53 protein-coding genes, 1 tRNA gene and 1 pseudogene (2 of these 55 only partly in view) are annotated in these 56718 nt (G+C 70.6%); 32 read left to right on the plus strand and 23 right to left on the minus strand.

Features of this window, described 5'->3' with window-relative positions; all coding sequences use genetic code 11:
- The 3 genes from ABZ822_RS10925 to ABZ822_RS10935 form a co-directional block, all read right to left on the minus strand.
- Positions 1-315, minus strand: partial view of a DUF4429 domain-containing protein gene (locus tag ABZ822_RS10925; protein WP_360850249.1) — the 5' end (the start) only. The gene continues 606 nt to the left of window position 1, outside the view; 315 of the gene's 921 nt are visible here — the first part of the coding sequence; it begins with the start codon at positions 313-315; its stop codon lies beyond the left edge, outside the window.
- A 56-nt stretch (positions 316-371) separates the two neighbouring features.
- The gene (locus ABZ822_RS10930; RefSeq protein WP_360850252.1) at positions 372-1610 is read right to left on the minus strand and encodes an alpha/beta hydrolase; all 1239 of its coding nucleotides are present in this window, start codon (positions 1608-1610) and stop codon (positions 372-374) included.
- Positions 1611-1789: 179 nt separating this feature from the next.
- Positions 1790-2473: a TetR family transcriptional regulator gene (locus ABZ822_RS10935; protein ID WP_360850504.1), complete on the minus strand. Its 684-nt coding sequence runs from the start codon at positions 2471-2473 to the stop codon at positions 1790-1792.
- Between the two features lie 155 nt (positions 2474-2628).
- Here ABZ822_RS10935 and ABZ822_RS10940 point away from each other — a divergent pair, with 155 nt between their 5' ends.
- Entirely contained in the window at positions 2629-4230 is a 1602-nt protein-coding gene (locus ABZ822_RS10940) for an MFS transporter (RefSeq protein WP_360850255.1), read from the plus strand.
- A 439-nt stretch (positions 4231-4669) separates the two neighbouring features.
- Positions 4670-5017, plus strand: coding sequence for a peptidase inhibitor family I36 protein (locus tag ABZ822_RS10945; RefSeq protein WP_360850258.1), 348 nt, complete (start codon positions 4670-4672; stop codon positions 5015-5017).
- A gap of 80 nt (positions 5018-5097) precedes the next feature.
- Here the strand turns inward: ABZ822_RS10945 and aceE are convergent, their stop codons facing one another.
- Positions 5098-7845 carry a pyruvate dehydrogenase (acetyl-transferring), homodimeric type gene (gene aceE / locus ABZ822_RS10950; protein WP_360850261.1) on the minus strand — a complete coding sequence of 916 codons (2748 nt, stop codon included), beginning with the start codon at positions 7843-7845 and terminating at the stop codon, positions 5098-5100.
- Positions 7846-8295: 450 nt separating this feature from the next.
- Here aceE and ABZ822_RS10955 point away from each other — a divergent pair, with 450 nt between their 5' ends.
- From ABZ822_RS10955 to ABZ822_RS10980, 6 genes are all read left to right on the plus strand, one after another.
- On the plus strand, positions 8296-8736 hold the full coding sequence (locus ABZ822_RS10955) for a DUF3052 domain-containing protein (RefSeq protein WP_360850264.1): 441 nt from the start codon (positions 8296-8298) through the stop codon (positions 8734-8736).
- A gap of 214 nt (positions 8737-8950) precedes the next feature.
- Positions 8951-9409, plus strand: a complete 459-nt coding sequence (locus ABZ822_RS10960) for a peroxiredoxin (RefSeq protein ID WP_360850266.1) — start codon at positions 8951-8953, stop codon at positions 9407-9409.
- 189 nt (positions 9410-9598) lie between these two features.
- Positions 9599-10174, plus strand: a complete 576-nt coding sequence (locus ABZ822_RS10965; protein ID WP_360850269.1) for a TerD family protein — start codon at positions 9599-9601, stop codon at positions 10172-10174.
- A gap of 97 nt (positions 10175-10271) precedes the next feature.
- Positions 10272-10847: a TerD family protein gene (locus ABZ822_RS10970; protein WP_360850272.1), complete on the plus strand. Its 576-nt coding sequence runs from the start codon at positions 10272-10274 to the stop codon at positions 10845-10847.
- A 49-nt stretch (positions 10848-10896) separates the two neighbouring features.
- Entirely contained in the window at positions 10897-12033 is a 1137-nt protein-coding gene (locus ABZ822_RS10975) for a DUF475 domain-containing protein (RefSeq protein WP_360850275.1), read from the plus strand.
- A 194-nt stretch (positions 12034-12227) separates the two neighbouring features.
- Positions 12228-12965 (plus strand): Tellurium resistance, encoded by a 738-nt coding sequence (locus ABZ822_RS10980; protein ID WP_360850276.1) that lies wholly within the window; start codon positions 12228-12230, stop codon positions 12963-12965.
- A 41-nt stretch (positions 12966-13006) separates the two neighbouring features.
- Here the strand turns inward: ABZ822_RS10980 and ABZ822_RS10985 are convergent, their stop codons facing one another.
- On the minus strand, positions 13007-13813 hold the full coding sequence (locus tag ABZ822_RS10985; protein WP_360850279.1) for a TerD family protein: 807 nt from the start codon (positions 13811-13813) through the stop codon (positions 13007-13009).
- A gap of 238 nt (positions 13814-14051) precedes the next feature.
- On the opposite strand from ABZ822_RS10985, the gene ABZ822_RS10990 reads away from it, so the two are divergent.
- The 4 genes from ABZ822_RS10990 to ABZ822_RS11005 all read left to right on the plus strand — a co-directional run bounded on the left by ABZ822_RS10990 (position 14052) and on the right by ABZ822_RS11005 (position 19426).
- Positions 14052-15209, plus strand: coding sequence for an HpcH/HpaI aldolase/citrate lyase family protein (locus ABZ822_RS10990; protein ID WP_360850282.1), 1158 nt, complete (start codon positions 14052-14054; stop codon positions 15207-15209).
- 136 nt (positions 15210-15345) lie between these two features.
- Positions 15346-17865, plus strand: coding sequence for a phosphoribosyltransferase (locus ABZ822_RS10995; protein WP_360850507.1), 2520 nt, complete (start codon positions 15346-15348; stop codon positions 17863-17865).
- Positions 17862-18716, plus strand: coding sequence for an HAD family hydrolase (locus ABZ822_RS11000; protein ID WP_360850285.1), 855 nt, complete (start codon positions 17862-17864; stop codon positions 18714-18716). The genes ABZ822_RS10995 and ABZ822_RS11000 overlap by 4 nt, the downstream gene beginning before the upstream one ends.
- A gap of 14 nt (positions 18717-18730) precedes the next feature.
- Positions 18731-19426 (plus strand): O-methyltransferase, encoded by a 696-nt coding sequence (locus tag ABZ822_RS11005; protein WP_360850288.1) that lies wholly within the window; start codon positions 18731-18733, stop codon positions 19424-19426.
- 101 nt (positions 19427-19527) lie between these two features.
- Here the strand turns inward: ABZ822_RS11005 and ABZ822_RS11010 are convergent, their stop codons facing one another.
- From ABZ822_RS11010 to ABZ822_RS11020, 3 genes are all read right to left on the minus strand, one after another.
- Positions 19528-19752: a zinc ribbon domain-containing protein gene (locus ABZ822_RS11010; protein ID WP_360850291.1), complete on the minus strand. Its 225-nt coding sequence runs from the start codon at positions 19750-19752 to the stop codon at positions 19528-19530.
- A 107-nt stretch (positions 19753-19859) separates the two neighbouring features.
- A complete protein-coding gene (locus ABZ822_RS11015; RefSeq protein WP_360850294.1) occupies positions 19860-20564 on the minus strand; it encodes a DUF4383 domain-containing protein in 705 nt (234 codons plus the stop codon).
- A gap of 111 nt (positions 20565-20675) precedes the next feature.
- Entirely contained in the window at positions 20676-21983 is a 1308-nt protein-coding gene (locus tag ABZ822_RS11020; RefSeq protein ID WP_360850510.1) for a hypothetical protein, read from the minus strand.
- Between the two features lie 297 nt (positions 21984-22280).
- Between ABZ822_RS11020 and ABZ822_RS11025 the strand changes: the two genes are divergently transcribed.
- Positions 22281-22355 (plus strand) — tRNA-Val (locus ABZ822_RS11025).
- Positions 22356-22456: 101 nt separating this feature from the next.
- Here ABZ822_RS11025 and ABZ822_RS11030 read toward each other — a convergent pair.
- Positions 22457-22664: pseudogene (locus ABZ822_RS11030) on the minus strand (integrase); the annotation flags it as partial.
- Between the two features lie 484 nt (positions 22665-23148).
- On the opposite strand from ABZ822_RS11030, the gene ABZ822_RS11035 reads away from it, so the two are divergent.
- The 6 genes from ABZ822_RS11035 (at position 23149) to ABZ822_RS11060 (ending at position 28480) form a co-directional block, all read left to right on the plus strand.
- Positions 23149-23763 carry a hypothetical protein gene (locus ABZ822_RS11035; protein ID WP_360850297.1) on the plus strand — a complete coding sequence of 205 codons (615 nt, stop codon included), beginning with the start codon at positions 23149-23151 and terminating at the stop codon, positions 23761-23763.
- Positions 23760-24854, plus strand: coding sequence for a hypothetical protein (locus ABZ822_RS11040; protein ID WP_360850300.1), 1095 nt, complete (start codon positions 23760-23762; stop codon positions 24852-24854). Before ABZ822_RS11035 ends, ABZ822_RS11040 begins: the two co-directional genes overlap by 4 nt.
- 138 nt (positions 24855-24992) lie before the next feature.
- Positions 24993-25295, plus strand: a complete 303-nt coding sequence (locus tag ABZ822_RS11045; protein ID WP_360850303.1) for a hypothetical protein — start codon at positions 24993-24995, stop codon at positions 25293-25295.
- Between the two features lies 1 nt (position 25296).
- Entirely contained in the window at positions 25297-26565 is a 1269-nt protein-coding gene (locus tag ABZ822_RS11050; protein WP_360850305.1) for an enoyl-CoA hydratase/isomerase family protein, read from the plus strand.
- 131 nt (positions 26566-26696) lie between these two features.
- Positions 26697-27614 (plus strand): hypothetical protein, encoded by a 918-nt coding sequence (locus ABZ822_RS11055; protein ID WP_360850308.1) that lies wholly within the window; start codon positions 26697-26699, stop codon positions 27612-27614.
- Positions 27611-28480, plus strand: coding sequence for a hypothetical protein (locus ABZ822_RS11060; RefSeq protein ID WP_360850311.1), 870 nt, complete (start codon positions 27611-27613; stop codon positions 28478-28480). Before ABZ822_RS11055 ends, ABZ822_RS11060 begins: the two co-directional genes overlap by 4 nt.
- 862 nt (positions 28481-29342) lie before the next feature.
- On the opposite strand, the gene ABZ822_RS11065 is transcribed toward ABZ822_RS11060, so the two are convergent.
- Positions 29343-29846 carry a hypothetical protein gene (locus ABZ822_RS11065; protein ID WP_360850314.1) on the minus strand — a complete coding sequence of 168 codons (504 nt, stop codon included), beginning with the start codon at positions 29844-29846 and terminating at the stop codon, positions 29343-29345.
- Between the two features lie 26 nt (positions 29847-29872).
- Positions 29873-30004, minus strand: a complete 132-nt coding sequence (locus ABZ822_RS11070) for a hypothetical protein (RefSeq protein ID WP_360850317.1) — start codon at positions 30002-30004, stop codon at positions 29873-29875.
- A gap of 154 nt (positions 30005-30158) precedes the next feature.
- On the opposite strand from ABZ822_RS11070, the gene ABZ822_RS11075 reads away from it, so the two are divergent.
- The 3 genes from ABZ822_RS11075 to ABZ822_RS11085 all read left to right on the plus strand — a co-directional run bounded on the left by ABZ822_RS11075 (position 30159) and on the right by ABZ822_RS11085 (position 32604).
- Positions 30159-30770, plus strand: coding sequence for a dihydrofolate reductase family protein (locus ABZ822_RS11075; RefSeq protein ID WP_360850320.1), 612 nt, complete (start codon positions 30159-30161; stop codon positions 30768-30770).
- A 495-nt stretch (positions 30771-31265) separates the two neighbouring features.
- Complete coding sequence (locus ABZ822_RS11080) at positions 31266-31715, plus strand: tyrosinase family oxidase copper chaperone (protein ID WP_360850323.1); 450 nt, start codon at positions 31266-31268, stop codon at positions 31713-31715.
- Positions 31716-31785: 70 nt separating this feature from the next.
- Complete coding sequence (locus ABZ822_RS11085; protein WP_360850326.1) at positions 31786-32604, plus strand: tyrosinase family protein; 819 nt, start codon at positions 31786-31788, stop codon at positions 32602-32604.
- An 87-nt stretch (positions 32605-32691) separates the two neighbouring features.
- On the opposite strand, the gene ABZ822_RS11090 is transcribed toward ABZ822_RS11085, so the two are convergent.
- The 5 genes from ABZ822_RS11090 to ligD all read right to left on the minus strand — a co-directional run bounded on the left by ABZ822_RS11090 (position 32692) and on the right by ligD (position 38453).
- A complete protein-coding gene (locus ABZ822_RS11090; RefSeq protein ID WP_360850513.1) occupies positions 32692-33669 on the minus strand; it encodes an MASE1 domain-containing protein in 978 nt (325 codons plus the stop codon).
- A 184-nt stretch (positions 33670-33853) separates the two neighbouring features.
- The gene (locus ABZ822_RS11095; protein ID WP_360850329.1) at positions 33854-35698 is read right to left on the minus strand and encodes a glycoside hydrolase family 15 protein; all 1845 of its coding nucleotides are present in this window, start codon (positions 35696-35698) and stop codon (positions 33854-33856) included.
- A 111-nt stretch (positions 35699-35809) separates the two neighbouring features.
- A complete protein-coding gene (locus ABZ822_RS11100; protein ID WP_360850332.1) occupies positions 35810-36583 on the minus strand; it encodes a L,D-transpeptidase family protein in 774 nt (257 codons plus the stop codon).
- Positions 36584-36657: 74 nt separating this feature from the next.
- Positions 36658-37560 (minus strand): ATP-dependent DNA ligase, encoded by a 903-nt coding sequence (locus ABZ822_RS11105; protein ID WP_360850335.1) that lies wholly within the window; start codon positions 37558-37560, stop codon positions 36658-36660.
- The gene (gene ligD, locus ABZ822_RS11110) at positions 37557-38453 is read right to left on the minus strand and encodes a non-homologous end-joining DNA ligase (protein ID WP_360850338.1); all 897 of its coding nucleotides are present in this window, start codon (positions 38451-38453) and stop codon (positions 37557-37559) included. Before ligD ends, ABZ822_RS11105 begins: the two co-directional genes overlap by 4 nt.
- A gap of 30 nt (positions 38454-38483) precedes the next feature.
- Here ligD and ABZ822_RS11115 point away from each other — a divergent pair, with 30 nt between their 5' ends.
- Positions 38484-39512, plus strand: coding sequence for a Ku protein (locus ABZ822_RS11115; protein ID WP_360850341.1), 1029 nt, complete (start codon positions 38484-38486; stop codon positions 39510-39512).
- Between the two features lie 75 nt (positions 39513-39587).
- Positions 39588-39797 carry a hypothetical protein gene (locus ABZ822_RS11120; RefSeq protein WP_360850516.1) on the plus strand — a complete coding sequence of 70 codons (210 nt, stop codon included), beginning with the start codon at positions 39588-39590 and terminating at the stop codon, positions 39795-39797.
- A 79-nt stretch (positions 39798-39876) separates the two neighbouring features.
- Here ABZ822_RS11120 and ABZ822_RS11125 read toward each other — a convergent pair whose 3' ends face one another.
- The 4 genes from ABZ822_RS11125 to ABZ822_RS11140 form a co-directional block, all read right to left on the minus strand.
- Positions 39877-40494, minus strand: a complete 618-nt coding sequence (locus ABZ822_RS11125; protein WP_360850519.1) for a VTT domain-containing protein — start codon at positions 40492-40494, stop codon at positions 39877-39879.
- A gap of 191 nt (positions 40495-40685) precedes the next feature.
- A complete protein-coding gene (locus ABZ822_RS11130) occupies positions 40686-42719 on the minus strand; it encodes an FAD/NAD(P)-binding protein (protein WP_360850344.1) in 2034 nt (677 codons plus the stop codon).
- 135 nt (positions 42720-42854) lie between these two features.
- Positions 42855-44621 (minus strand): alkaline phosphatase D family protein, encoded by a 1767-nt coding sequence (locus ABZ822_RS11135; protein WP_360850347.1) that lies wholly within the window; start codon positions 44619-44621, stop codon positions 42855-42857.
- A 274-nt stretch (positions 44622-44895) separates the two neighbouring features.
- Complete coding sequence (locus ABZ822_RS11140) at positions 44896-45537, minus strand: HNH endonuclease family protein (RefSeq protein ID WP_360850350.1); 642 nt, start codon at positions 45535-45537, stop codon at positions 44896-44898.
- Positions 45538-45766: 229 nt separating this feature from the next.
- On the opposite strand from ABZ822_RS11140, the gene ABZ822_RS11145 reads away from it, so the two are divergent.
- A complete protein-coding gene (locus ABZ822_RS11145; protein WP_360850353.1) occupies positions 45767-46588 on the plus strand; it encodes an ABC transporter permease in 822 nt (273 codons plus the stop codon).
- A gap of 326 nt (positions 46589-46914) precedes the next feature.
- The gene (locus tag ABZ822_RS11150; RefSeq protein WP_360850356.1) at positions 46915-47496 is read left to right on the plus strand and encodes a TMEM165/GDT1 family protein; all 582 of its coding nucleotides are present in this window, start codon (positions 46915-46917) and stop codon (positions 47494-47496) included.
- A gap of 67 nt (positions 47497-47563) precedes the next feature.
- On the opposite strand, the gene ABZ822_RS11155 is transcribed toward ABZ822_RS11150, so the two are convergent.
- Complete coding sequence (locus tag ABZ822_RS11155; protein WP_360850359.1) at positions 47564-48241, minus strand: HAD-IA family hydrolase; 678 nt, start codon at positions 48239-48241, stop codon at positions 47564-47566.
- 414 nt (positions 48242-48655) lie between these two features.
- On the opposite strand from ABZ822_RS11155, the gene ABZ822_RS11160 reads away from it, so the two are divergent.
- From ABZ822_RS11160 to ABZ822_RS11170, 3 genes are all read left to right on the plus strand, one after another.
- Positions 48656-50740: a DHA2 family efflux MFS transporter permease subunit gene (locus ABZ822_RS11160; protein WP_360850362.1), complete on the plus strand. Its 2085-nt coding sequence runs from the start codon at positions 48656-48658 to the stop codon at positions 50738-50740.
- A gap of 132 nt (positions 50741-50872) precedes the next feature.
- The gene (locus tag ABZ822_RS11165; protein WP_360850365.1) at positions 50873-51577 is read left to right on the plus strand and encodes a hypothetical protein; all 705 of its coding nucleotides are present in this window, start codon (positions 50873-50875) and stop codon (positions 51575-51577) included.
- A complete protein-coding gene (locus ABZ822_RS11170) occupies positions 51577-52434 on the plus strand; it encodes a hypothetical protein (RefSeq protein WP_360850368.1) in 858 nt (285 codons plus the stop codon). The genes ABZ822_RS11165 and ABZ822_RS11170 overlap by 1 nt, the downstream gene beginning before the upstream one ends.
- A gap of 166 nt (positions 52435-52600) precedes the next feature.
- Here the strand turns inward: ABZ822_RS11170 and ABZ822_RS11175 are convergent, their stop codons facing one another.
- Entirely contained in the window at positions 52601-52942 is a 342-nt protein-coding gene (locus tag ABZ822_RS11175) for an antibiotic biosynthesis monooxygenase (RefSeq protein ID WP_360850371.1), read from the minus strand.
- Between the two features lie 262 nt (positions 52943-53204).
- Here ABZ822_RS11175 and ABZ822_RS11180 point away from each other — a divergent pair, with 262 nt between their 5' ends.
- Positions 53205-55220, plus strand: coding sequence for a bifunctional glycosyltransferase 87/phosphatase PAP2 family protein (locus tag ABZ822_RS11180; RefSeq protein ID WP_360850522.1), 2016 nt, complete (start codon positions 53205-53207; stop codon positions 55218-55220).
- A 72-nt stretch (positions 55221-55292) separates the two neighbouring features.
- Here ABZ822_RS11180 and ABZ822_RS11185 read toward each other — a convergent pair whose 3' ends face one another.
- Positions 55293-55706: an ATP-binding protein gene (locus ABZ822_RS11185; protein WP_360850525.1), complete on the minus strand. Its 414-nt coding sequence runs from the start codon at positions 55704-55706 to the stop codon at positions 55293-55295.
- 177 nt (positions 55707-55883) lie between these two features.
- On the opposite strand from ABZ822_RS11185, the gene ABZ822_RS11190 reads away from it, so the two are divergent.
- Entirely contained in the window at positions 55884-56708 is an 825-nt protein-coding gene (locus ABZ822_RS11190; protein WP_360850374.1) for a helix-turn-helix transcriptional regulator, read from the plus strand.
- On the plus strand, positions 56692-56718 hold the beginning of the coding sequence (locus tag ABZ822_RS11195; protein ID WP_360850378.1) for a DUF397 domain-containing protein. The gene runs 252 nt beyond the window's last position; the window shows 27 of its 279 coding nt (coding positions 1-27); it begins with the start codon at positions 56692-56694; its stop codon lies off the right edge, out of view. The genes ABZ822_RS11190 and ABZ822_RS11195 overlap by 17 nt, the downstream gene beginning before the upstream one ends.

The following is a 56718-nucleotide window of genomic DNA, read 5'->3' on the forward strand; positions in this document are numbered from 1 at the left end:
CTCGTCCGCGTAGTACTCGGCGAGCACCTCGCGCTCGGCGGGCAGGACCAGCCGGTACGGGTCGCTGCCCTCCTTGAGCTGCCCGTCCGCGGCGTCCATGAGGGGGTCGGCGCCGGGCCGGGGTACGGCACGCAGCGCGACCGTCCCCCGCTTGCCCGGGGTGAGTTCGACCGCGGCCAGCGCTTCGTAGGGAATGCGTCGCTCGCCGAGCACCTGGAACAGCTTCGGCGTGCGGATCCCCCGTTCGAAGCGGATGAGCACGGAGTCCGTGTCGAACTCCCAGACGGTGTGAAAACCGGCCAGCACATCACCCATGCGGCTCATCGTATGCGGCGGCGGTCCGCCCGTCCCCCTTCTGAACGCTACGCGCGTCAAACCTCTACGGAGCCGGGAATTCCGGCACGGCAGTCCGACGTGCGCGTGGGAGCGCATTCGACGGAACGCAGGGCGCCTACCCCGATCTCGGCAAAATTCTCCAGGCTCTTGGTGCCGGGTTCGAAGTAGCCGGCGTGGCCGATGGCGCCGTCCGCGGAGAGCACCCGGGCACCGAAGCCCTCGGAGACCGGGTCGGCACCGTGCCCCAGCTCGCCGATCTCCATGTACGGGACGTCCTGGATCCAGTCGTCCGCGTCGCGCGTGGCCCACACGCGGGCGCGCGTGCCGAGCCCGACCGCGCTCTCCGCGCGCATGCCGGGGCTGCCGGCCACGGCGATGTCGGTGACCTTGGGGGGCAGTGAGCGGGCCGCGACACCGCAGACCACCGAGCCGTACGAGTGACAGAACAGGGACACGCGTGAGGTGTCGGGGAGCGTGTCGACGAACGAGTCCAGCCTGACGGCCCCGTTCTCGGCGAGCCGCCCGGTCGCCGCGTCCATGCCGAGACCCGCGGGCGAGGTGTAGTCGGCCCAGGCCACCACCGCCGTACGGGCGCCCGGGCGTTGGGCGCGCTCGGCCTCGTACAGGGAGCGGGCCATGCCGACGGGGGCGGTGTACGGGCGGTCGGTGCGCTCGAAATTCACCAGATTGGTGTCCACGCCGGGAACGACGACCGAGATCTCACGGGCCTTCCGGAGGTCGCCGAAGACCTCGGCGGCACGCCCCGGGCCCGTCGGGTCGAACGACAGGATCTGCCGGCCCTTGGTGAGCAGCGACTCGAAGCGGTGCATGAGACGCCCGGCCTCCTGGCGGCCCACCGCGGTGAGTTTGCGGTCCTTCATCCGCTTCTCGGCCACGCGCCGGGCGTCGTCGATCGCCAAGTGGTTCGCGCGATAGCGCAGTTCCACCGGTGCCCCGGCCAGATTGCCCACGACCAGGGGGAATCGCTCGGTGAGACGGTCGCTGTCGGCCGGGGTGAGCGAGCGGAAGAAGCGGGCGAGCTCGGCGGGCCTGGCCTCCGCGTCGGGGAGGGCACGGCCGTTTATACGGGCCTTGTTCCACGCCGCGACGGCGGCTTCGCGTGGTCCCGGTGACGGATGGTGATTCCGGATCGCCGTCCAGCCGGAGGTGGCCAGGAGGACGAACACGACGGCAAGGGCGAGCAGTGCACGCCAGGCCGGGGAGTCGCCGGGCCAGGAAGTCGAGGTGGAGCCGAGCTCAGAGAAGGAAGACACTGCCGACCACCCTAAGAGAAGCGCAGGGTGGCCCGTGGAGGGGGTGATGCAACTCACGTTTCATGACGGTGCAATTACCGTCACATCGGACGATGGTCATTTGGGGATGCTTCAACGCCTTTGCGGTGTGTCGTGCCCTGACCCGCGGTGACGGCTGTTGGTGCCGCTCGCTGTTCGCGTCAGCCCTCCGGTCGTTCGCGCCCCGTGCGACCTGTGTCGCGCCAGTCCTCCGACAGGGCCGGACCCAAGTGGTCCAGATAGGACTCGGTGATCTCCCGGATCGCGTCGGAGCTGCAGTCCTGCCCCGCGCCCCAGAGCCTGCCGCTCACGCGCATCACGCCGCCGAACGCCGCGACCAGCACCCGCGGGCGCGGATCGCTGTCCACGTCCAGCCCTTCGCGGCGGGCGATTTCCTGTGCGAGCCGCTCCTCCTGTTCGGCCGAGCGGCGCAGATGGACGGCGAGCAGGGTGGGGGTCGACTCGATGACCTGGTACATGCGCATGTGCAGTTCGGGCGGCACGGCCTCCTCGATGGCCTGCCCGATGGCGTCCCAGGCGTGGAGAACAGCGTGGCGCAACGCGGTCATGGGCGGTTCTTCGGCGGGGCGTTCGCACACGGCGGCGTGGAAGAGCTCCTCCACCACGTCCTGCACGGCGAAGGCGACCTCTTCCTTGTTGGCGAAGTAGCGGAAGAAGGTGCGCTGGGAGACCTCGACGGCGTCGGTGATCTCGTCCACCGTCGTGCGGTCGTAGCCCTGCGTCGTGAAGAGCTCGAGGGCGGAGCGGACCAGGGCGTTGCGTGTGCGCTGCTTCTTCAGCTCTCTGAGTCCGGCGGGCGGGGTCGGCTCCGCAGGGTGCGGCATAGGTGACGGGGTGGGCTCCGTCACGTCCTGAGGTGTCATCTCCCTGCTCTTTCCGGGCCACGTTTTCCCTGATCAGGATACCTGTGAGCTATATGACAGTTACCGACTCGTGAATGGGTTTGTCAACTGTCAGTAGCTGTCATTAGCCTCCCATTATGACGTCACAGACCACCGTCGCCGACGCGGCGCCGGAACTTCCCGTACCGGGAGCCCGGAAGGGGCTTCGGGGACACCCTTGGCTGACCCTCTTCGCCGTCGCACTCGGCGTCACGATGGTCGCCCTCGACGGCACGATCGTCGCGATCGCCAACCCCGCGATCCAGAAGGACCTCGGCGCGTCGCTGGCCGATGTCCAGTGGATAACCAACGGCTATCTGCTCGCGCTCGCCGTCGCCCTCATCACGGCCGGCAAGCTCGGTGACCGCTTCGGCCACCGGCAGACCTTCCTCATCGGCATCACGGGCTTCGCCGCCGCCTCGTTCGCGATCGGGCTCTCCAGCAGCGTGGCCACCGTCGTCGGCTTCCGGGTGCTCCAGGGTCTGTTCGGCGCACTGCTGATGCCGGCCGCGCTCGGCCTGCTGCGGGCCACCTTCCCCGCCGAGAAGCTGAACATGGCGATCGGCATCTGGGGCGCCGTCATCGGTGCGTCCACCGCGGCCGGGCCGATCGTCGGTGGCCTGCTCGTCGAACACGTCAACTGGCAGTCGGTGTTCTTCATCAACGTGCCGGTCGGCATCGTGGCGCTCGTCCTCGGGCTGCTCATCCTCAAGGACCACCGCGCGGCCAACGCCGCCAAGTCCTTCGACATCCCCGGCATCGTGCTGCTGTCCGGCGCGATGTTCTCGCTGATCTGGGCGCTCATCAAGGCTCCGGCGTGGGGCTGGGCCGACCCGGCCACGCTGATCTTCCTCGGGGCCGCCGTCGTCGGCTTCGCTCTCTTCACGTTCTGGGAGTCCCGGGTCCGCGAACCGCTGATCCCGCTCAGCCTGTTCCGCTCCGTCCCGCTCTCCGCCGGCACCATTCTCATGGTGCTCATGGCCTTCGCGTTCCTCGGCGGGCTGTTCTTCGTCACCTTCTACCTGCAGAACGTGCACGGGATGAGCCCGGTGGACAGCGGTCTGCACCTGCTGCCCCTGACGGGCATGATGATCGTCGCCTCGCCGATCACCGGCGCGCTCATCACCAAGTACGGTCCGCGGATCGTACTCGTGGGCGGCATGGTCCTCACCGCGGTCGCGATGCTGGGCCTGTCCGCGCTCGACACCAACAGCGGCACCGCCGTCATGTCCGTGTGGTTCTCGCTGCTCGGCCTCGGCCTCGCCCCGGTGATGGTCGGCGCGACGGACGTCATCGTGGGCAACGCGCCGCTGGAGCACGCGGGTGTCGCGGGCGGTCTCCAGCAGGCGGCGATGCAGGTCGGCGGCAGCCTCGGTACGGCCGTGCTCGGTGCCGTGATGGCCGCGCGGGTGGACAACGACCTGCCGGGCAACTGGAAGGAGGCGGGTCTGCCGCCTCTGACGCCGGAGCAGTCGGCGCAGGCGTCCGACGCGGTCTCGGTCGGCATCCCGCCGGTGTCCGAGCAGACGCCGCCGGCCATCGTGGCCAAGATCACGGACGTGGCCCATGACACCTTCGTATCGGGCATGGGGCTGTCGTTCACGGTGGCCGGTGTGGTCGCGGTGCTCGCCGCTCTGATCGCGACGCTGACGAAGCGGGGCAAGAACGTGCAGCCCGGCGGAGGGGGCGGGCACATCTAGCCCCCTGGCGGCTGTTCGTGGAGGGACCGGGCGTGTTGCTCGGTCCCTTCGGCGTGTTCGGGGTGGTGTGGCGGACGGCCGGCGCGGGGGCACGGCGCGCGGTGTCCCGTTCCCGCCCTTTCCGGCTTCCGGCGCCTGGTGTCAACTCCTGTGGCGGGAAGCGGAACCCGAGGCGGGTCTGCGGTGTATGAGAAGTAGAACCGCGGAACACGGGGAGTGATGGAAGATGCGCAAGACCGCCACGGCCACGCCGACGAACGACACCGCCAGGGCCGGAGCGCCTGCTGAGCCCGGAGTGCCTGCTGAACGGCGAGGAGCAGCGGGGAGGCATGGACCCACGGAGTGGCGTGGGTGGGTGAACAGGACCCCAAGGGCCTCCGCACGTAAACGCGTTGCTGCTCTGATCGCCGTCATCACCGTCGCTCTGATTCCAGGCGTCATGGCCACCACGGCATCCGCGACAAATGCGGTCTCCGTGGCGTCACCGAACGCCGCCGCTCCGAAGCTGGGCGACTGCGAGTCCGGTCAGTTGTGCCTCTGGCAGAAGGGCGACTTCGGCGGGAAGCGCATGACGTACGAGCTGTCGGGGATCGACATCGAGAGCTGTGTCCCGCTGCCGCGCGGTGTCACCGCGGCCTCCCTGGCGAACCGCACCGGCAGACCCGTCACGGCCTACCAGAGCGAGGAGTGCGGCGAGACGGGTGAATTCTCCACGTACCCGGGAGGAGGGACATGGGCACCCCAATCTCCCTACCAGGTGCGGGCTTTCAAGGTCTGGGAGAGCTGAACGCCGCTCGGCCCCGACCGGTCGAGCCGGTCGGGGCCGAGGAGGTGGCGCGAGTGGCGGAGGTGTCGCGTTCCGCCGGGTTACGCGTCGCCGCCGGCAGGGCCGGGGTCGGCGGCCGCGACGTCGAGGAGCTGGTAGCGGTCGATGGCCTGCTTCAGCACCGAGCGGTCGATCTTGCCCTCCTTGGCGAGCTCGGTGAGCACGCCGAGGACGATCGACTGGGCGTCGATGTGGAAGAAGCGACGGGCCGCACCGCGGGTGTCGGCGAAGCCGAACCCGTCGGCGCCCAGGGACTGGTAGGTGCCCGGCACCCAGCGTGCGATCTGGTCCGGGACGGCCCGCATCCAGTCGGACACGGCCACCTTGGGGCCCTCGGTGTCCTGGAGCTTCCGCGTCACGTACGGGACGCGCTGGTCCTCCTCCGGGTGGAGCAGGTTGTGCTCCTCGGTCTCCACCGCCTCACGCCGCAGCTCGTTCCAGGAGGTCGCCGACCAGACGTCCGCCTTGACGTTCCAGTCCTCGGCGAGGATCTGCTGTGCCTCGATCGCCCACGGCACGGCCACGCCGGAGGCGAGGATCTGGGCCGGGATGGACCCCTTGTCGCCCGCGCGGTAGCGGTGGAGGCCCTTGAGGATGCCGTCGACGTCGACGTCACCGGGCTCGGCCGGGTGCTGGATCGGCTCGTTGTAGACGGTGAGGTAGTAGAAGACGTCCTCGCCGTGGGGGTGCTCCTCGGAGGAGCCGTACATCCGGCGCAGCCCCTCCTTGACGATGTGGGCGATCTCGAAGCCGAACGCCGGGTCGTAACAGACGGCGGCCGGGTTGGTCGAGGCGAGCAGCTGCGAGTGGCCGTCGGCGTGCTGGAGGCCCTCGCCGGTCAGCGTGGTTCGGCCGGCGGTGGCACCGAGGACGAAGCCTCGCGCGAGCTGGTCCGACATCTGCCAGAACTGGTCGCCCGTCCGCTGGAACCCGAACATCGAGTAGAAGACGTAGACGGGGATCAGCGGTTCGCTGTGCGTCGCGTAGGCGGAGCCGGCCGCGATCAGCGAGGCGGTGCAGCCCGCCTCGGAGATGCCGTCGTGCAGCATCTGTCCGGTCGGCGACTCCTTGTAGGCGAGGAGCAGCTCACGGTCCACGGACTCGTAGGTCTGGCCCAGCGGGTTGTAGATCTTCGCCGTCGGGAACAGCGAGTCCATACCGAAGGTGCGGTACTCGTCCGGGGCGATCGGCACGAAGCGCTTGCCGATCTCCTTGTCCCGCATGAGGTCCTTCAGCAGCCGGACGAACGCCATCGTCGTGGCGATCTTCTGGCTGCCGGAGCCCTTCCTGATCGAGGCGTAGGCCTTGTCGTCCGGCAGGTTGAGCGGCTTCGACCGCACGACGCGGGTCGGCACATAGCCGCCGAGGCCCTTGCGCCGGTCGTGCATGTACTGGATCTCGTCCGAGTCGGGGCCGGGGTGGTAGTACGGCGGGACGCCGGACTCCAGCTCCTGGTCCGGGATCGGCAGGTGCAGCCGGTCGCGGAAGCCCTTGAGGTCGTCGACCGTCAGCTTCTTCATCTGGTGGGTCGCGTTGCGGCCCTCGAAGTTGGGGCCGAGCGTCCAGCCCTTGACGGTCTGCGCCAGGATCACGGTCGGCTGGCCCTTGTGGGCCTGGGCCGCCGCGTAGGCCGCATAGATCTTCCGGTGGTCGTGACCGCCGCGCCCCAGATGCAGGATCTGGTCGTCGGTCATGCCCTCCACCATCTGGCGCAGGCGGTGGTCGTCGCCGAAGAAGTGGTCGCGGATGTACGCGCCGGTCTCGGTGGCGTAGGTCTGGAACTGTCCGTCGGGGGTGGTGTTGAGCTTGTTGACCAGCACGCCGTCGCGGTCCTGGGCGAGCAGCGGGTCCCAGCTACGGTCCCACACCAGCTTGATCACGTTCCACCCGGCGCCGCGGAAGACCGACTCCAGCTCCTGGATGATCTTGCCGTTGCCGCGCACGGGGCCGTCGAGGCGCTGCAGATTGCAGTTGACGACGAAGGTCAGGTTGTCCAGGCCCTCGCGCGCCGCCAGCGTGAGCTGGCCCAGCGACTCGGGCTCGTCCATCTCGCCGTCACCGAGGAAGGCCCAGACGTTCGACTTGGAGGTGTCCGCGATGCCCCGCGCCTCCATGTAGCGGTTCATCCGCGCCTGGAAGATCGCGCCCAGGGGGCCGAGGCCCATGGAGACGGTCGGGAACTCCCAGAAGTCCGGCATCGACCGCGGGTGCGGGTAGCTGGACAGACCGTAAGGAGCCTTCGACTTCTCCTGCCGGAAGCCGTCGAGCTGCTGCTCGTTCAGCCGGTCCAGCAGATACGCGCGGGCATAGATGCCCGGGGAGGCGTGCCCCTGGAAGAAGACCTGGTCGCCGCCGTCGCCCTCGTCCTTGCCGCGGAAGAAGTGGTTGAAGCCCACGTCGTAGAGCGACGCCGAGGAAGCGAAGGTGGCGATGTGGCCGCCGACACCGATACCCGGACGCTGCGCGCGGGAGACCATCACCGCGGCGTTCCACCGGGTCGCGTTGAGGATCTTGCGCTCGATCTCCTCGTTGCCGGGGAAGAACGGCTCACTCTTCGTCGCGATGGTGTTGACGTAGTCCGTGCTGCGCATCTCGGGCACGGCCACGCGCTTCTCGCGCGCCCGCTCGATCAGGCGGAGCATCAAATAGCGGGCACGTTCGCGGCCTCGCTCGTCGACTGCGGCGTCGAGGGAGTCGAGCCATTCCCGGGTCTCTTCGGGATCAAAGTCCGGGACCTGGCTGGGAAGGCCGCCAATGATGATCGGGTTGCGATCGGATCCGGAAGCCACGCTGTTCCTTCGCTGTTCGGTAGTGCTCTGCTGGGTCGCGCCGCCTCCATCGTGTACCTCCGAAGGCGGAAACGTCATCTCTACCGAGGGGTAACCGCCACCGTGTGAGACGGGACGTTGCTCGGCGTCGCCGACCGGGAGACGGCCAAATCGCAACCATACGCCCACGTCGTGGCAACCCTGCGTACTGCTGTTCGCCGCCGAGCGGTTCCGTAGCGGTGTCCGGTTGACCCCGCGAGGGAACACGACCCCATAAACCGGGCAGAATCTTGTGGCGTGAATCACCCCGGCCGTTCCCTCATGATGGGAGTTACGGCGACACGTCAACGTTTGGGCGGGATCGGTGGCTGGGTACTTGCGCGAACAGCCCGGCCCGTGTGGACTACGCCCAATGGCTCGCGCACGCGCGAGGCGATCAGGACATTCCCAGGACATGACAGGAGGCAATCCGTGAGCGCGACCGCGGACCACGCGGAGGAGCGGACCAACCCTGCCGCAAGGCTGGGTTTCCAGCCCGGGCAGGTGGTCCAGGAGATCGGCTACGACGACGACGTCGAGCAGGAGCTCCGCGAGGGTATCGAGGCCGTCACCGGCCAGGAGCTCGTGGACGAGGACTACGACGACGTGGCCGACGCCGTTGTTCTGTGGTTCCGCGAGGACGACGGCGACCTGACGGACGCGCTGGTGGACGCCACCACGATGATCGACTCCGGCGCCCCGGTCTGGCTGATGACGCCGAAGACCGGGCGTGACGGATACGTCGAGCCGAGCGACATCGGCGAGGCCGCGCAGACCGCCGGCCTGGCGCAGACCAGCAGTGTCAACGCGGGCAAGGACTGGACCGGCAGCCGTCTGGTCACTCCCAAGGCAGCCCGTTCCGGCAAGCGATAACCCCTCCGGACTGCGGACCGTCCCGGCCGCCGCGACGTCGGCCCCGGGCGCGGTGCCGTGTGCTCGGATCCGCATGCCTCTCGCGCCCCGGTGGCCCCGCCACCGGGGCGCCGTGCGATGGCGTGGACCCGCGGTGACAGACTGGGGCGCGAAACCGCAGGTGCCGGGGCGGGCACGTGCCCGCCCGGGCTCTTTTCGAGAGGACCCAGGACTCATGGCGATCGAGGTCGGCACGAAGGCCCCGGACATCGAGCTCAAGAACCAGCACGGCGAGACGGTGCGGCTCTCGGACTTCCGGGGCGAGAAGAATGTGGTGCTGCTCTTCTACCCGTTCGCGTTCACCGGCGTCTGCACCGGCGAACTGTGTGCCCTGCGCGACGAGCTGCCCACGTTCGTCAACGACGACGTGCAGCTTCTCGCCGTCTCCAACGACTCCCCGTTCACGCTCCGCGTCTTCGCCGAGAAGGAGGGCCTGGACTACCCGCTGCTGTCGGACTTCTGGCCGCACGGCGAGGCCTCGCGGGCGTACGGCGTCTTCGACGAGGAGAAGGGCTGCGCCGTGCGCGGCACCTTCATCATCGACAAGGAGGGTGTCGTGCGCTGGACGATCGTGAACGGTCTGCCCGACGCCCGCGACCTGAACGAGTACACCAAGGCCCTGAACAACCTGTGACCCGGACCGGGGACACCCTGTAGCCAGTCCGGAAGGAGCCGTCCCGCACCGCGGCCGCGACCCGGAGAACCACCCCAAGTCGGTCGAAAGGCTGTGGTCAGGGGAACCGCTCACTAGGATCTGTTCGTTGATCCGATGCCAACGCACGACGGGGGCACGCAGTGCTCCTCGATCTCTATGGGAGGACTCGTGGGAGTCAGCCTCAGCAAGGGCGGCAACGTCTCGCTGACCAAGGAAGCCCCCAACCTGACCGCGGTGATCGTCGGTCTGGGCTGGGACGCCCGCACCACCACCGGCACCGACTTCGACCTCGACGCCAGCGCTCTGCTGGCGAACGCCGAGGGCAAGGTCGGGAACGACCAGAACTTCGTCTTCTTCAACAACCTCAAGAGCCCCGACGGCTCCGTCGAGCACACCGGTGACAACATCACCGGTGAGGGCGAGGGCGACGACGAGCAGATCAAGGTCAATCTGTCGGCCGTGCCGGCGGACGTGGACAAGATCGTGTTCCCGGTGTCGATCTACGACGCCGAGACCCGTCAGCAGAGCTTCGGCCAGGTCCGCAACGCGTTCATCCGCGTGGTGAACCAGGCCGACAACGCCGAGCTGGCGCGCTACGACCTCAGCGAGGACGCCTCGACCGAGACCGCCATGGTCTTCGGCGAGCTGTACCGGCACGGCGCGGAGTGGAAGTTCCGCGCGATCGGCCAGGGCTACGCCTCGGGCCTGCGCGGCATCGCGCAGGACTTCGGCGTCAACGTCTGATCTGCAGCACGCAGGAGCCCGGCCGCCGCACCCCCGAAGCACCAGGCACGAGGGTGCGGCGGCCGGGTATCGGAGCACCAGGGGAGGATGCGGAATCATGGGCGTCACGCTCGCCAAGGGAGGCAATGTCTCCCTCTCCAAAGCGGCGCCGGACCTCACGCAGGTGATGGTCGGCCTCGGCTGGGACGCACGCTCGACCACGGGCGCGCCGTTCGACCTCGATGCCAGCGCGCTGCTGTGCCAGTCGGGGCATGTGCTCGGCGACGAGTACTTCGTCTTCTACAACAACCTGAAGAGCCCGGACGGCTCGGTCGAGCACACCGGCGACAACCTCACGGGCGAGGGCGACGGCGACGACGAGTCGATTCTGATCGACCTCTCCCAGGTACCCGCCCAGGTCGACAAGATCGTGTTCCCGGTGTCGATCCACGACGCGGACGCCCGCGGCCAGACGTTCGGCCAGGTCAGCAACGCGTTCATCCGTGTGGTGAACCAGGCCGACGGCCAGGAACTGGCGCGCTACGACCTCAGCGAGGACGCGTCCGGAGAGACCGCGATGATCTTCGGCGAGGTGTACCGGTACAGCGGCGAATGGAAGTTCCGGGCGGTGGGTCAGGGGTACGCGTCAGGGCTGCGCGGCATCGCTCTAGACTTCGGGGTCAACGTTTCGTAAAGTCCGCGCACTGCGCGCGGGGGACCCCGCTAACACGATTGGGTAGCCAGTGCTTCTGAGAACCTTTGGCTGGTCGTTCGCCGTCACGGCGATCGGTCTTGCCGCGGCCGCGTGGGGCTGGGGGTGGGAGGCCTTCGGGATCGTCCTGATCCTGTCCATCCTCGAGATCTCGCTGTCCTTCGACAACGCGGTGGTCAACGCCGGCGTGCTGAAGAAGATGAACGCCTTCTGGCAGAAGATCTTCCTCACCATCGGCATCCTCATCGCCGTCTTCGGCATGCGCCTGGTCTTCCCGATCGTGATCGTCGCGATCAGTGCCAAGGTCGGCCCCATCGAAGCCGTCAATCTGGCGATCGAGAAGCCGAAGACCTACGAGAATCTGGTCACCGACGCCCACCCGGCGATCGCCGCGTTCGGTGGCATGTTCCTGCTGATGATCTTCCTCGACTTCATCTTCGAGGACCGGGACATCAAGTGGCTGAAGTGGATCGAGAAGCCGCTCGCGCGGCTCGGCCAGGTCCCCATGCTGTCGGTGTGCATCGCGCTGATCGCCCTGCTGCTGTCGGCGATGTACTTCGCCCCCGAGGCGCATGTGAGCACCGGCCACGCCGACAAGGCGGCCACGGTTCTGCTCTCCGGCGTCGCGGGTCTGATCACCTACCTCCTCGTGGGCGGGCTCTCCGGCCACTTCGAGAACCGGCTCGAGGAACAGGAGGAAGCCGAAGAGCAGGCCGAGGAGGAGGCCAGGAAGGCGGGTAAGGAGCCCACCATGGTCGGCCTCGCGGGCAAGGCCGCGTTCTTCATGTTCCTCTACCTCGAGGTGCTCGACGCGTCGTTCTCCTTCGACGGCGTCATCGGTGCCTTCGCCATCACCAACCACATCTTCTGGATGGCGCTGGGCCTCGGTATCGGTGCGATGTACGTCCGGTCGCTCACGGTCTATCTGGTCCGCCAGGGCACCCTCGACGACTACGTCTACCTGGAGCACGGGGCGCACTACGCGATCGGCGCGCTCGCCGTTCTCCTCCTCGTCACCATCAAGTTCCAGGTCAACGAGATCGTCACCGGCCTCATCGGTGTGGCCCTGATCGCCTGGTCCTTCTGGGACTCGGTGCGCCGCAACCGCGCCCTCGCGGCCGAAGGCGGTTCGTCCGAGGAGAAGTCCGAGGTCTCCTCGGGAGTGTGACCCCGCGGGGAGTGTGACCGCGGCGGGAATGAGGAACGCTCTCTGATGCGGGGCGGCTACGAGGCACTGGGCCTGGTGGCCGCCCCGATCGGTTGGCAGGCCGGCGCGGTACTGCATCGTCCGGGCGGCCGTTGCGCGGGGGTGGACGGTCGTGTGTGCGCCGTCCGGGGATCGTCGACGAGTGGGGGTAGAGCGTGTCGTTCTGGAGCAACTGGCGGTTCGGCGGCGGGAACGGATTCGACAGCGGCAGCGCGTCCTCGTACGCGATCGAGCTGACGAAGCGACGACAAGTCGTCTCGCTCACCAAGCAGGGCGCGGCCTCCGGCAACCTGCGCGTCAACCTGTCCTGGCGGATGCGGACTTCGGACATCGGTGGGCCGGGGCGGAGCGGGGCGAGCCTGCTGCGCCATCCGCTCCAGCTCTTCAAGCCTGAGGTCGTGCAGGCCCAGGGGCCGGCCGTGGTGCAGATCGACCTGGACCTGGCCTGCCTCTACGAGCTCAAGGACGGTACGAAAGGCGTCGTCCAGCCGCTCGGCAGTTTCTTCGGCGACATCAACTCACCGCCGTACGTGAAGCTCAGCGGCGACGACCGGTTCGGGTCGGGGTCCGGTGAGACGATCTACATCAACATGGACCACCGGGACGACATCAAGCGTCTGCTGGTCTTCGTCTACATCTACGACGGCACGCCCGCCTTCGACCGCACCCATGCCGTCGTCACGCTCTACCCCAGCAACGGCCCGCGGATCGAGATCGGCCTCGACGAGCGTGCCCCGCAGGCCCGTTCGTGCGCCGTGGTGCTGATCGAGAACAACAAGGGCGAGATGACTGTCCGGCGCGAGGTGAAGTACGTCTACGGCTTCCAGGCGGAGCTCGACCGGCTCTACGGCTGGGGCCTCCAGTGGGGCCGCGGCTACAAGAGCAAGGTCTGAACCGCCGGCAGGGACGGCCCCCGGCGCGGGGGCCGTGGCGCTCAGCGGTGCTGCTGGAACTGCGGCCCCTGCGGCGGCAGCGTGAAGGCCGGCGCCGGGTGCTGCGGGTATCCGTACGCGGGCTGCTGCGGATAGCCGTAGGCGGGCCGGGGCTGCGGCGGGGCCGGGGGCGGCAGCGGGTATCCGTAGCCCGGCTGGACCGGCTCCGTGGCGGGTGCCGGTTCCGGCTCTCCCTGGGGCTGGGGCGCGGCGTGCTGCGGTTGTTGCTGTGGCTCATGGATGACGCCGCCGGACGTCGCGTCGCTCTCGTCCACGGAGATGCCGAACTCCGTGGCCAGGCCGAGCAGTCCGGTCTCGTAGCCCTGCCCCAGAGCGCGGAACTTCCAGCCGTCCCCGCGCCGGTACAGCTCGCCGCAGATCAGCGCCGACTCCTCGCCCGTCTCCGGCCGCACCTCGAACCTCGCGATGGGATCCGCACCGGCCGCGGCATCCGCGTCGTAGAGGAGCACCAGCAAGTCCCGTACCTGGCCGAACGGGCCGCCGTCCGCCGACGCGGCGAGGACCACGCGGTCGACCGAGGTCTCCAGTCCGGCGAGGTCCGCCTCGACCGTGTCGGTCAGGCCCTCCGCCAGCCGCTTCTTGGACAGATGGCGGACCAGGCCGGAGGGGTGGTGCGGCTGGTTGTAGAAGACGAAGTCCTCGTCGGAGCGCACACGGCCGTGGGAACCCAGCAGGAGGGCCGAGGCGTCCACATCGGGTACGTCCGGTCCCGGTGTCCAGCGCAGCACGGCCCGTACGGCCGCGGCCTCGAGCGGGATGTTGGACCCCTTCAGCATCGCGTGCGTCATGGCCGCAATCCTGCCCTCCCGGTGGTGGCCACGACAACGTGGGGTGACGCTGTAGGGAAGGGGCCCCAGGGAGCGGTGGGGGCGCTGGGGCGGGCCCAGGGGCGCGTGGGGCCGGGTAACTCATCGGATGCACGCGGGTTACTTGTTTTTCACGCGCTTGGGGAACTTTTGACCCCCCGCTGTGCGTACGATAACCGGCCAGATCAAGTCATGGCGGATCTGCAGTACGGGGAGATGTATGCGTCATTTCGGGCACGTGCCGCCCGAGGTCCGCGAGGGCCTGTTCCACCGGCAACCGGTGGAGTTCACCGCGGACTCCCCTTCCCGTACCCTCGCGGTCGCCCTCGGCGCGACCCTCTACAGCCCCGCCACACGCCCCAGTCTCCGCGACGACGTGCTCAAGCAGGCCTCTCGCGGTGTGGTGTCGATGGTGCTGTGCCTGGAGGACTCGATCGACGACACCGAGGTGACGGCCGCCGAGGAGAACCTCGTCCGGCAGCTCGTCGGCCTCGACGCGGATGGCCGGGATCTGCCCCTGTTGTTCATACGCGTCCGGGATCCGGAGCAGATCACCGACCTCACAGCCCGCCTCGGCCCGGCCGTCCGGCATCTGTCCGGGTTCGTGCTCCCGAAGTTCACCGAGGAGCGCGGCGTCCCCTTCCTCGAGGCCCTGGCCGCGGCGGAATCGGCCTGCGGGCGCCGTCTCTACGCGATGCCCGTCCTCGAATCGCCCGAGCTGCTGCACCTGGAGAGCCGCGCCGAGACGCTCGGTGGCATCCGGCGGACCGTCGACAAGTACCGCGACCGCGTCCTCGCGCTGCGGCTCGGCGTCACCGACTTCTGCTCGGCGTACGGACTGCGCCGCGCCCCTGACATGACCGCGTACGACGTCCAGATCGTCGCCTCCGTCATCGCCGACGTCGTCAACACCCTGGGGCGCGCCGACGGCACCGGATTCACCGTGACCGGTCCCGTGTGGGAGTACTTCCGCGTCCAGGAGCGGATGTTCAAGCCCCAGCTGCGGCGCAGCCCCTTCACCGGCCGCGCCGAGGAGCTGCGCACCGCGCTGATCGAGCACGACATGGACGGGCTGCTGCGCGAGGTCGAGCTCGACCGGGCCAACGGCCTGCAGGGCAAGACCTGCATCCACCCCTCGCACGTCACACCCGTGCACGTGCTGTCGGTGGTCAGCCACGAGGAGTTCACGGACGCGGTGGACATTCTCAGGCCGGAGCGCGACGGTGGCGGAGTAATGCGTTCCGCATACACGAACAAGATGAACGAGGTGAAGCCGCACCGCGCGTGGGCCGAGCGCACGATGCTGCGCGCGGAGGTCTTCGGCGTGGCCCGCGAGGACGTCAGCTTCGTCGAGCTGCTGGCGGCCGGGCTGACGTGAGGAGGCACCGACAGGCTGACGTGAGCAGTACCCGACAGGCTGACGTGAGAGGCACCGACAGGCTGATGCGAGCACGCACCACGTGAGCACGAACCAAGAACAGGGCGATGTGACCGGAACGGGAGATGGGCGCGGTATGCAGTGGTCGGGGCAGTGGGTCGCGGACCGGCTGGGCGTCGGGCTCGAGGGCGACGGGGAACTGACCGGGCTGCTCGGGCTGGCCCTGCGCCGCAACCCCAAACGGGCCCACCTGCTCGTCTCCAACGTCCTCGGCAAGCACGTGCCGCAGCGCCCGGAGACCGTGTACGGCGCCGGGCTCCGGCTCGGCCGCCGCGTACGCGAGCTCCTCGGCGACGCGGAGGCCGCGCGCGCGGTGGTCGTGGGCTACGCGGAGACCGCGACGGGGCTCGGCCACAGCGTGGCCGACGGGCTGGCCCTCGCCCCGTATCTGCACTCCACCCGGCGCCCCGTGCACGGCGTCGAACCGGCGGGCGGCTTCGAGGAGTCCCACAGCCACGCCACCTCGCACCTGCTGCTGCCCGAGGACCCGGCGCTGCTGAGCGGTGACGGACCGCTGGTGCTCGTCGACGACGAGTTCTCGACCGGCAACACCGTCCTGAACACCGTCGCCGCGCTGCACGCCCGCTACCCGCGCGAGCGCTATGTGATCGTGGCGCTCGTCGACATGCGCGCGGCCGCCGACCGGTCCCGGCTGGAGACGTTCGCGGCCCGGCTCGGCGCCCGCGTCGACCTCGTGACCCTGGCCGCCGGCACGGTACGGCTCCCGGACGACGTGCTCGCCCGCGGACAGGCGCTCGTCGAGGAGCACGAGGGGGACGGCGAGCCCGCCGCGCCCGTACGCACCCGCGCCGAACGCGTCGACCTCGCCTGGCCCGCGGGGCTGCCCGACGGCGGGCGGCACGGCTTCACACCGGAGCACCGCGCCCGCCTGGACGCGGCGCTGCCCGGGATGGCGGCGCGTATCCGGAGCGCGCTGGAGGACGCGGGGCTCCCGCTCGCCGCGGACCGCCGGGCCCCTGACGCGCGCGCCCCTCGCGTACTCGTCCTCGGTTGCGAGGAGTTGATGTACGCGCCGCTGCGCCTGGCCACCGCGCTGGAGGAGACCGCGGACGCCGAGGTGCGGTTCTCCACCACCACGCGGTCGCCGGTCCTGGCCGTCGACGACCCGGGCTACGCCATCCGCACCCGGCTGTCGTTCCCCGCGCACGACGATCCGGCGGACGGCCCGGGCGACCGCTTCGCGTACAACGTCGCGGGCGCCGGCTTCGACGCCGTCGTCGCCGTCGTCGACTCAGCCGCTGACACCCCCGAACTGCACGGCGCCGAAGGACTCTTGGAACGCCTCTCCGCACACACCGACCACCTGCTGCTCGCGGTCGTCCCAGGCCATGTGCCCGAGGCGGCGACCGTACGCGACACGGCGGCCGCGCCCGGCTCGCCCGAAGCCCCCCAGCACGCGGCGGAGGACCTGCCCGAGCCGCTCCGGGGCCCCGCCTTCTCCTCCTACGCCCCCGACGACGTGGGCTGGCTGCTCCAGGACTTCTCCGCCGTACGCCTCGAAGCGCCGACCGAGGAGCGCGAGGAGGCCATCCAGCGCGGGGGCGCGCACTACGCGGAGTCCCTGCCCGTCGAGTACCAGCCGAGCGCCGCGTACCAGGAGCTGTTCCACGCCGCGCTCGAGGCGTCCGCGACCCGGATCGCCCGAGCCGTGGGCACCGTCACCGACACCGTGCTCGCCGAAGTCCCGCTCCGGGCGGGCCGGAACGGATCCGGTGCCACCCCCGTCCTGGTGTCGCTGGCCCGCGCCGGCACGCCCGTCGGCGTCCTGATGCGGCGCTGGGCCCGGCAGATGCACGGCCTGGACCTCCCGCACTACGCCGTCTCGATCGTCCGCGGGCGCGGCATCGACACGACCGCGCTGCGCTGGCTGGCCGCGCACCACGACCCGGCCGACGTCGTCTTCGTCGACGGCTGGACGGGCAAGGGCGCGATCACCCGCGAACTCGCCGACGCCCTGGCCGACTTCCCCGGCTTCGACCCGGAGATCGCGGTCCTGGCCGACCCGGGCGGCTGCGTGCGCACCTACGGCACGCGCGAGGACTTCCTCATCCCCTCCGCCTGCCTCAACTCCACGGTCTCCGGGCTGATCTCGCGTACGGTGCTGCGCTCCGACCTCGTCGGCCCCGGCCAGTTCCACGGCGCGAAGTTCTACCGCGACCTGGCGGACACCGACGTCTCGCGCGTCTTCACCGACACCGTCGCCGCGCGTTTCGGCCAGGTCGCCGACGACGTCGCCGTGGACGTCAAGTCCCTGCTGGCGGCGGACCGTTCGCCGACCTGGGAGGGGTGGGCCGCCGTCGAGCGCATCAGTGAGGAGTACGGCATCCATGACGTCAACCTCGTCAAGCCCGGCGTCGGCGAGACGACGCGGGTGCTGCTGCGCCGCGTGCCCTGGCGGATCCTCGCGCGGCGCGGAGCCGGCGCGGACCTCGACCACATCGCGCTGCTCGCCGAGCAACGCGGCGTCCCCGTCGAGGAGGTGGACGACCTGCCCTACACCTGTGTCGGCCTCATCCACCCTCGCTACACCCGCGGCGCCACCGGTTCCGACGGCAAGGCGGTGACGGCCGGATGACCTCCCTCACCGACGCCGCAGGAGGCGGCAGCGCCCGGGCGACCGGTCCCGTCCTCGTCGCCAGCGACCTCGACCGCACCCTCATCTACTCCGCCGCCGCCCTCGCCCTGGACATGCCGGACGCACAGGCGCCGCGGCTGCTGTGCGTGGAGGTCTACGAGCGCAAGCCGCTGTCGTACATGACCGAGACCGCGGCCGTCCTCCTCGACCGGCTGGCGCGCGAGACCGTCTTCGTGCCCACGACGACCCGGACCCGTGCGCAGTACGGCCGGATCAGCCTGCCCGGCCCCGCCGCGCCGTACGCGATCTGCGCGAACGGCGGCCACATCCTCGTCGACGGCGTGTCCGACACCGACTGGCACGCGCAGGTCCTGGCCTCGCTGGAGGCGGGCTGCGCCCCGCTCGCCGAGGTCCGCGAGCATCTGGTGCGCACGGCCGACCCGGCCTGGCTGCTCAAGGAGCGCGTCGCCGAAGACCTCTTCGCGTACCTCGTCGTGGACCGCGCTCTCCTCCCCGTCACCTGGGTCAAGGACCTCGCGGCGTGGGCGGAGGAGCGCGGCTGGACGGTCTCGCTCCAGGGCCGCAAGATCTACGCCGCGCCGAAGCCGCTCACCAAGAGCGCGGCGGTCGCCGAGATCGCCCGGCGCTCCGGGGCCCGGGAGGTTCTCACCGCCGGCGACTCGCTGCTCGACGCCGACCTGCTGCTCGCGGGGGACCGCGGCTGGCGGCCGGGACACGGGGAGTTGGCCGAAACCGGATGGACGGCTCCGCAGGTCACAGCGGTGGACCGGCGTGGTGTCGCCGCCGGGGAGGAGATTCTGCGAGCCCTGCTGCTTGCGGCCGTCGGGTGAGCGAGGATGGCGGCATGTCGACTCCTTCCCCGGACCAGCAGGCCGGCGGCGCGCCGAGCATCAAGGGTGTTCCGATCACGCCCGACCTCTACGCGTACGTCCTGGCGCACAACCCGCGGCTCGACCCCGTGCAGCAGGAGCTGATCGCGACGACGCGGAGGCAGCTCGGTGACGCGGCGGGGATGCAAGTCGCCCAGGAACAGGCGCCGTTGCTGGCTTTCCTCGTGCGGCTGACGCGAGCACGGCACGTCGTGGAGGTCGGCACCTTCACCGGACTGTCCGCGCTCGCCATGGCCCAGGCCCTCCCCGAGGACGGCACGCTCGTCGCCTGCGACATCTCGGAGGAGTGGACGGCGTACGGGCGGGAGGCCTGGGCCAAGGCGGGCGTCGGGGACCGGGTCGACCTGCGGATCGGCGACGCGCTGGAGACGCTGAACGCCATGCCGGAGGAGCCGCACATCGACCTGGCGTTCCTGGACGCCGACAAGGAGAGCTACATCGCGTACTGGGACGCCCTGGTGCCGCGGATGCGCGAAGGCGGCGTGATCGCGGTGGACAACGTCTTCCTGCACGGGCGGGTCCAGGACCCGTCGGCGTCCGGACGGGCCGCGGCGATGCGGGCGTTCAACGACCATGTGGCGGCGGACGAGCGCATGGAGTCGGTCATGCTCACGGTGGCGGACGGCCTCACTCTGGCGCGCAAGCGCTGAGACGCCCGTACCGTACGGCGGCCGGGGCGCGAGGGTGCGGCCCGGCCGCCGTTCACGGTGGTTGCCGTGCGAAGGGCGCGGCGAGCGGCACGGCGTACGGCTCAGCCGCAGCAGCCGCCTCCGCAGCACCCGCCGCCTCCGCCTCCGCCCCCGCCGCCGCTGGGCGCGGGGGCCGCCGCACTGCCGCCGACGGCGACGGTGGACAGCAGCTTGACGGTGTCGTCATGGCCCTCCGGGCACGACGCGGGCGCCGAGGACTCGGCCATCGGGCGGCTCAGCTCGAAGGTGGTCCCACAGGACCGGCAGCGGTACTCGTAACGGGGCATGGCGACAGATTAACCGCGCGCGGCCGCATGTGGCGGGGTGCGGTTCCCTCAGCGGCGCTCATCGGCCGATCGCGGATCATGGCCCGCGCCCTTCCCGCGATGTCCGGTCAGGGGGAGCCGGGCGGGCGGTTCTCCGGCCGGTGGTTCTCCGGCCGCTCCGGGAGCGGGTGCTGTGCCTGGATGGCGAGCCGCCGAGTCCTCGCGCGCAGCGCCGCCTGCTCCTCGTACGCGAGCTGGTCGGGGTGGCGGGCGCGCCAGTACGGGTTGTCGTGCGGCAGACGGCCGCTCACCCGCCCGTACATCCCGAACGTCATCAGCAGGAGCCCGAAGACAAAGCTGAACAGGACGTTCTGGATCCGGAACGCCAGCACGTTGACGTCGGTCTCCAGCAGCGCGAGATTGACGAACCCGCTCAGCAGAAACGCCACGCCCAGCCACATGTTGAGCGACGAGGCGAGGTTGCCGCCGATGAGCATCCCGCCGAAGAGCACGAACCCGACGACGATCGAGAGCACGCTCAGGGCCCCGTTGGTGTTCAGCCCGGCCACGGTGTCGCCGCCGGTGTCGAAGAACCCGACCCGGCCGATCAGCCCGAGGATCCCGAAGGCCACGAGGACCAGGCCCATCAGCCCGGCGCCGATGCGGTAGACGGTGCTGAGCCGGTGATCGATGGGCAGATGCTCGTCGAGCCGCGTGCGCCGGGCGAGCCGCTCGGGGAACCGGCCGCCGGGACCGCGGCCCCTGCCGCCGCCCCCGCGGCCCCGCGCGGAGCGGCCGCCCGGGAACGCCCTGGCGGCGTGGCCGGAAGCCATACCCCCAGGATCCGCCGCTACGGCGACGGGCGCCAGAGGGAGCGGACCCGCGTACGCACGCGTCGTACGTGATCGCGCGACGGCCCGCTCCCGACGGGGCAGGCCCGCAGGTCAGGCGTTCCCCGCGCCTCGCGCCTCGCGGATCTCGCCCACGACCTTGGCGACGGTCTGCCGGACGCCCTCCGTCTCGGTCAGGAAGTGCCAGTAGTCGGGGTGGCGGCCCTCCAGAGCGGCGACGGCCCGGTCCAGCCGCAGCACGGCCTCGTCCAGGGGCCGCGCGTGCCGGGGGTCCGGGGTGCTGCGCCCGGCCATGGCGAGGCGCTGGGCGTCGCGGATCGCGAACCGGGTCCGCTCGATCTCCTTCGACGGGTCGAAGGAGACCTCGTCGAGCCGGCGCAGCCGCTCACCTGCGGCGGAGACGGCCTCGTCGGTCGTGTTCAGCAGGGCGCGGACGGTGCTGAGCAGCGCGGTCGCGTCAGGCCAGCGCTGCTCCTCGCGCGCCTTCTGCGCCTCCTTGATCTTCTGCTCACCCTCGGCGACGGACCGGGCGGCCTGTTCCGGCACGTGCTGGAGGTCCTGCCAGCAGGCCACGGCGTACCGGCGGCGCAGCTCGCTGAGGATCGGCTCGACGCCGTCCGCCCGCGTGGTGAGGGCCTGGGCGCGCGTACGGAGGGAGACGAGGCGGCGGTCGATCTCGGCGGCGCGCTCGGGCAGGCGCTCGGCCTCGGTCCGCACGGTCTCGGCCTCGCGCAGCACCTGGTCGGCGCGGCGGAGGGTCTCCTGCACGCCGTGCCGGCCGGCGCCCTGGTTGAGCTTGGTCAGCTCGGGGGACAGGGTCGCGAGGCGGGCGGCGAGATCGTCGGCGCGCAGGCCCTTGCCGCGTACGGCGTCCAGCGCGTTCGTCGCCGCCAGCAGCGCCTGGCGGGCGCGCTCCACGGCGGGGGCGAGTCGCGCGAGCTGGGTCTCGGCCTGGTCGAGCAGAGCGCCGAGGCTCTCGCCGTACCGGTCGAGATCGCGCTTGACGCGCTCCAGCTCGTCCTTGGCCCGGGTCAGATCGCTGCGGGCCCGTGCGGCGGCGGAGGCCTCCAGGTCGTCACGGTCCAGGTCGTGGCTGTCGACGGCGGTGATGTAGTCGTGACTGGCCTGGTCGATGCGCTGCCCGAGGGCACGGAAGTCCTCGGCGGCCTTGCGGGCGCGAGGGGAGTCGTCGACGGCCGTGATCGTCTCGATGGAGATGCGCAGATCACGCTGCGCGGTGTCGAGCTCGTAGAACGCGGCGGCGGCCGCGTCCTTGGCTGCCTGCGCGTCCGCCCGGTGGTTCTCCCCGCGGCCCCACCAGCGGCGGGTGCCCCCGCCGGCGAACGACGCGGGCACGGCGGCCCCCAGCAGCACCAGCGGCAGGCCGAGGAGCACGAGCAGATCGCGCCCGGCACCGCCCCGGCTCCCGGCCCCGCGGCCCGCACCCCAGGCGCCGCCGCCTGGACCGGTCCGTCGACGGCGGCGTGCCGACCGCGTGTACGGCTGCCCGTCTCTCGCCGTCACATCCCTCTCCCCGTGCCGTCCCGTGCCTGTTCCGCCCCGAAAAACCCGGTGTCATTCTCCCACCAGGTAGTGACGAACACACGGGCCGGTCAGTTGCCGCTTCCCGGCACGGGTACGACACGTACTGGTTTGCGGGCGGGGTGTGCGCGCCATGTAGTCTGTCAGCTCATCCCCGGGCGCATAGCTCAGCGGTAGAGCGCTGCTCTTACAAAGCAGATGTCGGCGGTTCAAATCCGTCTGTGCCCACCACTCCCATGGCATGACGAAGGCCCAGGTCATCCGGTGAACGTCCGGACGCCTGGGCCTCGTCGTCTCTCACGAATGAGATGCCGTCGGGGGTGTCGTGCCACTTACGTGCCAGAAGAGCCGCCCGGGCGCTCGTGGGCCCGCTTGATCTGCTGGTCGACGTGAGCCCGCGATCTCATGATCGCGGCCGTTGACGAGGTGCTGGTAGATCAGGGCGGCTCGCACCGACGAGTGCCCCATGCGATGCATCAGCTCCCTCGTCGTCGCTCCACCAGTGGCAGCGAGAGTGTTGCCCGTGTGCCGCAGGTCGTGGGGCGCCAAGCGGTCACGTCAACCAAGGGGAGGGCGGTGTTGCTCGATGACCGGGGCGCTCACCAGCGATGGGCGAGTGCATCGAGAGCTCGGCGGCATTGCCGGGTGTCTGCGAGAACACTGAACCGCGGGGCAAGAGAGGTGAGTTCGACGCCCGCTCGCAGTCGATGCGGAGCACGGTGACGTCGAAGGCTGGCAACTCCGCGACCAGGCAGAGCTGATGCACCACCTACCGGGAGTCGCAATAACCGGACGTACCTTCATCGCGCACGCGGACGGACACCCTCATCACAACCGCCTCCGTACGTCGGGCATCTGCACGCGCCATCCGGGCCCAGTGAAACTCGCCAGGATTGCTCTCTTTCGTCTCTCCATGGGGGAGTTGGCGTTGGCGAAACCGTGCGCACGACCGATAGCGTCGGTCTACCTGAGACAACCTCCGCCCCACCACCGGGAGTTATGAGTGAACCGCCGTTCTTTGCCCGTGGTTGCGACGCTCGTCGCAATCACCGCACTGCTCCTTGCCGGGTGCAGCAGCGACTCCGGCTCGGACGACAAGATCAGGGGAGCGAAAGAGGCTGATAGCTCGAACTCCTCCCGCTCCCCATCGAGCAATGCCAACCGCCCCAAAGTCGAAGTCCCCAAAGGCCTGAAGATGGACTTCGAGGGATGGACCGACGAAGACCCCCGGATCCAGACGGTCCTGAACGACGGCAGGGAAGGGGTTCGTGCCGTCAACGAAGCCATCCTCCAGACCCCATCGGACCCGAACTCCCCGAATGTGTCCTTCTACCACTCCTCCGATGCCCTCAAGGAGACGAAGGACTGGATCTCAGGGTTCAAAGAAAACGATCTGACGATCACCGGAACCATCCGATACTTCGACCCCGTGGTGAAGGTCCGGAAGGGAGGTCGAGCCGCAGAGCTAATCTATTGCTCCGATGAAAGTGGCGGGTCCTCCAAGAGTCGGAAGACCGGCAAGATCGACGACTCGGGAACCGGTAGTAATTTCGTTCAGTACGTGACGCTCCTCCAAAAGGACTCGGAAGGCGTCTGGAAGGCCGCAGCGTTGGAAGGGAATCGGGGTGCGTGTTCGTGAGCAAAGAGGTCGCCTGGTCGATGGCCCTCACCGCGTCAGTCTCAACTGTCCTCGCCGTCGTCGCTCCCGCGGCCCACGCGGGCCCCATCGGCAACGGAAGTGGCTCGAGCAACCGGGCCGATAGCACCCGAGGTAATTCCAACGGTTCCGGATCGCTTGAGGCTGCTGCCGCTACGCGGGTCAAAGTCAGCACACCCAATGGAAAGGCGCGCGGCGGAAATCTCGATCCGATCGACACGGACTGGACTCCCCCGGTCTGCTGGTACGAACCAGCCATGACGCCGAAGGAGTTCAAGGGGAACCTCAAGGATCTGGAGAAGCGGGGCAGGGGAATGGCCCTGACGGCCATCCATAGTTATTGGGACATGCGTACGGTCAAGCGACAGTACGGGAGCGATGAGAACGCTTTTGGGGACGGCACCGAGAGCTCCAAGAACTATAACCTGGCCAAGCAAGGCGAGGGTATGTGGTGGCGAGGGGTCGTAAACCCTAACCGGCAGAACGAGTACGACAATGTCAAGAGGCCTTGCGGCAAGAACGTCTTCTGGGTCGACCATGGTGAGGTTGCAGCACCCGAAAGTATTTCACCCAAGGTTCTTGCCGAATACGCTTACGACTCCATCAAGGTTCCCGATACCGAGATCGAGATGAGCCCGGAGGGGAAGAGCACGGTCAACCTCCCCACGTGGATGTGGCTCGACGGGGCGAAGTTCAAGCCGGTCGAAGTCACCGCCTCCATCGGCATGGGTGGCGGTCAAGAGCTCTTCGCCATCACTGAAGCCGAGCCGGTATCCCTCCACCTCGACCCGGGTACCGAGGACGCCCAAGTCCACCCGGCATCCGGCGAATGCCCCATACGGAACGGCAAGATCGGCACTCCGTACACCAAGGGAGATTCCGAGAAGAGCCCGCCCTGTGGCATCACCTATCTCCGCGCCTCGTCGGATTCCGGTCCGTACGAGCTGAAGGCCTCGGTCACCTGGAAGATCTCCTGGAAGGGATCGGGTGGCACGGGCGGAGACCTGCCCGACGGCACCTTCGAGACCACTGAGGACGTCACAGTCCAGGAAGCCCAGGCCGTCAACCGCTGATCGCTGATGGCTGTGACGACGGGCAGATGAGTAGGCGCAGCTCTCAGCGTGACGACTCACCGGTTTTCACGTCGCGGAAAGCCGTGACGCCGAACACACGCTTCGACCACCGACCGCACAGGGGATCCGGACAACGACATGAGCGACCTTCGTCTTGAAGGAACGATCTTTGAAGAACTCAAGAAGACGTTCTCCTCGGTCAGCGACCGCATGGACGCAGCCCGCCGTACGCTCAAGGCCGTCGACGGCTCGGCCGTCGGAGCCGACAGGCTCGTCGAGGATGTGCACGAGTTCAGCGATGAGTGGGGCTATGGCATCAAGCAGCTCGGCAAGCACACCGACGGCGCCGTCAAGATGATCAACAAGATTGGCCACGAGTTCGGCAAGCTCGACCACGACCTCGCCGAGGCTCTCAAGGCTCCGAAGAAGAAGGGCAAGTGACGTGGCCGGTAAGCGCCCTGCATTTCCGCACATTGGCTGGGACCCCACGCCTGGTGATGTGGAGGACACCCGGGACCTGGCCAAGAAGCTCGGTGGACTCGCCTACGAACTCGGTGTCGCTGTAAGGGATTTGGAGCGAATCGAGACCGGAGCCTGGAAGGGGAAGACCGCGGTCGCCTTCAGCGAATACATCGGCAAGGATGTCACCCCTCTCATACGCAAGAGCCACGAGTCCTTCGACAAGGCCGCGCGTGCCCTGCGCAAGTGGGCGCGTGATCTCGAGGAGTTCCAGGACGAAGCCGACCGTCTCGAGAAGTCTGCTGGGGAGAAGCTCGAAGCCAAGGACAAGGCCGAGGAAAAGTCCGAGGGCAAGGGAAGCGAAGAACTCGGCAAGGCGTCCGGTGCCGTCGACGAGATTTCGAGCAAGGTCCATGACCTCGAGGAGCGCTACGGCCGGGCCGCCGGGCTGATCAGCAAGGAGCTCGACAAGGCGGGCGACATCGCCCCCGACGAGCCTGGTTTCTGGGACAAGCTCACCAAGGGGGTTGCGGAGGCCTGGGACGCCACCGGCAAGTGGATCCAGGACCATGCCGACATGATCAAGCTGATCGGCGACCTGCTGAGCGACCTGACTGCGGTCCTGGGAATGCTGGCGATCATCACTCTTCCGTTCCCGCCCCTCGCCGCGATCTTTGGCACTGCGGCCCTCATCGCGAGCGGGCTCGCGCTTGTGGCACATGGGGTCGCCAAGGCTGGTGGTGCCGACGTGAGCTGGATGCAGATCGGGCTCGATGCAGTGGGCCTCCTGCCGGGCATCGGCATGTTCAGCAAGGGCATCAAGGTGGTCGGCGCTGCGAAGGCGGCGACCACGGCCTCCAACCTCGGCAAAGGGTTCGGGGCCGCGAGGCTTGGCAACGCACGCATCCTGATGGCCTTCGGAAAGGGCTCATCCGGCCTCACGGGCGGTATTGGTAAGGCCGGCCTGGTGAAGATCGGCGGCATGTCCGACGATGTCTATGAGGTTGCCCATGCGAGCAGTGGCCTTGCCTCCCGTATGGGGGGCCTCGCCAATGCCGGGTATCACGAGGGCCAATGGCTCGGTTCCAAGGGACTCAACTTGATCCCGGGGGTGAACATCAACCCCCTGGGGGCAGGTATCGCCATCGATGCCGGAGCCAAGATCCTCCCTAAGGTCACGAGCATCCACCAGCACGTGGGAGAGGCCCTCTTCCCTGGAGACCAGTTCGAGAAGTCGGCATCGGCTCACTGAGTGTCCCGATGGAAGTGAAAGAGTGAGCGCATAGGACGGGGCGCAGGTTCTGGGCCCACAGGTCCCAAGGCGCCCCAGGCCGCCGCACGGCCCCGGGCCCAGAGCCGCGACGTAGGAAGATGCATACGGATATGGACATCTGGCAGCCCGAACCGGGCGAGACCCTCCTTGCCCGCACTCCCGTCGCGTTCGCCACGGGCGCCGCCATGACCGTCAAGGGCATGCGCTGGTTCCGCGACACCGAACGCCGCGACATCCAGGGCGAATTGCCGGGTTGGCCCGAGGGACCGGTCTATGCGGCTCGCTCCGGAGAGAAGGCGGCGGCGCGCAACATCGCCAAGGGTGGGCTCATGGCTCTGGGGGCCGTCGTGATGGGAGTCCTCACCTCGCAGGGAGGCAGCGTCGGCGGGGGCGACAGCTCGGGTGGGGGCTCGGACACCTCTCACGACCGACCCGACGAGATCGAGGACTTCCCCGTCATGTGGGCGGCTCCCGGCACCATTGCCCGCACTCTGCCCTGGCAATTGGACCCCGGCCGAACGGACGAGAAGCAGTACACGACCCACGCGGTCGTCACCGACCGTCGCCTGGTGATCGTGGGCCTCACCGTCCACGCGAAGGACCGGACGATGATCAGGGACGAGGCCCTCTGGGAGACGCCACGATCCGCCATCGGCACCGTCGAGCCAAGGGACTTCAAAGACGGGCGGGACGTGAAGATCGTCTTTACGGACGGCTCGTGGTGCAGGCTTCGCGCCCAGTGGCGTCCCAGGCTCACCGAATACCTCGTCGGTAAACTCGACATGATTCCGCTGGAATCACTCCCGTCGGCCCACCAGCACACCGCCCGGGCCTTCGCGGCGGCTCAGGCGCCGGATGCGGGACCTCCGATCATCACACGGAACACTTGCGGGTGCTACCGGATCGCCGTGGTGGCGCCGAGCATGGTCGACTCGTTCTTCGGTGCTCCCGACCTGTACACGATCATGGGCGCCGACGGCACGGAACGCGACCTGACGGCGTACCACCCTGAAGACTTCACCGGTTGACCCTCAACGTTCGCCCCTGGAACTCCCACGGGCACCTCGCGCTCTCTGAACCTGCCAAGGACGGCCTCAGCTCCATGACAGCCTTCTCTGACCCAGCCAGCCCCCATCTGCCTGTCCCCGGCGACACGCGCGAGCCCCCGCCCATCTGGTTCGTCGTCCCCGACGGCTTCTACACTCTTCCGCTCGCCGCCACCGCAGAGCAACGTGCTGAGCAAGCCCAGGACTTCGTACGCGGGCTCTACTCCCGCGGTGACGAGAGTATCTGGGAGCCCGCCGCGCCCTATTACGCTGCGATAGCCGAGCTCATGGCAGAGAGTGGGCTCTCGTATTCCGCAATGGGTCTCTTCGCCACGGCGGAGGAAGACGGCGCGGCGGACGGCGCAAGGACGGAGGAAGGCACAGCGGGATCGGCAACTCAGCCCGAAACCGGGCACGAAGGCTCCCGTGGTGTCGCCCAGTGCGCCTTCACCGTGGCCGCCGTCCTGACGGACCAGGCCCCGAAGGACACTGACATTGCAGCCCAGGGCATCCTCGCAATCCTCTCCGGCGACCCGCACAACGACGCCCGCTGGCTCGACCTGCCGTGTGGGCCCGCGGTCTCCTGCGTCACCCTGACCGAGTACCGGCTAAGTCCGGAATCGACTGCGACCGACGAGGCGACGAAGCTCCTCACCGGCCAGATCCAGGTCCATATTCCGTTTCCTACGGGCCCGTTCACCGCAGTCTTCACGCTCTACACCGCATCCACGGACTACTGGGCCGAGTTCTGCGACGTCATGTCGACGGTCCTTCAGACGGTGACCTTCCAAGAGCCGGAGATCGAGATCGTGGACGAGGACGCGGGAGCGACCGTGATCACCAAGTGACTGCGCCCGCCGTCACCCGTCGGGCGACATGGCGACATTGATCCTCGGTCGAGGACAGACCGGGCCTGCACCCCGAAAGGAGGGATGCGGGCCCGCCCACCAACCGGTGGAGAGACTAGCCAGCGCCGTACTGGCAAGGACCGGGAGGGGAGCGGGCCGCGGCGTCGGTGCGGTCCGGGCCGACTCGGCCGCTGATGGTCGGCTCGAGGTAGCCCATGCCGGTCGCCTGGTGACGATCGTGCGGGTTCGTGGCACAATAACCCCACGCAGATGCCGGTTCGAGATTCCGTTGGAAGCGCCACGAGCCCTGCCGCATCGTGATCTCGAAGTAGTCGGCCCCGGATTGGCGGAAGGATCCGGGATGGCGGTCACTGGCCTGGGCAGCGGGTCGACGTACCTCTCCAGCGGAGGCGTCTGCGGCCCCCGAGCGTCCGAGGACCCTGACCCGTGAGCCGGTAATGCAGGCGCCTGCGTTCCCAGGACACCTCGCGAAAGCAACGCCGCACCCATGGCACCGGCCAGGAGGAATTGCCTTCGCTCGACCACCGTCTCCAGCCTTCCCTCGCCTCACGCAACGTCCAAGGGATTGGGCAGGTTCGGCCTGCTTCCGCAGCGCGCCGGTCCGGTTCGGGATAGCCGCTCATTGGGCGGGTTCGGCGGCAATTCGGCAGGTAGTGGAATTGCAATCGAATGACTACTGCCAGTCTTAATGCATGTAAGGCCATCTCGGTTGGCCGCAGGCCCGCCTTCTCGACCTCGCGGGACGGAGCAGAACCGATGACCGTGCGTCGCGCAGTCGCCCCGCACAAGTGCGCACGGGGGAACCGGGAGCGCGCACCCCGGGCACGCGCGGCAGCGACGGCTAAGGGTTCGACGGCTGGGTCGCGCGGTCCGGCGTACGGGCCAGGAGCAGGGACTGGATTTCCCGCACCGCGATCTCGCAGCTGTCCACGAAGTCGTACGCCGCCTCCGTCGTGACGCTGTCGACGTCGGGCGAGTGGGAGATGCGGTTACGCGCCGCCCGCAACGATGTCAGCAGGTCCGCGGCGTTGGGGCTCAGGCCCGCATCGCTGAGGAAGGCGATCACGCGCCGCGTCGCCAGGTTGGCGCGGGCCGACATCTCCGCGCGGAGGCTGGGGCCCCTTCCCGTCGTACGAGCGAGCTCGTCCATGGTGTCCAGCATGCGGAGTTCCACGACGCGCCATGCCGCCAGCACCGCGGCGCCCGGCGAGTCGTCGGACAGGGTTCGCAGCGTCGCGAAGACGACGGGGTCCCGGTCGTTCTGTTCCCCGGAACCTCCGGTCGATGTTTCGCGTTCTCTGTTCTCCTCCAGAATTCCCTCCGCCGTTTCCCTCGCTTCCTGCACTTCTTCGGCGAATTCCGCATTTCCCGCTACGGTGGAAAGGGTGCGCAGGCGGCCCAGAAGGATCTCACTTCGGTTCGGTACCGGAACATCACCAGGAGGAACACGGTGGGCCAGGCCACGGCCTTGACGTACTCCAGCACCAGCTTCGCTGTCTCCACGTCTGCAGCATGACGGAACCTGCTCGGCCCCGTGCAGGGGTCGGCAAAGCCGACCGTTTTCCGTCCCTCGTCGTACGGCCGATGAGTTCACCCGGCTCCCGAGGTCTGAGTGGAAACCGACGTCATCGACCGACCCCTGCTGTGGAGGATCATCATGAGGAAGATCACCGCTGGTCTGTTCATCTCGCTCGACGGAGTGGTGGAGGCACCCGACCAGTGGCATTTCCCGTATTTCAACGAAGAGATGGGCGCCGCCGTCGACGCGACCCTCGGCGCCGCCGACACCGTTCTCTTCGGTCGCACGACGTACGACAGCTTCGCCGGGGCGTGGCCGGAGCGCGAGGCGGCCGGCGGCGAGGACGCGGGCTTCGCCAAAGCGCTCGGTGACGTCCGCAAGATCGTCGTGTCGCACCGGACGCTCGAGTTCACCTGGCGCAACTCCGAGCAGCTCGAAGGCGACCTGGTGGACGCCGTTGCCGCCCTGAAGCGCGAGCCCGGCGGGGACATCGCGCTGAGCGGCTCGGTCTCGGTCGTCCGCCAGTTGCTGGCCGCCGGCCTGCTCGACGAGTTGCACCTGCTGGTCCATCCGATCGCCGTGCGCACGGGCATGCGGTTGTTCGACGAGGGGGAGGCGCCGATCCCGCTGAGACTCATCTCGTCCGAGACCTTCCGGACCGGCGTGATGTACCTGGTCTACGCACCGGCGGAGTCGACCGGAAGCGCCACCTACGACGACGCCAAGACCCACCTGCGCCAGTCCGACTAGGAGCGAGGCCCCGTCATCGCGCGGCACGTGCGCGGCGGACGCGGCGCACGTGCCGCACGGGCCCGTCCCCGAGGGCGAGCCCGGAAGTCCCCTTTTCCGTGCGTCCGTTGTGAGCGGGGGTCCGGGCTCCTCACACCAACTGCCCAGGAAACCGGTCGAGTTGATTCCGTGAGAGATTTCACGGTCTTGCGGTATCGACAGGAAATTTTTCGGTGGGGGAGCTGATTGGCAGGGGAATATTTCCCTCCGCGTCAGTCGTCGTCATCGGTCCGCACAAGATCGCCGCCGTTGAACCTTGCACCTCTGTGCGGAATTTGTCTTGTTCATGTGCAAGCACCTCTCTTGTGTTCTGACGATCCGTGTGGCGCTGCCAGCATGTGGCGGCAGGTGATCACCCCATGACCAGACGTGATCACCCCGTGAGCGGATGAAGAGCCGCCCCCTTCCGCGGGGCCCTCCGCGGAAGCCGATGAACCCGAAGAGAGGGGTCGAACCATGTCTCGTCCCGACCGTCGTCAGGTGTTGCGCGGAGGCGCGCTCGCCCTTGTGGGAGCCGCGCTCGCCGCCCCCGCCGCCGTTGCCGCGTCCCGCGCCACCGGATCCGGCGCCTCGCACGCCGGCCATGCCGGCCACGGCGACCACAAGAGCGCGGCGCCCGATGTGCCCGAGGCGTTCGACGAGGTCTACCTCGGCCGTCACATAGAGGGCTGGCCGTCCGCCGAAGGGCCGGGCGGCGGGGGCCATGGCGGGCACGGTGGCCACGAGGGCATGGCCTTCACCGTCCGCGTCGACAACGACGACCTGCATGTGATGCAGAACGTGGACAGCACCTGGATCAGCGTGGTCAACCACTACGAGACGCACGCCTCGCCCCGTTCCGTGGCCCGCGCGGCCGTACGGGAGCTGAACGGCTCGGACCTCGTCCTGATGGTCGGCACCGGCTGACCACCGGGACCGCAACACCGTCCCGTCACGCATCCCCGATCACGACCGACCTCGCAGAGGAACCCTCCACATGGCAGACCGGAAGAACCAGGCGGATCTCACCGCCACCGAGAAGCGGAACTTCGTCGACGCGGTACTGGAACTCAAGCGCTCCGGGCGCTACGACGAGTTCATCACCACGCACAACGCCTTCATCACCAGTGACACCGACAACGGCGAGCGGACCGGCCACCGTTCACCGTCGTTCCTCCCCTGGCACCGCCGTTTCCTGCTCCAGTTCGAGGAGGCGCTGCAGTCCGTCGACTCCTCCGTCATGCTGCCCTACTGGGACTGGACGGTCGACCGCTCGCCGAACAGCTCGCTCTGGGCGGACACCTTCCTCGGTGGTGACGGCCGGAGCGGCGACGGGCGCGTCACCGCGGGCCCGTTCGCCTTCGGCGGCGGCAACTGGCCGCTGAACATACGCGTCGACGGCCGGAACTTCCTGCGCCGTTCGCTCGGCGTCGGCGTACGCGACCTGCCGACACGCGCGCAGGTGGACGCCGTCCTCGCCATGCCCGTCTATGACGCGGCCCCCTGGAACAGCGGCTCCGACGGCTTCCGCAACGCCGTCGAGGGCTGGCGCGGCCCGAACCTCCACAACCGCGTGCACGTCTGGGTCGGCGGGCAGATGACGTCCGGGGCCTCTCCCAACGACCCCGTCTTCTGGCTCCACCACTGTTTCATCGACAAGCTGTGGGCCGACTGGCAGAGCCGGCACCCCGACTCCGGCTACCTGCCGACCAGTCGCGTCCGCAATGTCGTCAGCCTCCGCGACACGATGAAGCCGTGGAACGACGTGACGCCCGAGGACATGCTCGACCACACGCAGTTCTACACCTACGCCTGAGCGCGGACACCGCCTCTCGGGGCGGCGCGGCCCTCAAGCCGCGTCGCCCCGCCCGCGCCGTGTGCCGCCCCGAGACGTCCCCCGCGTTCACCCCCGGCGCTCCCCGCCCCCGTCGCCCTCGCCCCGCCCGCGCCCGGGCGTGCCCCGTTCCGCGGGCGAGAGGCGTACGACCACCTCCGCGAGCTGTACGCAGACCGCCTCGATCCGCTCCCGCGTCTCGTTCCGCTCGGTGACCATGGCCGAGAGCACCAGGGCGGTCAGCGCCGCCGAGCCGTTGAGCGCCTGCAGCGTGAACATCTGGGCGAAGAGGTCGTGGCCCTGGAACGGTCCCGTGCCCGAGCCCGCCGCGAAGATCGCGAGCACCGAGACGAGCAGCACGCACGGCGCGGCTCCGGGGAGCTGGAAGCGGTACGCCGCCCAGATCAGGAACGGGAAGATCAGGAACAGCATGTTGAGAGTGGAGTGCAGCGATCCGAGCGCCACCAGCGCCGTGCACGCCAGCAGTGCCGCGGCCTCCGCCCACCGCCACGCCGGAACCGCCAGCACGCGCCGCGGTGGCCAGGCCGCGCGCAGCACGAGCAGGACGGGGACGACGACGAGGACGCCCATCGCGTCGCCGGTCCACCACACCGACCACGCCGGCCAGAACTCGTCCGCGTCCAGGGCCCCGGAGACCACGAGCACACCGGTGCCGATGGTCGAACTGACCAGCATCGCCAGCAGCGCCCCGAGGAACACCAGCGCCAGCGCGTCCCGCAGCCGGTCGAGCTCGGTACGGAAGTCAGCGCGGCGCAGAGCTGCGTACGAGGCCAGCGGCGCGAGCGTGTTGCCCAGCACGATCAGGACGACCCATCCGGACGGGCCGAGCGGCACATTGACGAGGAAGGCGCCGAGCGCGATTCCCGGCCAGACGCGCGGGCCGAAGAAGAGCAGGCAGGCGACGGCGATGCCGGTGGGGGGCCAGAGCGGGGTGATCTGCCCGCGCACGAGCTCCTGTTCCAGTCCGGCCTTGCCGCACACGTAGTACGCGCCGGTGACGGCGAGGTTCAGCAGGACGCCGTTCACCAGCCGTCGTACTCGGGGGTCGTGTGCCGCAGGCAGTGCCACGGCACCATCAGATCCTTCCCCGGCGTCGGAGGCGGGCAGGACACACGGGCGCATGCCCCGCCCGGATTGCTCCGCTGCGCCCGTACGCGCAACAGCTCCGCCCGTACGCGCAACGTCTCGTGTGCGCGTGACGGAAGACCGCTCAGCCCAGTGCGCGGTCCAGGTTGAAGGCGGCGCTGATGAGCGAGAGATGCGTGAAGGCCTGCGGGAAGTTGCCGTGCTGCTCGCCCGTACGGCCGATCTCCTCCGCGTACAGGCCGAGGTGGTTGGCGTACGTCAGCATCTTCTCGAAGGCGAGACGCGCCTCGGCCGTGCGCCCGGCCCGGGTCAGGGCTTCGACGTACCAGAACGAGCAGATCGAGAAGGTGCCCTCCTCGCCGCGGAGTCCGTCGGGGCTGGCCTGCGGGTCGTAGCGGTAGACGAGGGAGTCCGAGACCAGGTCCTCGCCGAGGGCGTCCAGGGTCGAGAGCCATTTCGGGTCGGTGGGGGAGATGAACTTGGCCAGCGGCATCATCAGGACGGAGGCGTCCAGCACGTCGTCGTCCTCGTGCTGGACGAACGCCTGCCGCTTCTCCGACCACCCCGCGCTCATGATCCGGCGGTAGATGGTGTCGCGCGTACGGGACCAGCGCTGAAGATCCGCGGGCAGGCCGCGGTGGCCCGCCATCCGGATCGCCCGCTCGATGGCGACCCAGCACATCAGCCGCGAGTAGAGGAAGTTCTTCCGGCCGCCGCGGGTCTCCCAGACGCCCTCGTCCGGCTGGTCCCAGTGCGCGCAGACCCACTCGACGAGGTCGCAGACGGTGTCCCAGTGGTCGCTGGAGAGCGGCTGGCCCCACTTGTCGTAGAGGTAGAGGGAGTCGATGAGGGCGCCGTAGATGTCGAGCTGGAGCTGGTCGACGGCGTTGTTGCCGACGCGTACGGGGGCGGAGTTGAGGTAGCCCTCCAGGTGCGGCACCTCGCGTTCGGGCAGGTCGTGGCGGCCGTCGATCCCGTACATGATCTGCAGCGGGCCGTCCGAGGGGTCGTTCCGCAGACCGACCCGGTCCGACAGGAAGGTCATGAACGCCTTGGCCTCGTCGGTGAATCCGAGCCGCAGCAGGGCGTAGACGCAGAAGGCGGCGTCGCGGATCCAGACGTAGCGGTAGTCCCAGTTCCGCTCGCCGCCGATCTGCTCGGGCAGGCTCGTGGTCGGCGCGGCGACGATGGCCCCGGTGGGGGCGTAGGTCAGCAGCTTCAGGGTGAGCGCGGAGCGGTGGACCATCTCGCGCCAGCGCCCGCGGTACCGCGACGCCGCCAGCCAGCCGCGCCAGTACCGTACGGTCGCGTCGAACAAACGCTCCGCCTCGCGCTCGGGGCAGGCCCGCAGATCGGCCTCGCCGCCGACCCGGTCCAGGGCGAAGACCGCGACCTCGCCCTCGCGCAGCTTGAACGGCGACCACACGTCGGGTCCTTCGGTCTCCAGCGGCGCGGTGGACGTCAGCGCGAGCGAGAGTCCCTCCGACTCGAAGACGGCGACGCCCTGGTCGGTGATGCGGACGGTGTGCGGCTGCTCGCCGTAGTGGAAGCGCGGGGCGACCCGGGCGCGGAACGGCAGGGAGCCGCGGACGCACAGCACGCGCCGGATCAGCCGGTGCCGATCGGTCTCGCGGGAGTCCTCGGCGTCGACGATCGGCATGAAGTCCTGGATCTCGCCGACCCCGTCCTCGGCGAAGAAGCGGGTGATCAGCACATTGGTGTCGGGAAAGTAGAACTGCTTCGTCCGGACCGGTACGTCCGCGGCCAGCTCGAAGGACCCGCCGCGGTCGGCGTCCAGGATCGACGCGAAGACGCTGGGCGCGTCGAACCGGGGGCAGCAGTACCAGTCGATCGTCCCGTCGGTGCCGACCAGCGCCGCGGTGCGCAGGTCCCCGATCAGCCCGTGCTCCGCGATGGGGAGGTAGCGGGGGCTGCCCGTGCGGTACGCCTCGTTGGACACGGTGGTCACATCGGCCTCCCTGCGTCGGCGCTCGCCGCCTGCGTGGGGACGGCGTCGCAAAGCCGTCATCTCAGCGTAAGGCGGTCGGGCCGGACCCCGCCCGGGGGCGGGGAGGAAGCGTCAGTACCGGGTGATCGCGGTCGGCCCGGAGCGCGTGCCGATGGCGATGTGGGGCCGGGCCGCCGGATCGGCCCAGGTCAGGATCGCCTCCATCGCCGCCGCGGGGACGGAGACGCATCCGGCCGTGGCGCCCTTGCCGTGCACGTGCAGGAAGATCCCGGCGCCCCGGCCTCTGACGGGACGGTGGTAGTTGAAGCCGATGACGAGCGCCCGGGCGTACTGGACGCCGTACGAGGCGAGGTGCTCGGCTTCCTTTGCGGCGCAGTCGCGCGGCAGCGGCTCGACCCAGCGGTTGTACGCGGAGGAGCGGTTGTCCTGGCACCACCAGGACCGGTCCGTGATCACCCGGTACGGGACGGAGGTGCCGGACGGTGCGGGACGGGTGCCGAAGGCGAAGGGCAGGTCGTAGATCCCGGTGGGCGTGGTCGAAGTGCCCTGTTCGCGGGTCCGGCCCTCGGTCAGGCCCCCCGCCCCGAACCGTGCGGGCGCGGAGCCGGCCCGCCGCCACGCCCCGTCCCGCTTGTCCCACCAGGTCAGCCTGCCGGTGGTGGAGGACGGGGCGGGAGCCTCGGCCGTGATGAGCTGCGTGCCGCCGCCGGTGTCCGCCAGACGCTCCGGCAGGGGCTTCGGGCCGGGGGCCGGCCGCGGCGCGCCGCCGAGGCCGGTGGCACGCTGCGGTTCCGGTGACGGTGTGCCGCTGTGGCCGGCCGCGAGGAGCAGGGGCAGGGCCGCGGCCGTGGCCAGGAGCCGGAGGCCGAGAGACGTGCGGGTCATGCCGATGCGGTGCCCCGGAGGGCGGGTCCGCGAAAAGCACGGGCGGACCAGTTCATTCCTGCGGGGCAGGGCCGCTACTCCGGGCCGCGCAGCCGGAGGACGGTGATGATCGGCGTTCGGGTCTCCGTCCAGAGGACCTCGACGGTGAGACCGGGGCCGACGGGGGTGTAGAGCGTGGCGCCGTCCGGGGTGCTCCGGCGTTCGCCCGCAGCGCCGTCGGGCGGCCCGAGCCCGGCGAGTGCCTCGGCGAGGGTGGCCTGGAGGTTCGGCGGGAGGCGGCCGGAGAGCACCGGCGCGTCGTCGCCGGGCAGGACGAGGACGAGGTTCTTCGGGCGGGTGCGGGGCCCGGTGTGGCCGACGACCACGGCGTCACGGGTCTCGTTGTGCCGCAGCTTCAGCCAGTCGCGGCGGCCCGCGCGGTAGGGGTGGTCGAGCCGCTTCATCACCAGGCCCTCGACCCCGACCTCGCGCAGCGACTCGTACCAGGCGGTGGCCGTCTCCGGGTCGGTGGTCACGGGGACGGGCTGGAGCGGCGGCCCCAGCGGGGTCAGCAGCTCGACGAGCGCGGAGCGGCGCTCCTCGTACGGGCGGCCGCGCAGGTCCGCGGAGCCGGAGCCGAGCAGGTCGAACGCCGCGTAGGAGGCGGGGAGTTCGCGGGCGAGGGCGGCGGCGCGGGTGCGCCCGGCCATGGCGCGCGTCTGGACGGCGGCGAAGTCCGTGCGTCCGCCCGTCCAGACGACCACCTCGCCGTCCAGGACCGTGCCGGGCGGCAGCTCGCGGGCCGCCCGCGCGAGGTCGGGGAAGGAGTCGGTGACGATGCGCCCGGACCGGGCCTGGAGCTGCACGCCGCGGTCGGTGCGGAAGACGACGAGGCGGTGGCCGTCGAACTTCGGCTCGTACGCGTACCGGCCGCGGGCGAGTACGTCGACCGAGCGGGCCAGGGCGACCCGCAGCGGAGGGCGGGGCGCCGGGCTCACGCGTCCGCACCGGGCAGGGGGCGGGCGTGCCCCGGCTCGGTGAGCGGGGCGAGCAGGTCGCCGTGGTCCTCCAGGCGCGGCACGATGGCGCCGGCCTCGAAGACCAGGTCCTCCGGCGCGGCGCACGCCTCGACCTCCTCCCAGGTCACCGGGGCGGAGACGGTGGGGGTGGGGCGGGCCCGCAGCGTGTACGGGGCGGCCGTCGTCTTGGCGGCCGTGTTCTGGCTCCAGTCGACGAAGACCTTGCCGGACCGCAGCTTGCGGGCCATCCGGTGGATGGCCAGGGGCCGCAGCTCGTGCTCCGCCTCCACCGCGAGCGCCTTCGCGTAGGCGGTGACCTGCTCGGACGGTACGGGTTCCAGTGCGGCCAGGATGTGCAGGCCCTTGGCGCCGCTGGACTTGGCGAAGACCTCCAGCCCGTCCGCGGCCAGCCGGTCGCGCAGCCAGCGCGCGACGGTGCAGCATTCCACGATCGTCGCGGGCGCCCCCGGGTCGAGGTCGAAGACCAGCCGGTCGGCCATGCCGGGTGCGTCCGCCAACCACTGCGGGGTGTGGAACTCGGTGACGAGGTTCGCCGCCCAGATCAGCGTCGGCAGGTCCTGGACCAGGACGTGCCGACCGGTCTCGCCGGCGCCCGAGCGCGGCACGACGGCGGTCCTCACCCAGTCGGGCGTTCCGAGGGGGAGGTTTTTCGCGAAGAAGTGCTCGCCCTCCGAGCCGTCGGGATAGCGCAGGAAGGAGAGGGGGCGATCGCGGAGGTGGGGGAGGAAGGCGCCGGCGACGGTGGCGTAGTAATGCAGGACCTCGCCCTTGGTGAATCCGTCGGGATAGAGCACCTTGTCGAGATTGCTCAGGGCCAGTCGCCGCCCCTCCACCTCCGTCATCTGCGACATACCATGAGAATCCCATGAAAGGGATGAATCGTGCGATCGATCTGGAAAGGGTCCATCTCCTTCGGCCTGGTCAACATCCCGATCAAGGTGTTCGGGGCCACGGAGAGCCACTCGGTCTCCTTCCGGCAGGTGCACGCGGCCGACGGCGGGCGGATCCGCTACCGGAAGGTGTGCGAGCTGGAAGACGTCGAGGTGCCGAACGAGGACATCACGAAGGCGTTCGAGGCACCCGACGGCACCACCGTGCCGCTCAGCGACGCGGACCTGGACTCGCTGCCGCTGCCGACCGCCAAGACGATCGACATCCTGGCGTTCGTCCCGGCCGACACGATCGACCCGCTCCAGCTCGACCGCTCGTACTACCTCGCGCCCGACGGCGCCGGGGCCGCCAAGCCGTACGTACTGCTGCGTGAGGCGCTGAACCGCAGCGAGAAGGTGGCCGTCGCCAAGCTCGCGCTCCGCGGGCGCGAGACGCTCGGCATGGTGCGGGTCGTCGGCGACACCCTGGCCATGCACACCATGCTGTGGCCCGACGAGATCCGGCAGCCCGAGGGCATCGCGCCCGACTCCAAGGTGACGGTCCGGGCCGCCGAACTCGACCTCGCCGACACCCTCATGGATACCCTCGGGGAGATCGACCTCGAGGAGCTGCACGACGAGTACCGGGAGGCCGTCGAGGCGCTGGTGGCGGCGAAGCTGGAGGGCACCGAGCCCGCACCGGTCGGCGCGGAGCGCGAGGGCGGCGGCAAGGTGATCGACCTGATGGCCGCTCTGGAGAGCAGCGTCAAGGCGGCCCAGGAGGGGCGGGGCGAGGGGGAGAAGGCCCCGGCGAAGAAGAGCGCCGCGAAGAAGACCGCGGCCAGGAAGAGCACCGCGCAGTCCGGGGCGAAGAAGACGGCGGCCAAGAAGTCGACGGCGAAGAAGACCGCGGCGCAGTCCTCCGCGAAGGAGTCCTCGGGCAAGAAGAGCACGTCGGCGGCGAAGAAGACGGCGTCGAAGACGGCGGCCAAGAAGACCACCGCGAAGAAGACGGCGGCGAGGAAGCGCGCTTCGGCCTGACGCGCCGCAGCAGCGGATCGGACGGGCCCCGGGCTGGAGGGAGTGGTGGTGACAGCTGTGCACTCCGCGCACCGACTGCGCGCCGAACACGGCGCCGGCGCCCCGGACGGGACCGGCCCCGGCCCGGTGAAGACCTGGCACATGGTCCGCGGTTCGGATACGACGGCGATGTGCGGGCGCGAGCTCGATCCGGCGGCCGCCTCCCGGCCGGAGGAGGCATGGGGCAGGACCCGCGAGATCTGCTGCCACACGTGCGGTGCGCTCTATCTGCGCGAAGTGCCCTGACGCGACGTGTCCTGACGCGGGGGCCGTCGTACCGAACGCGGTGGTTCGTACGCTCAGCGGTCCCGCACAGGGGCGTGGATCAGGCGTTGCTCTGCTTCGGCGTCATCGGCCGCCGCAGCGCGTACGCCGCGGCCGCGCCCGCCGCGAAGAGCGCGAGCACGGACACCGCCGTGCCGAGCCAGGTCGCGCCGAGCCACTGTCCGCCGAAGTAGCCGAGGCCGACGCTGTATCCGGCCCAGGCGAAGCCCGCCAGTGCCGACCAGGGCAGGAACTCGGCGGCCCTGCGGTGCATCGCCCCCGCGCCGAGGCTGACCACCGAACGCCCTGCCGGGGCGAACCGTGCGATCAGGACGAGCATGCCGCCGCCCCGCATGAGGGCCGCGCCGAGGCGGGCCTGAGCACGCGTCAGCCGGCGTGAGCGGGCGATGGCCCGGTCGAGCCGGTGGCCGCCGCGCCAGGCCAGCCGGTACGCGACGAGATCGCCGAGGCAGGACGCCGTCGCGGCGCACAGCATCAGGGCGAGGATGTCGGGGACGTCGGCGTTCGCGCCGACCGCGTCCGCCGCCTTGGTCCCGGCGGCGGCGGTCGCCGCGGCGATCACGAGCACACCACTGGGCAGGACGGGGAGGAACACGTCCAGCAGGACGGAGCCGGCGACGACCACGTAGATCCAGGGGGTGACGGCCAGCGCCCCCAGGTTGTCGAACTCCAGACTCTCCAGCACCCGTTTCTCCCTGTCCCGTTCCCCCGCCGCGACGTCGCAGGGAAGCGGCAGGGGCGGCACCAACAGCCATACAGCGTACGCGTGTGTGAGTCCGGTCAATCTGGTGGGGGTCGTGATGTTGTTCGCATCACCCTCCCACAGCGGTACGCACGGGTGAGCGAGGTTCAGAATCCTGTCGGCACGCCGTTGTTCGCGGGAGCCGGCACCGCGAGCTCCTCGGTCGCGCGCAGGTCGCCCTCGGCGCGGGCCTCACCGCGGTCCTGCGACGGTACGAGCCCTGGCGGCGCCCGGTGCGGGACGGGGAGCGGCGCCGCCGTCGCGTGCAGTGCGGCCCGTGCCACGGCGTCGGCATCGGCGAGCGTCACCGAGTTGACGCCCGGGCGCGCTCCCGCCGCCGTCACCCAGTGCACGCCCTCGGTCGGCACGCCGACCGCGAACCGCCGCGGATGGGCCCGGCCTTCGGTGTCGATCAGCCGGTACGGGCTGCGCGTCACGTCCAGTCCGCCCGTCTCGTAGCCGCCCGCGACATGGGGGCGGCAGGCCCCGGTTCCCAGCAGACGGTTGAGCAGCGGATCGCTGGTGCGGCGCACGTCGGGCTCGGGCAGCCGCGCTTCGATCAGGGTCGTGACCGTCACCTCGGACCCGGGGACGCCGGGGGAGTGCGCGGTGAAGCCGTGGCCGCCGCCGGGCGCGCCGGTGCGCACCTCCAGCCCGGGCCCGAGCACGTCCAGGACACCGGCCTCGATGAGCGCGGCCATCTCCTCGATGCGGCGGCGCGGCGGGCCGATGGAGAGGAAGGCGTTGAGCGGGGTGTACCAGCGGTCGAGGTGGTCGCGGCGCGAGGTGCCCGAGAGGCCCGAGTGGTCGACGATCTGGCGCAGTTCGTTGCGCAGGTCGCGCAGCACGTCCAGGGCGGCCTTGACCGGACCGGCGATGTTCCCGAGCCGGGCGTGCTCGGCGTCCTGCCGCAGATGCGCGACCAGCCACTGACGGAACCCGGCGGGGTCGCCGAACTCCCGGCCGCCGTACGGCCGGGCGATCTCCTCCCACGACCAGCGCTCGTCCGGGGCGATGCCGAACGCGTCCAGGACCGCGGCCTCGTCGGGGCTTCCGTGGCGGGTCGCGAGGAAGCGCGTACGGAAGCCGGTGTCCGTCACGGACAGGTCGGCGTCCCGCGCGGACGGGGCGGAGCGGCGCGTCGCGAGCAGCGCCTCGTAGTGGACCGTCTCGACCTCCTTCGCGACCAGCGGCCACACCTCGGTGAGGAAGTCGGGGAAGTCCCCGTCGTCCGCGCGGGCGCGGAAGCCCGCGATGACGGCCGGGGTCAGCAGCATCGGTACATGGCGGCCCAGCGGGCCCTTCTCGTTGTCACCGCGCGCGTGGTACGGGACGCCGCGCCGCGAACCGGCGTACAGCAGCGGCTCCCGGCCCGAGGGAAGGTAGCGCAGCGGGCCGTCCGGGCTGCCGGTGAACCGTCCGCCGAGGCCGGTGGTCAACAGGGCGAGATGGTCGAAGAAGTTGAGGCCGAGACCGCGCAGCAGCACCGGCTCGCCGGGGGCGATCCAGGTCAGGTCGAGGTCGGCGGGGTTGGCCGGCGGGCAGTGCCGCAGACCGTGCGCGGCGGCGTACGCGGAGAACCGTTCCTCCTCCGCCGTCGGCAGGACCGGCAGATGCCCCTGGGCGAGCACGACCGCGGCGAGACCGGTCAGTTCGGTCCCGTCGTCCAGCGCCAGGAGCTGCCCGCCGTCGGCGGTATCCGTCAGATCCACGGCGCGCGCCGCGTGGACCCGCACCGTCACCTGCTCGGGAGCGCCGCGCACCACGCGCCGGAACACCCACTCCAGGTAACGGCCGTAGAAGGAGCGGGTCGGATAGTCGTCCGGGCCGAGGCCGTGCTCGGTGCCCAGCTCCGTCGCCCACTCGTGGAGACTCGGCCCCGGCCGTACGGGTCCCTCGCACGCCACGCTCGCGTCCGTGAACAGGGTCACCTGCGAGGCGACCGTGTTCATCAGCAGTTCCCCGGACTGCGCGGTGCGCCAGACGCGGCCCGCGCCGGGCGAGGCGGGATCCACCATGTGGACGGTCAGCCGGGCGCCGCCGGGCAGGAGTTCACCGGCCGAGGCGCAGATGCGCTCGAGCACGCTGGTGCCCCGGGGGCCTGCGCCGACGACGGCTATGGCGTGGTGCTCTCCGGCCAAGGCGGCTTCTCCCGGGGGCAGTGGTGCATGAGCGACGCCCCATCATGCCGTCCGGTCCGCCACAGCCGAACCCCCGAACGGAACCATCCGCTCCGTTGTGCTGGGGATCACGTCCCGTCGGTCCGGGTGTGCGGCTTACGTGCCCTCGACGGGCGTCTCAGCGGTGCCTTCCCGCGCCGCGGCGGGTGCGGTGAGGTCGCTCTCGTACGTGGTCTCCAGGCGGGCCGCGCTCTCCTCGCCGCGCTGCGCCCGGTCCAGTCTCAGCCGTGCGTCACGCCCGCGCAGGGTCAGCGTCATCAGGTGGTTGCCGAACCACGGACCGCCCGTCTTCTGCCAGGCGATCGGCGGAGGCTGCACCCGGCCGCCGCGCCCGATGCGCGCGTGCCGCGCGAACCAGGAGCCCAGCCGTCGTCCGGCCCGGCTCCAGCCGAAGCGGAAGCCGAGCTTGATGGAGGCGGGGACGCTGTTGTGGACGGGTGAGCAGGTGAGCTGGAGGACACGCGACGCGGGCCGCTCCGCCTCCTCCGGCCAGGCCGCCTCGGCGACATAGGCGTGGTGCACGTCGCCGGACAGCACGCACACCGTCGCGGGCGGGCGCGCTCCCGTGCCCGCCCGGGCGACCAGGTCCGTCAGGTCGTCGAAGGACTGCGGGAAGGCCGCCCAGTGCTCCAAGTCGCCCATGCGCCGTATGCGTTCGCCGATCCGCGACCAGCGCGGGCCGCGCTCCCCGCCGCACAGCGCCGCGTTCCATCGCTCCGCCTCGTCGATGGCGGGCGGCAGCAGCCAGGGCAGGGAGGTGCCGATGAGCAGGTGGTCGTACGCACCAGGGCCGCCGTCCGGGACCTGCTCGCGCAGCCAGTCCCACCAGCGCTCGTGGAGCATCGACCGGCCGTCCTCGGCCAGCACCCGGGCGGCCCGGGTGTCGACCATCAGCAGCCGGACCCGGCCCATGTCGCGGCGGTAGGACCAGCGGGTGAAGGCGGGGTCGGCGTCGGCCTGGGTCGCGAACTCCCGTAGCAGTTCGGTCCCGTCGCCCGCTTTGCGCACCTGCGCGAAGAGCGGGTCGGTCATCAGCTCGGCGGGGGAGAGGTTCCCCAGGTGCTGGTACACCCAGTACGACATCAGGCCGGCGGTCACCCGCTCCTGCCACCACTCCGTGGCCCGCATGTCCGCCCGCCACGCCTCGCTGGTGTTCCAGTCGTCGATGACGTCGTGGTCGTCGAAGATCATGCAGCTGGGGACGTTGGAGAGCAGCCAGCGGACGTCGGGGTCGAGCCAGGACTCGTAGTAGAGCCGGGTGTACTCCTCGAAGTCCGCGACCTGGTCGCCGGGCGGGGTGCGCAGATCACGGCGGGAGGCGAGCCAGCGGCGCATCGCGTCCGAGGTCTCGTCCGCGTACACCTGGTCGCCCAGCAGCAGCAGAATGTCGGGCCGCTCGGCGTCCGGGTCGGCGGCGAGGCGGGTGGCGAGGGTGTCGAGGGCGTCCGGGCCGACGGGGTCGTGGGCGGGGGTGCCGCCGTGGAAGCGGGAGGAGCCGTGGGGCGGCGCGGCCCAGCGGCAGGAGCCGAAGGCGACCTGCAGGGTGTCCGCGTCCGGCGCCCGCTCGCCCCAGGGGTCGGGAAGGGTGCGGATCGCGCTGGGCGGATAGCGGTCCTCGCGCGGGGGCCAGACCTGCTTGCCGTCGAGGAGGACGCGGTACGGCAGTGTGCTGCCGGACGGCAGCCCGGCGAGGGTGACGAGCGCGTAATGATGCCCGGCGATCTGCCAGGTGTGCGCCGTGCCGCGGCCGCCGGTGCCGTCGCAGACGACCTCGACCACGCAGGGCCGGCCCGTCTCGACCCACACGGTCGCGCTGTCCTCGTCCACATAGCGAACGAGCGGTCCCAGGACCAGTCCGGCCATCGGTCTCCGCCCTCCCTCCGTCGCCCCGTACGGTACGGAACGACGGAGGGCCACGGCGAGTTTCCGCCGCAGGTTCTTGCGGCGATCACCGTGTGCGCTGCGGCTTTCCACGGCTTTCCGTGGGTTTCCGCGGTTTCCGCGCGTCGCCGCGGTGGAGGGCGCGTCTCCGCTGTGGAGGGGCGGTGGCGCTTGCGCGGCATTGCGGAGTGTCACGGCGGTGCGACCGGGTGTGGCAGCTCGCGGACCGCCGCCGTCGGCCGCGGAGCGACCGCCGTCAGCAGCCGTTCAGGATCGAGCTGAGCGCCGACTTCTCCGCCGAGTCGAGGGTCAGGTCGTAGTGGTGCTTCACCTGGACCCACATCCGCGCGTACATGCAGCGGTAGCCGGTCTCCGAGGGCAGCCACTCGGCCGGGTCCTGGTCGCCCTTGGACTGGTTGACGTTGTCGGTGACGGCGATGAGCTGCGCGCGGGTGAGGTCGTTGGCGAAGCCCTGGCGCTGGGCCGTCGTCCAGCCGCTGGCACCGGAGCGCCATGCCTCGGCCAGCGGGACGACGTGGTCGATGTCGACGTCGGCGGCGGCGCTCCAGGTGGCCCCGTCGTACGGCGAGAACCAGCTACCGCTGACGGCGGCGCAGCTCGAGTCCTGCTCGACGCCGGAACCGTCGCGTTTGAGGACGACCTCGCGGGTGTTGCAGGCGCCGCTCTGCGTGATCCAGTGCGGGAACTTGTCGCGGCTGTAACCGTCGGACGAGCCCTCGGCGCTGACGGTCAACTCGCTCAGGTAGGTGCGGGCGGTGGCCGCACTGGGCGGGGTGGGGGGTGCGGCCTGGGCGGCGGGGCCGCTCAGGAAGGCGGTACCGGCCAGGGCGGTGAGCCCGGCGAGCAGGCCTATTCGACGCGCGTAGACACGGATCATGTGGACGAACTCCCTCTGGGTGAAGGGGTGCTGGCCGCTGGGGGCGCGGCCATCGTTGCGGCGCCGGGTTGCGGTGGGGTGGGCGCCAGGTAACAGCGTGACGACATGCACACGTCAGATACAAGACTCGGGTCACGAGATGTACCCGGCCGGAGGAGGGCAACAGGTGTGCTCCGGCCCGATCTGACGGGTCGTCCGCTCCGGGGGCGGGGCGCCGTATCGTGATCGCGTGCTCGCCGCCGCCCATGCCGTGACCGCCCCGCACGCCGACGCCTCCACCCTGCTCCCGGTCGACGCCACGCTCTGGGCCGTGGTCGCCGTCCTGCTCGTGGCCGCGGCCGGTGTCGCCGCCCTCGCGCACCTCGCCGACCGCGAGGGCCGGCGCTACCCGCGGGCCATCGCCCTCGCCGGGCTCCGGGCGGCGGTCCAACTGGCCGCCGTCTCCTACCTCATCGGCTGGGTCGTGCGCGCCGTCCCCCTGCTGTTGTGTTTCGTCGCCCTGATGTTCGCCGTGGCCGTACGCACCGCGGGCCGGCGTGTCACGGCCAACCGCACCTGGTGGTGGACGGCCGTGCCCATCGGGGCCGGGGTGCTTCCGGTCGTGGCCGCCCTGCTGCTGACCGGCCTCGTACCGCTCAAGGGCATCGCGCTCATCCCCGTCACCGGCATCCTCATCGGCGGTGCCCTGACGGCGACCGTGCTCGCGGGCCGCCGGTCGCTGGACGAGCTGCGGCTGCGGCACGGGGAGGTCGAGGCCGCGCTCGCGCTCGGGCTGCTCGACCGCGACGCCCGGCTGGAGATCGCCCGGCCCGCCGCCTCCGAGGCCCTGATCCCCGGGCTCGACCAGACCAGGACGGTGGGACTGGTCACCCTGCCCGGGGCGTTCGTCGGGATGCTGCTGGGCGGGGCGTCCCCGGTCCAGGCGGGCGCGGTGCAGCTGTTCGTGCTGGTCGCGCTGATGGCCGTGCAGGCGGTGGCGACGGCGCTGGCCTTGGAACTGGTGGCCCGCGGACGGCTGCATCGGGACGGGGTGGGCGAGGGCGCGGCCTGACGGGGGAGTGCGGCACGGCGTACCGCGGCGGGCGCCGGCGGCCGGGCGTGCCCCGGGGGCGGCGGCAGGAGCCCGCATCCCGTACGACGGGAGCCCGGGCCCATATCCCGTACGCTGGCCGGAGCAGAAGGGGAGTAGCTCTTCGCCGGACCGTCGACATACTGCTCGGCCTCATGGGCCGGGCCGGCGCCCGGAGCGGACGGATCGCCGTCCGCCAGCGAGACCTTCGGCCGCAGTGTCCGTGACGCTGCCGTGCCGAAGCGACTCCGGATCCGCTGCTCCAGGTCTCTCGGTACGGCCGGCCCCTACCGATCGAGGAACCCCGCGTGATCAGCCTCAGCATCACCGCCCTTGTGTTCGGCGTCGTCTTCCTCGCCGAACTCCCCGACAAGACCGCACTGGCCGGGCTGATGCTCGGCACGCGCTACCGCGCCTCGTACGTCTTCGCGGGTGTCGCCGCCGCCTTCGTCGTGCACGTCACGCTCGCCGTCGCCGCGGGCAGCGTGCTGACCCTGCTGCCGCACCGGCTGGTGCAGGCGGTGGTCGGCGTGCTGTTCCTCGCGGGCGCGGCGACGCTCCTCTTCCGCAGGAGTGAGGACGAGGAGACGGTCCGGGCGCCCGCGGACCAGAGCTTCTGGAAGGTGTCGGGCGCCGGTTTCATGCTGATCCTGGTCGCCGAGTTCGGCGATCTGACGCAGATCATGACCGCCAACCTCGCCGCCCGCTACGACGATCCGCTCTCGGTCGCGATCGGCGCGGTGCTGGCGCTGTGGGCGGTGGCCGGTCTCGGAATCCTGGGCGGCCGCACCCTGATGAAGTACGTGCCGCTGCGTCTGATCACCAGGATCGCGGCGGCGGTGATGGTGGTGCTGGCGGGCTTCAGCCTCTACGAGGCCGTGGCGCCCTGACGGCCCTGTGCCCCGCGGGGCGTGCGCCTCCCGAGGGGCGTGCGAGCCTCCGCGGGGCGTGGGCGTCCTACCCGCGCGCGCCCGGGACCGCGCAGTGCAGCCGCAGGCCGCCACCTTCCAGGGCTTCGACCCGTACGGATTCCAGCGTCGTCACATGGACGTCCGGGTCCAGCGCCGCCGCGCGCGGTCCCACGCCCACGACCCGCATCCCCGCCGCGCGGCCCGCCGCGATGCCCGCCTCGGAGTCCTCGAAGACCACGCAGTCGCCGGGCGCGTGGCCCAGTTCGGCGGCGGCCTTGAGGAAGCCCTCGGGGTCGGGCTTGCTCGCGCCCACCCCTTCGGCCGTCACCCGGACCGCGGGAAGCGGCAGCCCGGTGAGGCTCATACGGGTCAGGGCGAGGGCTTCGTCGGACGAGGTGACCAGGGCGTGGGGATGCCCGGCAAGGGCGGCCATCAGCGCGGGTGCGCCCCGGACCGGCACGATCCCGTCGGTCTCGGTGGTCTCCTGTGCCAGCATCCGCCGGTTGTCGGCCAGGTTCCGTTCGGCGGGGCGGTCCGGGAGGAGCAGCGCCATGGTGGCGTGCGGCTGGCGGCCGTGGACGTGGGGGAGTACGTCCTCCGCGTCCAGCCCTTGCTCGGAGGCCCAGCGCCGCCAGCAGCGCTCGACGGCGGCATCGGAGTTGACGAGCGTGCCGTCCATGTCGAGCAGGACCGCACGGGTGGTGAGTGTGGTGGTGGCCGTCATCGGCGGGCTCCCGGACTCCTGAGCTGGGCATACGCGGAAACCAAGTGGCCCCGCCCGCAGGTCAGGGAGTACGGGCGGAGCCACTTTGTTTCTCAAACATACAAAACGAGACGCGACTCTGCCAACCCCTATCCGTCTCCGATTCGGGACCGCACCCCCCTACGGCTGCCGACCTGGGCTTCACGGGCCGCCGGCCCGGGCCGGCGGCCTCCGCTCAGCAGGCCGCCGGGACCGGAACACCGCACGATGGAAGCTGCGCACCGCACCCGGAGCCCGTACCGCCCGGCCGTGCCTCCGGACCGGACGCCGACGAAGCCGCCCCCCCACGGAGCCCCCAGAAGCCCCCGCCCCCGCGCAGCCCCCGCCCCTGCGAAGCCCCCGCCCCGCCGTGCGCAGCCGTCCCGAGGAGGTGTCATGGCGCACGCGAACGCATCCACCGGCAGCGGCCCCGGCGCCCCGTTCCCCGCCCCCGGCGAGGGCCAGTCCCGGCGCACCGTCCTCGTCGCGATCTCCGCGCTGCTGCTGGGCCTGCTGCTCGCCGCCCTCGACCAGACCATCGTCTCGACCGCCCTGCCGACGATCGTCAGCGATCTCGGCGGGCTCAACCACATCTCCTGGGTGGTCACCGCCTATCTGCTCGCCTCCACCGCGGGGACGCCCCTGTGGGGCAAGCTCGGCGACCAGTACGGCCGCAAGCGCCTCTACCAGGCCGCCATCGCGATCTTCCTCGTCGGCTCCGCCCTCTGCGGCCTCGCGCAGAGCATGGCCGAACTCATCGCCTTCCGCGCCCTCCAGGGGCTCGGCGGCGGCGGGCTCATCGTGCTGTCGATGGCGATCGTCGGCGACATCGTGCCGCCACGCGAACGCGGCCGCTACCAGGGCCTGTTCGGCACGGTCTTCGGTGCGAGCAGTGTCCTCGGGCCGCTGCTGGGCGGCCTGTTCACCCAGCATCTGAGCTGGCGCTGGGTCTTCTACATCAACCTGCCCATCGGCGTCGTCGCCCTGCTCGTCATCGCCTCCTTCCTGCACATCCCGGCCCGCAGGACCCGGCACACCATCGACTACGCGGGCACCTTCCTCGTCGCCTCCGCCGCCACCTGCCTGGTCCTGATGGCCTCGCTCGGCGGCTCCACCTGGGCGTGGGGGTCCTGGCAGATCATCGGGCTCGGCGTGCTGGGCGTGGTCCTGATCGGCGCGCTCCTCGCCGTCGAGCGCCGGGCCGTCGAACCCGTCCTCCCGCTCGGTCTGTTCCGCATCCGGACCTTCACGCTCTGCGCCGTGATCAGCTTCGTCATCGGCTTCGCGATGTTCGGCGCGATGACCTACCTGCCGACGTTCCTCCAGGTCGTCCAGGGAGTGTCGCCCACGCTCTCCGGTGTCCACATGCTGCCGCTGGTCGCCGGTCTGCTGGTCGCCTCCACCGGCTCCGGCCAGCTCGTCAGCCGGACCGGGCGCTGGAAGATCTTCCCCGTGACGGGCACGGCCGTCACCACCGTCGGGCTGCTCCTCCTCCACCAGCTCGACATGTCGAGCAGCACCGCCCTGACGAGCCTGTACTTCGCGGTCTTCGGCTTCGGCCTCGGCCTGGTGATGCAGGTCCTCATCCTGGCCGCGCAGAACTCCGTCCGGTACGAGGACCTGGGCGTCGCCACGTCCGGCGCCACGTTCTTCCGCTCCATCGGCGCCGCCTTCGGCGTCGCGATCTTCGGAACGATCTTCACCGGCCGCCTCGGCGACAAGCTCGAAGCCGGACTCGCCGGGCAGCAACTGCCGCCCGGCGTCTCCCTGCACGACCTGGAGACCGACGCGCGGACCGTGCTGCGGCTGCCCGCCGCCCTCCGTGCCGACGCACTGGACGCCTACGCGACGGCCATCACCGACGTCTTCCTCTACGCGGCCCCCGTCGTGGCCGTCGCCTTCGTCCTGGCCTGCTTCTTCAGGGAGGACCGGCTGCGGGGTTCGGTCACCTCGCCCGAGGCCAGCGAGACCCTCGGCGGCAACCCGGTAGAGCGCTCCTCGCGCGACGAGGTGTGCCGGGCGCTGTCCGCCCTCGGCAGCCGGGAGGGCCGCCGCGAGGTCTATGTGAAGATCGGCCGCCGGGCCGGGTGCGAGGAGCTGACTCCCGCCGCGAGCTGGCTGATGCTGCGTATCAACCGCGACGGATCCGCCGACCCCGCCCTCCTCGCCGACCGCACCACCGTCCCCCTCGACGTCATCTCGGCCGCGGCCCGCCAGATCGAGGAACGGGGTCTGGCCGTACGGGACGGGCTGCCCCTCGTCCTCACCGACCGGGGCCGGGGTGTGGCCGGCCGGCTCGCCCACGCCCGCGAGGACTCCCTCGCCGAACTGCTCGGCGACTGGTGGGGCCCGGACCGCCCCCGCGATCTCATCGAGCTGGTCCGTGAGTTGAACGCGGAGCTGTGCGGTTCGGACGAGGAGCGCCCGCACGAGCCCGGCCCGCGGCGCACCTCGGGCCCGTACCGCCCGGACCACTACTGAACGTCAGCGTGGCAGTGCCGCCGGTCACCGGCCGCCCGCCGGCCCGAAGGAAGGGGCGTTTGCGGCCCGGAGACGGGGCAACGCGCTGTGAGGACAGCCTCGGCACGAGGGAACCTCTGCGGAAGGGACACCATGTCCACAGGCGTCCTCATCACCTTGGCCATCCTGGCCGTGGCGGCGGTCGCCATCGTGGCGCTCGTACTCGCCCCGCCGGTGCTCCAGAGCAGCGGCTCCGGGCTGCGGCGCCGGTTCGGGCCCGAATACGACCGGACCGTGGAACAGCGCGACGGCGACACGAAGGCGGCTCACAAGGAGCTCAGCGAGCGGCTGCGGCGGTACGGCAACCTGTCGATGCGACCGCTGCCCGAAGAGGAGCGCGTCCAGTACGTGGCTCAATGGGCAGGCGTCCAAGAGCAGTTCGTGGACTCGCCCGCGGCGTCGGTGGCGGAGGCCGACCGGCTGCTCGGCCGGCTGATCCGCGACCGCGGGTTCGCCGCCGACGCGTACGACGAGCAGATCGATGCACTGTCCGTGCACCACGCCCGCCATCTCTCCGGCTACCGCCGCCTGCACGCGGTCGCGAGCCGCGCCGGTGACGGCAGGGCGGACACGGAGGAGATGCGCGAGGCCCTCGTCGGCGCCCGCGATCTCTTCGAAGCGATGGTCGTGGCCCACCCCAAGGAGAAGCGCGAGCGCCTCCGCACGCGCCGCACCTGGCGGTTGCAGCACCGGCGTGACGGTGGCGCGCCGGCTGCTCCCGGGCCGCGCGACCAGGACGGACCGCAGGGCCGCCGTCGCTTCCACCTGCCCTGGACGGGGCCGACCAGGAGTGCGTGATGACACAGTCCCACGAACGCGAGATAGGGCTCTCCGAGCGCGCCGCACCGCCGGCCGGTCCGGCCAAGGGCTTCCCGGTCAACGGCGGATCCCCCAGCGGAGGATCCCGCAACGGCGCATCGCCCCGCGGCGGGTCCCGCAACGGCCGCTCCTCTGACGGACGGTCCGTGAAGGGCACGCCCGCCGGGGCAGGGAGCGGCGCCTTCGCCAAGGACGCGGTGGCACGGACGGGGTCGACGGCGGCACCCCCGGAGCCCGCGGCCGTCCCGCCGCCCCCTCCGCCACCGCCCGTACCGCCCGGCGCGGGGGCCACGCCGGAGGCTCCGGCGAGCGGACGGCGGACGTCCGCGGGCGCGGCGTGGACCGATGAGTCCCGCCGGTCCGCCTCGTCCATGCACACCCTGTCCAGCGGGTCCGGTATGTGCGTCGGCTCGGGCACGCCCGCGGGGCGCGGCCGGGTGACCGGCCGGGGCGGACCGGGCGTACGGCCCGTCCTGGCGCGTGCCGAGAGCGACGATCTGGCCCTCCGGTTGCAGCACGCCGTCGTCGGCTTCGTGGACGACCCGCAGATGTCGGTGGAGGAGGCCGACGCCATCCTGGAGGAGGCCGAGGTCCAGTTCGCCGCGGCGCTCGCCGAACGCCGCCGGATACTCCGTACGGCCTGGAACGCCGCGGCGGATCCGTCGGCGGCCGCTGACGGGAGCTCCGCTGAGGCCGGGACGTCCGGCAGCAACGGCACGGCGCCGAACGGCAACGGGACCGCTCCGGCCGACGGCACCGGGCACATCGGTACCGAGGAGCTGCGTACCGCGCTCCGCGACTACCGCGACCTGGTCCAGCGGCTGCTGAAGGTCTGACGTGCCGTGACGTTCTGACGTCCCGTGAGGCGACGCTCACCCAGGTGGCGCCTCCGCGACGAGGACGGCCCCGATCCGTAAGTCTGCCCCCACCCATGAAGGTGCCCCCGGACCACCGGTCCGGGGGCACCTCTCAGTCCGTCGCGGGGAAACCGCCGCAGCCCGGTCAGCCCTGCTTCGGCGCCGCCTGCTGCACGACCTCGAACGACCACAGCGTGGAGCCCGACGCCGCGGGCTTCTGCTTCGGCGCGTCCCCGCCCTCGCCGCCTCCGCCGCCGCCCTGGTGGGCCGCCTTCATCGGGCCCTCCATCCACGCCTGGAAGTCCTCCTCGCTCCGCCAGCGCGTGTAGACGAGGTAGGAGTCCGTGCCCTCGACCGGGCGCAGCAGCTCGAACCACTCGAAGCCGTCCGAGCTCTCCACCGCACCGGCGCGCGCCGCGAAACGCTTCTCCAGCACCTCGCGCTGCTCCGCCGGCACCTGCAGGACATTGATCTTGACGATGCTCATGGGGCCATCCTGCCCCATCCCCTTCCATGGACTTCGCCCCGCCCGACACCCCTGGTCAAGGTCCGGAATCTCCACCTCTCGGCCTTAATGTTCGACTTCGATGCCCGGCGGTCGTCACGTGACCTGAGGGTGTCGACCCCGCGGAATGACGGCTCGTTCGGTGGCCACTGGGATCGGAGGGGAACAGCAGGGCGTGGCGAACGCACAGAGGCGTGTGGTCCCGGCGGCCGGAGTACCGGATCCGTCCTCATCGCGCATCCGCATGGCGCTGGGCGCGCTCTGGCTCGTCGCGGCGCTGCTCGCGGTACGCCAGACGGCGGCGGTCCTGCGGCTCCCGCCGGGCCGACGGCTCACCGACCTCGAGACCTGGACGGGGCCCCACGGCGTCCTGCGCGTGCACGGACCGCTGTACGAGAACGGCACGTTCACCGGCACGCCCTTCGCCGGTCTGGTCCTCAAGCCGTTCACCCGCGCGGCCGAACAAAGCCTGGGCGTCTTCTGGACGTTCGGCACGCTGCTGCTCGTCGTGGCCCTCGGCCTCGTCGCGGCCCGCATCCTGCCGGGGCCGGTCCCGCGCCGCACGGCGCTGTTCGCCGCACCCGTGGCGATCAGCCTCATGGTGGTCTCGCTGCCGGTCCGCAACACCTTCACCCTCGGCCAGACCAGCATCCTGCCCGTCCTCCTCGTCCTCATGGCGCTGCTCCCGCGGTCGTCCTCCCGCAGCTCCGGCGTCCTCGTGGGCCTCGCCGCAGCGCTGGAGCCGACCGCGCTGCTGTTCACCGCGCTGCTGTGGATGACGGGACGGCGCCGCGCCGCTGTCACGGCGACCGGCACGTTCGCCGTGTGCACCGCTTTCGTCTGGGCCGCCCTGCCCGCCGACTCCGCCACCTACTGGGTGAACCATGTCGCCGGAGCCGGTCTCGGCCGCCCCGCGGACAGTCTCCACAACCAGTCCCTGCACGGCCTGCTGCTGCGTCTCGGCCTCAGCGGACTGCCCGAACTCGCCCTCTACGGCGTCCTCGCGGGCGCCGTCGCCGTGATCGGCCTGCGCCGCGCGGCCCACTACGCGGGCGACGGCCAACTGCTCCTCGCCGCCGCCATGACCGGCTGCGTCGCCGTCGCCGTCTCGCCCACGGCCTGGCTGCACCAGCAGCTCTGGGTCCTCCTCGCCGTCGTCGGCCGCGTGGGCCGCCGCCAGGCCGACCGCGTCGCGTGGCCCGTCCTGGTCGTCATGGTGATGACACTGACCGCCGCCGCCGTCGTCCCCACGACCAAGGGCATCCACCTCATCGGCCAGAACGCGCCCCTGATCGTCGCGATCGCCGCGGCTTGCGCCGTGCCCTTCCTCGACCGAGGCTCCCCGTACTGGCGCCGCGCCGTGCCCACCCCGTACGCGGAGCCGGAGACCGGCCGGTGGCCCCGGCTGCCGCTGCTGCGCCGTCTGCGGCGTCCGCTCGACCGCCCGAACCTGCTGCTCGAACTGCTCCTGATCCGGGCCGGCTACTGGTGCTACGCCTACATCCGCGGCTCCGCCCCCGAGACACGCGGTGTCGCCGAGCACCACGCCCACCAGGTCCTCGCCGTCGAGACCGCGCTGCACATCGACGTCGAGCTGTGGTTCAACCGCCTGGTCGCGGGCTCGTGGATCGAGGGCGGCATGAACTACTACTACACAACGTTCCACTTCCTGGTGCCGCTGAGCCTGATGGGCTGGATGTATCTGCGCCGACCCGTCGCGTACCGGTGGGCCCGGACGGGCCTCGCCATCACCACCGTCATCGCCCTGCTCGGCTTCTGGCTCTACCCGCTCGCCCCGCCGCGCCTGATGCCCGCCTTCGGCTACATCGACACGGCCAACGGCCCGCAGGACCTCGCCCGGCCCGAGTTCGGCCCGCTCACCGAACTGTCGAACCAGTACGCGGCCATACCGTCCCTGCACGTCGGCTGGTCGCTGTGGTGCGCGGTGGTGGTCGTGCTGCTGGCCCCGAAGCTGTGGATGAAGCTCCTGGGTGTGCTCTACCCGGTCCTCACCACGACCGTGATCGTCGGCACCGCGAACCACTTCGTGCTCGACGCGGTGGGCGGCGCGACCGTCCTGGCCTGCGGCTTCGGTCTGCAGTACGTCCTGCTGGGCCGATCGAGGGACGAGGAGGGGGCGGCGCCGGCGGAGGCGCTCGAACCGGCCGCTGCGGCAGCACCCGTCGCCGGGCCCGCCACGGCGGGCGCAGCCGGAGGGACCGCACACGGAAACGGGACAGCGGAGATCAGTCGGGACTGAACTCCGCGGCCCCGTCGGATCGCCGCGGCTTTCAGCATCCGTCGTATCGCGGCGGACCGCCACCGGAGCGGTTCAGGTGCCGTCCGCCCCTGCGTCCGCGGCGGTAGTCCCGGTGGCGCTCGCGCCCCCGACCCGGCACTCGAACCAGACGGTCTTCCCGCCGTCCGGGGCCGGGTCCACGCCCCACGCGTCCACGACGGCCCCGAGCAGTGCGAGCCCCCTGCCTCCCTCGTCATCGGCGCCCGCGTCCCGGACGCACGGCTTCTCGGGAGACCCGTCCGACACCTCCACGCGCACCCCGCCGGGACAGCGCAGCACGAGAACGCCGCACCGCCGGTCCGGCACATGCCGTACGACGTTGGCGAGCAGTTCGGTCACCGCCAGCTCGACCGCGTCCGTCAGCTCCCGCATCTCCCACAGGACGAGGTACGCGCGGACGATCCGCCGTACGTGACCGGCGGAGTGCGCACCCACGGTGAAACGCATCCGGTAGCGGCGGGGCGGGTCGAGCGAATCGACGTCCGGCGTGAGGAGGTCAGTTGTCCATTTCACGCCACCAGCGTGAGGCGTGACGACTACGCTCGGCCACCAAGTGAACACAACCGTCCTGGTTGGCGAGTTGAGCGCATCGCGCGTGCGCACGGAGCGTGGAGGCACGGGCCCGTGGTGAACATCCGAGACCTGGACCCCGGCGCGTCGCCGCTGGACTACTACGGCGCCGAGTTGCGGCGGCTCCGCGAGTCGGCCGGTCTCAGCCAGCAGCAACTCGGCGGGATCGTCTTCTGTACGGGGTCGCTGATCGGCCAGATCGAGACGGCGCGCAAGATCCCGACCCCGGAACTCACCCAACGCCTCGACGCGGCGCTCGACACCGGCGGTGCGCTGTCGCGGCTGCTGAAGCTGGTGCTGCGGAGCCAACTGCCGTCGTGGTTCCAGCCCTACGCGGAGATGGAGGCGAAGGCCACCCACATCTACGCCTTCCAGGCGCAGTTGGTCTACGGCCTGCTGCAAACGGAGGCATACGCGCGCGCAGTTCTGGGCGTCATGGACCAGGACCGCCTCGACGAGCGGGTGGCGGCCCGGATGGAGCGCCAGCGCATTCTCGACCAGGACAACCCGCCTCTTCTGTGGGTCGTCCTGAGCGAGGCGGTGCTGTACCAGGAGATCGGTGGCCGTGAGGTGATGCGAAACCAACTGGCGCACCTGTTGAGCTGTCGGGATCGTCCGTGGGTGCAGGTCCAAGTGCTGCCTTTTGCAGCAGGTGCCCATGCCGGGCTACCGGGCTCGTTCAACATTCTCCGCTTCGACGATCACCCGGACCTCGTCTACGACGAGGGCTATGGGACCGGTCAGATGACGGCGGATACGCACGAAGTCAGGCACCGTGCGCTCCGTTACGATCACCTGCAGGCCGCTGCCCTGTCAGTGGAGGAATCGGCCGAGTTGACTGCCTGTGTGATGGAGGAGCGCTATGGGGAGCAGCCCTGATCCGACCGGA

This window comes from Streptomyces sp. NPDC047108, assembly GCF_040643575.1.
GTDB lineage: Bacteria > Actinomycetota > Actinomycetes > Streptomycetales > Streptomycetaceae > Streptomyces.

Coding starts and splice junctions, on each gene's coding strand:
- ABZ822_RS10935 (WP_360850504.1), bottom strand. CDS start 2,473: ATGCCGCACCCTGCGGAGCCGACCCCGCCCGCCGGACTCAGAGAGCTG.
- ABZ822_RS10940 (WP_360850255.1), top strand. CDS start 2,629: ATGACGTCACAGACCACCGTCGCCGACGCGGCGCCGGAACTTCCCGTA.
- ABZ822_RS10945 (WP_360850258.1), top strand. CDS start 4,670: ATGGCCACCACGGCATCCGCGACAAATGCGGTCTCCGTGGCGTCACCG.
- ABZ822_RS10960 (WP_360850266.1), top strand. CDS start 8,951: ATGGCGATCGAGGTCGGCACGAAGGCCCCGGACATCGAGCTCAAGAAC.
- ABZ822_RS10970 (WP_360850272.1), top strand. CDS start 10,272: ATGGGCGTCACGCTCGCCAAGGGAGGCAATGTCTCCCTCTCCAAAGCG.
- ABZ822_RS10985 (WP_360850279.1), bottom strand. CDS start 13,813: ATGACGCACGCGATGCTGAAGGGGTCCAACATCCCGCTCGAGGCCGCG.
- ABZ822_RS10990 (WP_360850282.1), top strand. CDS start 14,052: ATGCGTCATTTCGGGCACGTGCCGCCCGAGGTCCGCGAGGGCCTGTTC.
- ABZ822_RS10995 (WP_360850507.1), top strand. CDS start 15,346: ATGCAGTGGTCGGGGCAGTGGGTCGCGGACCGGCTGGGCGTCGGGCTC.
- ABZ822_RS11000 (WP_360850285.1), top strand. CDS start 17,862: ATGACCTCCCTCACCGACGCCGCAGGAGGCGGCAGCGCCCGGGCGACC.
- ABZ822_RS11005 (WP_360850288.1), top strand. CDS start 18,731: ATGTCGACTCCTTCCCCGGACCAGCAGGCCGGCGGCGCGCCGAGCATC.
- ABZ822_RS11010 (WP_360850291.1), bottom strand. CDS start 19,752: ATGCCCCGTTACGAGTACCGCTGCCGGTCCTGTGGGACCACCTTCGAG.
- ABZ822_RS11015 (WP_360850294.1), bottom strand. CDS start 20,564: ATGGCTTCCGGCCACGCCGCCAGGGCGTTCCCGGGCGGCCGCTCCGCG.
- ABZ822_RS11045 (WP_360850303.1), top strand. CDS start 24,993: ATGAGCGACCTTCGTCTTGAAGGAACGATCTTTGAAGAACTCAAGAAG.
- ABZ822_RS11055 (WP_360850308.1), top strand. CDS start 26,697: ATGGACATCTGGCAGCCCGAACCGGGCGAGACCCTCCTTGCCCGCACT.
- ABZ822_RS11075 (WP_360850320.1), top strand. CDS start 30,159: ATGAGGAAGATCACCGCTGGTCTGTTCATCTCGCTCGACGGAGTGGTG.
- ABZ822_RS11080 (WP_360850323.1), top strand. CDS start 31,266: ATGTCTCGTCCCGACCGTCGTCAGGTGTTGCGCGGAGGCGCGCTCGCC.
- ABZ822_RS11085 (WP_360850326.1), top strand. CDS start 31,786: ATGGCAGACCGGAAGAACCAGGCGGATCTCACCGCCACCGAGAAGCGG.
- ABZ822_RS11100 (WP_360850332.1), bottom strand. CDS start 36,583: ATGACCCGCACGTCTCTCGGCCTCCGGCTCCTGGCCACGGCCGCGGCC.
- ligD (WP_360850338.1), bottom strand. CDS start 38,453: ATGTCGCAGATGACGGAGGTGGAGGGGCGGCGACTGGCCCTGAGCAAT.
- ABZ822_RS11135 (WP_360850347.1), bottom strand. CDS start 44,621: ATGGCCGGACTGGTCCTGGGACCGCTCGTTCGCTATGTGGACGAGGAC.
- ABZ822_RS11140 (WP_360850350.1), bottom strand. CDS start 45,537: ATGATCCGTGTCTACGCGCGTCGAATAGGCCTGCTCGCCGGGCTCACC.
- ABZ822_RS11155 (WP_360850359.1), bottom strand. CDS start 48,241: ATGACGGCCACCACCACACTCACCACCCGTGCGGTCCTGCTCGACATG.
- ABZ822_RS11160 (WP_360850362.1), top strand. CDS start 48,656: ATGGCGCACGCGAACGCATCCACCGGCAGCGGCCCCGGCGCCCCGTTC.
- ABZ822_RS11165 (WP_360850365.1), top strand. CDS start 50,873: ATGTCCACAGGCGTCCTCATCACCTTGGCCATCCTGGCCGTGGCGGCG.
- ABZ822_RS11170 (WP_360850368.1), top strand. CDS start 51,577: ATGACACAGTCCCACGAACGCGAGATAGGGCTCTCCGAGCGCGCCGCA.
- ABZ822_RS11175 (WP_360850371.1), bottom strand. CDS start 52,942: ATGAGCATCGTCAAGATCAATGTCCTGCAGGTGCCGGCGGAGCAGCGC.
- ABZ822_RS11180 (WP_360850522.1), top strand. CDS start 53,205: ATGGCGCTGGGCGCGCTCTGGCTCGTCGCGGCGCTGCTCGCGGTACGC.
- ABZ822_RS11185 (WP_360850525.1), bottom strand. CDS start 55,706: ATGCGTTTCACCGTGGGTGCGCACTCCGCCGGTCACGTACGGCGGATC.